Annotated in this window: 40 protein-coding genes and 1 pseudogene (1 of these 41 running past the window's edge); 17 read left to right on the top strand and 24 right to left on the bottom strand. The window is 70.1% G+C overall.

Annotated features, from left to right (window positions below; genetic code table 11):
* Positions 1-94, bottom strand: a pseudogene (locus ACWCQM_RS10255) (ribosome maturation factor RimP); the annotation flags it as partial.
* Between the two features lie 32 nt (positions 95-126).
* A complete protein-coding gene (locus tag ACWCQM_RS10250; protein WP_450914835.1) occupies positions 127-798 on the bottom strand; it encodes a VOC family protein in 672 nt (223 codons plus the stop codon).
* A gap of 149 nt (positions 799-947) precedes the next feature.
* On the opposite strand from ACWCQM_RS10250, the gene ACWCQM_RS10245 reads away from it, so the two are divergent.
* The 3 genes from ACWCQM_RS10245 (at position 948) to ACWCQM_RS10235 (ending at position 3,495) form a co-directional block, all read left to right on the top strand.
* Positions 948-1,616: a TetR family transcriptional regulator gene (locus tag ACWCQM_RS10245; RefSeq protein WP_450914834.1), complete on the top strand. Its 669-nt coding sequence runs from the start codon at positions 948-950 to the stop codon at positions 1,614-1,616.
* On the top strand, positions 1,613-2,389 hold the full coding sequence (locus ACWCQM_RS10240; protein ID WP_450914833.1) for an SDR family NAD(P)-dependent oxidoreductase: 777 nt from the start codon (positions 1,613-1,615) through the stop codon (positions 2,387-2,389). The genes ACWCQM_RS10245 and ACWCQM_RS10240 overlap by 4 nt, the downstream gene beginning before the upstream one ends.
* A gap of 65 nt (positions 2,390-2,454) precedes the next feature.
* Positions 2,455-3,495, top strand: coding sequence for an NAD(P)-dependent alcohol dehydrogenase (locus ACWCQM_RS10235; RefSeq protein WP_450914832.1), 1,041 nt, complete (start codon positions 2,455-2,457; stop codon positions 3,493-3,495).
* A gap of 75 nt (positions 3,496-3,570) precedes the next feature.
* Here ACWCQM_RS10235 and ACWCQM_RS10230 read toward each other — a convergent pair whose 3' ends face one another.
* Both ACWCQM_RS10230 and ACWCQM_RS10225 read right to left on the bottom strand, forming a co-directional pair.
* On the bottom strand, positions 3,571-5,055 hold the full coding sequence (locus tag ACWCQM_RS10230; RefSeq protein WP_450914831.1) for a SulP family inorganic anion transporter: 1,485 nt from the start codon (positions 5,053-5,055) through the stop codon (positions 3,571-3,573).
* A gap of 266 nt (positions 5,056-5,321) precedes the next feature.
* Positions 5,322-5,603 (bottom strand): hypothetical protein, encoded by a 282-nt coding sequence (locus ACWCQM_RS10225; RefSeq protein WP_450914830.1) that lies wholly within the window; start codon positions 5,601-5,603, stop codon positions 5,322-5,324.
* Between the two features lie 763 nt (positions 5,604-6,366).
* On the opposite strand from ACWCQM_RS10225, the gene ACWCQM_RS10220 reads away from it, so the two are divergent.
* The gene (locus tag ACWCQM_RS10220; protein ID WP_450914829.1) at positions 6,367-7,134 is read left to right on the top strand and encodes an SAVMC3_10250 family protein; all 768 of its coding nucleotides are present in this window, start codon (positions 6,367-6,369) and stop codon (positions 7,132-7,134) included.
* 356 nt (positions 7,135-7,490) lie between these two features.
* Here the strand turns inward: ACWCQM_RS10220 and ACWCQM_RS10215 are convergent, their stop codons facing one another.
* The 3 genes from ACWCQM_RS10215 to ACWCQM_RS10205 form a co-directional block, all read right to left on the bottom strand.
* Positions 7,491-7,994, bottom strand: a complete 504-nt coding sequence (locus tag ACWCQM_RS10215) for a hypothetical protein (protein WP_450914828.1) — start codon at positions 7,992-7,994, stop codon at positions 7,491-7,493.
* Between the two features lie 66 nt (positions 7,995-8,060).
* Positions 8,061-8,702, bottom strand: a complete 642-nt coding sequence (locus tag ACWCQM_RS10210) for a hypothetical protein (protein WP_450914827.1) — start codon at positions 8,700-8,702, stop codon at positions 8,061-8,063.
* Positions 8,703-8,791: 89 nt separating this feature from the next.
* Positions 8,792-9,394: a TetR/AcrR family transcriptional regulator gene (locus ACWCQM_RS10205; protein ID WP_450914826.1), complete on the bottom strand. Its 603-nt coding sequence runs from the start codon at positions 9,392-9,394 to the stop codon at positions 8,792-8,794.
* 105 nt (positions 9,395-9,499) lie between these two features.
* Between ACWCQM_RS10205 and ACWCQM_RS10200 the strand changes: the two genes are divergently transcribed.
* The 4 genes from ACWCQM_RS10200 (at position 9,500) to ACWCQM_RS10185 (ending at position 12,484) form a co-directional block, all read left to right on the top strand.
* Positions 9,500-10,291, top strand: a complete 792-nt coding sequence (locus tag ACWCQM_RS10200) for an SDR family NAD(P)-dependent oxidoreductase (RefSeq protein WP_450914825.1) — start codon at positions 9,500-9,502, stop codon at positions 10,289-10,291.
* Between the two features lie 89 nt (positions 10,292-10,380).
* Positions 10,381-11,217 carry a helix-turn-helix domain-containing protein gene (locus ACWCQM_RS10195; RefSeq protein ID WP_450914824.1) on the top strand — a complete coding sequence of 279 codons (837 nt, stop codon included), beginning with the start codon at positions 10,381-10,383 and terminating at the stop codon, positions 11,215-11,217.
* Positions 11,218-11,300: 83 nt separating this feature from the next.
* Positions 11,301-11,768 carry a cupin domain-containing protein gene (locus ACWCQM_RS10190; RefSeq protein WP_450914823.1) on the top strand — a complete coding sequence of 156 codons (468 nt, stop codon included), beginning with the start codon at positions 11,301-11,303 and terminating at the stop codon, positions 11,766-11,768.
* Positions 11,765-12,484, top strand: coding sequence for an SGNH/GDSL hydrolase family protein (locus ACWCQM_RS10185; protein ID WP_450914822.1), 720 nt, complete (start codon positions 11,765-11,767; stop codon positions 12,482-12,484). The genes ACWCQM_RS10190 and ACWCQM_RS10185 overlap by 4 nt, the downstream gene beginning before the upstream one ends.
* 171 nt (positions 12,485-12,655) lie before the next feature.
* Here ACWCQM_RS10185 and ACWCQM_RS10180 read toward each other — a convergent pair whose 3' ends face one another.
* The 3 genes from ACWCQM_RS10180 to ACWCQM_RS10170 form a co-directional block, all read right to left on the bottom strand.
* Positions 12,656-12,880 carry a hypothetical protein gene (locus ACWCQM_RS10180; RefSeq protein WP_450914821.1) on the bottom strand — a complete coding sequence of 75 codons (225 nt, stop codon included), beginning with the start codon at positions 12,878-12,880 and terminating at the stop codon, positions 12,656-12,658.
* Positions 12,881-13,137: 257 nt separating this feature from the next.
* A complete protein-coding gene (locus ACWCQM_RS10175) occupies positions 13,138-14,304 on the bottom strand; it encodes a serine hydrolase domain-containing protein (protein ID WP_450914820.1) in 1,167 nt (388 codons plus the stop codon).
* A gap of 56 nt (positions 14,305-14,360) precedes the next feature.
* The gene (locus ACWCQM_RS10170; protein WP_450914819.1) at positions 14,361-15,449 is read right to left on the bottom strand and encodes an alpha/beta hydrolase; all 1,089 of its coding nucleotides are present in this window, start codon (positions 15,447-15,449) and stop codon (positions 14,361-14,363) included.
* Between the two features lie 181 nt (positions 15,450-15,630).
* Between ACWCQM_RS10170 and ACWCQM_RS10165 the strand changes: the two genes are divergently transcribed.
* Positions 15,631-18,186, top strand: coding sequence for a helix-turn-helix domain-containing protein (locus tag ACWCQM_RS10165; protein WP_450914818.1), 2,556 nt, complete (start codon positions 15,631-15,633; stop codon positions 18,184-18,186).
* A gap of 28 nt (positions 18,187-18,214) precedes the next feature.
* Here ACWCQM_RS10165 and ACWCQM_RS10160 read toward each other — a convergent pair whose 3' ends face one another.
* The 3 genes from ACWCQM_RS10160 to ACWCQM_RS10150 are packed head-to-tail and all read right to left on the bottom strand — an operon-like array spanning position 18,215 to position 20,600.
* Complete coding sequence (locus tag ACWCQM_RS10160; RefSeq protein ID WP_450914817.1) at positions 18,215-18,814, bottom strand: TetR/AcrR family transcriptional regulator; 600 nt, start codon at positions 18,812-18,814, stop codon at positions 18,215-18,217.
* A 5-nt stretch (positions 18,815-18,819) separates the two neighbouring features.
* Positions 18,820-19,638 (bottom strand): ABC transporter permease, encoded by an 819-nt coding sequence (locus ACWCQM_RS10155; RefSeq protein ID WP_450914816.1) that lies wholly within the window; start codon positions 19,636-19,638, stop codon positions 18,820-18,822.
* Complete coding sequence (locus tag ACWCQM_RS10150) at positions 19,635-20,600, bottom strand: ATP-binding cassette domain-containing protein (RefSeq protein ID WP_450914815.1); 966 nt, start codon at positions 20,598-20,600, stop codon at positions 19,635-19,637. The genes ACWCQM_RS10155 and ACWCQM_RS10150 overlap by 4 nt, the downstream gene beginning before the upstream one ends.
* Positions 20,601-20,838: 238 nt before the next feature.
* Between ACWCQM_RS10150 and ACWCQM_RS10145 the strand changes: the two genes are divergently transcribed.
* Positions 20,839-21,387 (top strand): YciI family protein, encoded by a 549-nt coding sequence (locus tag ACWCQM_RS10145; protein WP_450914850.1) that lies wholly within the window; start codon positions 20,839-20,841, stop codon positions 21,385-21,387.
* A gap of 60 nt (positions 21,388-21,447) precedes the next feature.
* Here ACWCQM_RS10145 and ACWCQM_RS10140 read toward each other — a convergent pair whose 3' ends face one another.
* Positions 21,448-22,257, bottom strand: coding sequence for a tetratricopeptide repeat protein (locus tag ACWCQM_RS10140; protein WP_450914814.1), 810 nt, complete (start codon positions 22,255-22,257; stop codon positions 21,448-21,450).
* Positions 22,258-22,547: 290 nt separating this feature from the next.
* Here ACWCQM_RS10140 and ACWCQM_RS10135 point away from each other — a divergent pair, with 290 nt between their 5' ends.
* The 4 genes from ACWCQM_RS10135 (at position 22,548) to ACWCQM_RS10120 (ending at position 27,908) form a co-directional block, all read left to right on the top strand.
* The gene (locus ACWCQM_RS10135; RefSeq protein WP_450914813.1) at positions 22,548-24,080 is read left to right on the top strand and encodes an FAD-dependent oxidoreductase; all 1,533 of its coding nucleotides are present in this window, start codon (positions 22,548-22,550) and stop codon (positions 24,078-24,080) included.
* Between the two features lie 164 nt (positions 24,081-24,244).
* Positions 24,245-25,111, top strand: coding sequence for a SigB/SigF/SigG family RNA polymerase sigma factor (locus ACWCQM_RS10130; RefSeq protein WP_450914812.1), 867 nt, complete (start codon positions 24,245-24,247; stop codon positions 25,109-25,111).
* 386 nt (positions 25,112-25,497) lie between these two features.
* The gene (locus ACWCQM_RS10125; RefSeq protein WP_450914811.1) at positions 25,498-26,244 is read left to right on the top strand and encodes a DUF1963 domain-containing protein; all 747 of its coding nucleotides are present in this window, start codon (positions 25,498-25,500) and stop codon (positions 26,242-26,244) included.
* 479 nt (positions 26,245-26,723) lie between these two features.
* The gene (locus tag ACWCQM_RS10120) at positions 26,724-27,908 is read left to right on the top strand and encodes a PP2C family protein-serine/threonine phosphatase (protein WP_450914810.1); all 1,185 of its coding nucleotides are present in this window, start codon (positions 26,724-26,726) and stop codon (positions 27,906-27,908) included.
* A 367-nt stretch (positions 27,909-28,275) separates the two neighbouring features.
* On the opposite strand, the gene ACWCQM_RS10115 is transcribed toward ACWCQM_RS10120, so the two are convergent.
* The 3 genes from ACWCQM_RS10115 to ACWCQM_RS10105 form a co-directional block, all read right to left on the bottom strand.
* Positions 28,276-28,950 (bottom strand): HAD family hydrolase, encoded by a 675-nt coding sequence (locus ACWCQM_RS10115; protein WP_450914809.1) that lies wholly within the window; start codon positions 28,948-28,950, stop codon positions 28,276-28,278.
* A 10-nt stretch (positions 28,951-28,960) separates the two neighbouring features.
* Complete coding sequence (locus ACWCQM_RS10110) at positions 28,961-29,929, bottom strand: LLM class F420-dependent oxidoreductase (RefSeq protein WP_450914808.1); 969 nt, start codon at positions 29,927-29,929, stop codon at positions 28,961-28,963.
* Between the two features lie 341 nt (positions 29,930-30,270).
* Positions 30,271-31,365, bottom strand: a complete 1,095-nt coding sequence (locus ACWCQM_RS10105) for a glutamate--cysteine ligase (RefSeq protein ID WP_450914807.1) — start codon at positions 31,363-31,365, stop codon at positions 30,271-30,273.
* Between the two features lie 784 nt (positions 31,366-32,149).
* On the opposite strand from ACWCQM_RS10105, the gene panD reads away from it, so the two are divergent.
* Both panD and ACWCQM_RS10095 read left to right on the top strand, forming a co-directional pair.
* A complete protein-coding gene (panD, locus tag ACWCQM_RS10100) occupies positions 32,150-32,575 on the top strand; it encodes an aspartate 1-decarboxylase (RefSeq protein WP_450914806.1) in 426 nt (141 codons plus the stop codon).
* A gap of 34 nt (positions 32,576-32,609) precedes the next feature.
* Positions 32,610-32,966, top strand: coding sequence for a GNAT family N-acetyltransferase (locus ACWCQM_RS10095; RefSeq protein WP_450914805.1), 357 nt, complete (start codon positions 32,610-32,612; stop codon positions 32,964-32,966).
* Between the two features lie 376 nt (positions 32,967-33,342).
* On the opposite strand, the gene ACWCQM_RS10090 is transcribed toward ACWCQM_RS10095, so the two are convergent.
* The 4 genes from ACWCQM_RS10090 to ACWCQM_RS10075 form a co-directional block, all read right to left on the bottom strand.
* A complete protein-coding gene (locus ACWCQM_RS10090; RefSeq protein WP_450914804.1) occupies positions 33,343-34,641 on the bottom strand; it encodes a diaminopimelate decarboxylase in 1,299 nt (432 codons plus the stop codon).
* A 113-nt stretch (positions 34,642-34,754) separates the two neighbouring features.
* A complete protein-coding gene (locus ACWCQM_RS10085; protein WP_450914803.1) occupies positions 34,755-35,552 on the bottom strand; it encodes a family 1 encapsulin nanocompartment shell protein in 798 nt (265 codons plus the stop codon).
* Entirely contained in the window at positions 35,549-36,616 is a 1,068-nt protein-coding gene (locus ACWCQM_RS10080) for a Dyp-type peroxidase (protein WP_450914802.1), read from the bottom strand. The genes ACWCQM_RS10085 and ACWCQM_RS10080 overlap by 4 nt, the downstream gene beginning before the upstream one ends.
* Positions 36,617-36,777: 161 nt before the next feature.
* Entirely contained in the window at positions 36,778-37,794 is a 1,017-nt protein-coding gene (locus ACWCQM_RS10075) for a zinc-dependent alcohol dehydrogenase family protein (RefSeq protein WP_450914801.1), read from the bottom strand.
* A 316-nt stretch (positions 37,795-38,110) separates the two neighbouring features.
* Here ACWCQM_RS10075 and ACWCQM_RS10070 point away from each other — a divergent pair, with 316 nt between their 5' ends.
* Complete coding sequence (locus ACWCQM_RS10070; protein WP_450914800.1) at positions 38,111-39,001, top strand: helix-turn-helix transcriptional regulator; 891 nt, start codon at positions 38,111-38,113, stop codon at positions 38,999-39,001.
* Positions 39,002-39,102: 101 nt separating this feature from the next.
* On the opposite strand, the gene ACWCQM_RS10065 is transcribed toward ACWCQM_RS10070, so the two are convergent.
* The 3 genes from ACWCQM_RS10065 to ACWCQM_RS10055 all read right to left on the bottom strand — a co-directional run.
* Positions 39,103-40,041 (bottom strand): sigma-70 family RNA polymerase sigma factor, encoded by a 939-nt coding sequence (locus ACWCQM_RS10065; protein WP_450914799.1) that lies wholly within the window; start codon positions 40,039-40,041, stop codon positions 39,103-39,105.
* 21 nt (positions 40,042-40,062) lie between these two features.
* Positions 40,063-41,262, bottom strand: a complete 1,200-nt coding sequence (locus ACWCQM_RS10060; RefSeq protein WP_450914798.1) for an NAD(P)/FAD-dependent oxidoreductase — start codon at positions 41,260-41,262, stop codon at positions 40,063-40,065.
* A 192-nt stretch (positions 41,263-41,454) separates the two neighbouring features.
* Positions 41,455-42,243 carry the 3' portion of a penicillin-insensitive murein endopeptidase gene (locus ACWCQM_RS10055; RefSeq protein ID WP_450914797.1) on the bottom strand. 150 nt of this gene lie beyond the right edge of the window, so the window shows 789 of its 939 coding nt (coding positions 151-939); its start codon lies off the right edge, out of view; its stop codon occupies positions 41,455-41,457.

Genomic DNA, 42,243 nt, shown 5'->3' with positions numbered 1-42,243 from the left:
CGCCGCCCTCGCTCAGGGTGAGTCTGGCCAGACGGCCGGTCGCGCGTACGTAGTGGCGGTGCTCGGTCAACGGGCGGTCGGCGCCCGGAGAGCTCCCGCCCGGGGGAGACAGCTCGCCCCCACGGCCTATTCCCGCCCGAGTGGGGTGCAGACGCAGACCTTGTTGCCCTCCGGGTCGGCGAGCACCGTGTACGACGGAGCCCCCGAGTCGTCGACCAGCGTGCCGCCCGCGGCGAGAGCCGCGGCGATGCGCTCATCGGCGACTTCGGGAGCCAGCCACAGATCCGGGTGCCAGCGCTGGCGCGGCGTTGGGTGCGCATCGGTCGGCTGGAACCAGACGCTGGGGACCCGGTTCGACGGATCGAAGAGTGAGTCGGCCACCAGGCGGCCGGCATTCCCCGTGAGCAGCGCCGCCCAGAACGCCCCGGCAGCCGCGTCGTCGGCGGTGTCGAGCCCGAACTCCACCTGGGTCACCTCGCCGGGCAGCGCGGTCAGTCCGAACGCGCGGGCGAGCCCGCTGATCACGCCCGCGAGTTCGAGGTCCTCAGCGGTGACCCGGCGGTTTCCGGCCGCGTCCGCGCTGAAGAGGAACACATCGATGAGGGAGCGCCCCCACCGCGACTCCGGTACGTCGTGCCCTGCGGCGGCGGCCGCCTGCGCGACCGCCGCCACGAAGGATGCCCCGGCCACCGGATCCGCCGCGCGGTATCGAGCGGCGAGGGGCTGAGCCATTTTGCGCCAGTCGCTGAGTCCGTCCGAAATCTTCGCGAGGATTTCTGGAGTGCTGAGTCCGTCCATGCCCCCATGGTCACCGTCCACGCGCGGCGACATGCCCGTGACCAACTCCCCGGACAGGTCCCGCTGGAGCGGGACCGGCCATCCGCAGTCGACAGCGTCCCGTTGAGACAAAAGTCCCACTGGGACATTAAAAGGTGTATGGTTCAACTATGAATTCGACAGGGAACGGCCCGGACCGGCGCAGCCGCAAGGCGCGCAGGACCCGGGACGCGCTGGCGCAGCACGCGTTCGACCTCGTACTCGAGCGCGGACTGAGGAGCGTGACGGTCGAGGAGATCGCGGAAGCGGCCGACGTCGACCGGCGCACCTTCAGCCGGTACTTCCCGAACAAGGAGGCCGCCGTCCTCGACGCAGTGCGGGGCGACGGCGACAGAATCAACCGAGCGCTCCGCGAGCGCCCCGCGGCCGAACCGCCGCTCACCGCCTACCGCCGGGCCGTCCTCGACTGGCTCGACGACCCGGAGGCGGAGCCCTGGCATCTGCGGCCGCGCATCTTCGACCTGCTCGTCATGGCCGAGGAGGAACCCACTCTGTACGCGGCGTACCACCACATCCGTGTGGACGCCCAGGAGGAGTCGGTCAGGATCATCGCGGAACGGCTCGGTGTCGATCCACGGCAGGACATCCGTCCCGCCGTGGCGGTCGCCGCAGGAGCCGGAGCGCTCCTCGCGGCCCAGGCGGCATGGGTACGAGGCGGCCGTCCGGCCGCTCTGCCCGAGTTCGTCGTCCATGCCTTCGACGCCCTCTCCACACACCTGCTGGAATCCCGGCAGGACGGGCCGGCGCCCCACAGCACCACGCAAGGAAGCACACCATGAGCACCAACCTCCCCACCGCCTACGAGGCGGAGTTCGCCGGCAAGGTCGCCCTCGTCACCGGCGGCGCGTCGGGCATCGGCCTCGCCCTCTCCCGGCGGCTCGCCGCGAGCGGTGCGGCCGTCGTCGTGGCCGACTACAACGAGGAGAGCGCCACCAAGGCCGCCGACGAGCTGAAGGCCACCGGCGCCCGCGCCGCCGCCGTCGCCCTCGACGTCACCGACCCCGCCTCCGTCGAGGCCGGTGTCGGCTTCGCCGTCGACACGTTCGGCGCACTGCACCTCGCGGTGAACAACGCCGGCATCGGCGGCCCCGCGCAGACCACCGGCGAGTACGGGATCGAGGACTGGAACAAGGTCGTCGCCACCAACCTCAGCGGCGTCTTCTACTCGATGCGCTACGAGCTCCCGGCCATCCTCGCCGCGGGCGGCGGCGCCGTCGTCAACATCTCCTCGATCCTCGGCACCAACGGCTTCGCCAACTCCCCGGCCTATGTCGCGGCCAAGCACGGCGTCGTCGGCCTGACCAAGACCGCGGCCCTCGAGTACGCGGCGCAGAACGTACGGATCAACGCCGTCGGCCCCGGATTCATCGACACCCCGCTGCTCCGCAACACCGACGGACCGGCCCGCGACCACCTGATCTCCCTGCACCCGGCAGGCCGCCTCGGCACCTCCGAGGAGGTCGCCGAGCTCGCGGCCTTCCTGCTCTCGGACCGCGCCTCCTTCATCCACGGCAGCTACCACCTGGTGGACGGCGGCTACTCCGCTTCCTGATCCCCCGAGTGGCGCACAGCCACCACGCGGGTCACAAAGGGAGTACGAAGAAACGAAGGAGAGTCATGAAAGCCGTCCAGTACCGTACCGTCGGCGCCGCGCCCGAGGTCGTCGAGATTCCGGAGCCCGTGGCGGGCCCCGGTCAGATCCTGCTGAAGGTCAGCGCAGCCGGTGTCTGCCACTCGGACATCGCCGTGATGAGCTGGCCCGCGGAGGGGTTCCCCTACGAGCTGCCCCTCACGCTCGGCCACGAGGGTGTCGGTACCGTCGCCGCCCTCGGCGAGGGCGCCGAGGGCGTCTCGGTCGGCGATTCGGTCGCCGTCTACGGCCCCTGGGGCTGCGGCACCTGCGTGAACTGCGCGGAAGGCCGTGAGAACTACTGCCTGCGCGCCGCAGACCTCGGAATCAACCCGCCCGGGCTCGGCACCCCCGGCGCCATGGCCGAGTACATGCTCGTCGACGACGCCCGCCACCTGACGCCGATCGGCGACCTGGACCCGGTCAAGACGGTCTCCCTGACCGACGCGGGCCTCACGCCGTACCACGCGATCAAGCGCTCGCTGCCGAAGCTGCTGCCCGGCGCCACCGCCGTGGTCATCGGCACCGGCGGCCTCGGGCACGTCGCCATCCAGCTGCTGCGCGCCATGACCGCCGTCCGGGTCATCGCGCTCGACGTCACCGAGGAGAAGCTCGCGCTCGCCCGCACCGTCGGAGCCCACGAGACGGTGCTCTCCGACGAGCACGCGGCAGCCAAGGTCCGCGAGCTCACCGGCGGCATCGGTGCCAAGGTCGTTCTCGACTTCGTCGGCGTCGAACCGACCGTGAAGACGGCCGGCGCGGTCGCCTCCATCGACAGCGACGTCACCATCGTCGGAATCGGCGGCGGTCTGCTGCCCGTCGGCTTCGGCGTCCTGCCGTTCTCCACCTCGGTCACCGCGCCGTACTGGGGTTCGCGCAAGGAGCTCGCAGAGGTCATCGAACTGGCCCACGCCGGTGCCGTCGACGTCCATGTCGAGACGTACTCCATCGACGAGGCCCCGCTCGCCTACGAGCGGCTGCACGCGGGCAAGATCAAGGGGCGCGCGGTCATCCTGCCCAACGGCTGACCGTCCCGAGCGGAGAGCCGGCGACGACTCGCCGGGACGCCTTCCCGAGGCGCCCCGGCGAGTCGTCGGTGTCTGTCAGCGAGCCGCGGTGACCGTTTCCGTGCGGGTCAGCCGCACGGGCTCGGTGCCGGACGAACTGTGCCGCTCCGCCCAGTTCTCCAGCGCCGTACGACAGGCGTGGTCCAGGTGGTGCAGGCCGGACAGGTCCAGCGCGATGGGGCGGTCCTTGGGCAACGCCTCCAGGCTGTCGAGTATCTTCGGCAGGCGCAGGAAGGTCGCGTTGCCGGAGAGACGGGCCCGGACATGGTCGGCGTCGCTGTCGACGACCTCCAGCTTGATGTGCGAGGCGTCCCAGGCGGCCTTGGCGACCGACAGGGCCAGACCGGTCAGCACACCCTCGAACATGTTCACCGTGACGATCGCCACCGCGGTGACGACCAGGATCAGCGCCTCACCGCGGTGCGAGCGCCACAGCGCAACGAGCGCGCGCAGCGGGATCAGTTTCCAGCCGGCGTGGATGAGGATGCCCGCGAGAGCCGGCAGCGGGATGAGTCCCAGCGCGGACGGCAGCAGCGCCGCGAACAGCAGCAGCCACACGCCGTGCAGCACCCGGGACGCCTTGGTCCGCGCACCGGCCCGCACATTGGCGGAGCTGCGCACGATGACCGCGGTCATCGGCAGAGCGCCCAGGAAGCCGCTCACGGTGTTGCCGGCACCCTGAGCCATCAGCTCCTTGTCGTACTGGGTACGCGGCCCGTCGTGCAGCCGGTCCACCGCCGCCGCACTGAACAGGCTCTCGGCGGAGGCGATGAGGGTGAAGGCCGCCACGGTCCCGAGCAGACTCACGTCCGCGAGCCCGCCGAACTCGGACAGGGCGGGGATCTGGACGGCGTCGAACAGCCCCTGTACCTGCACGGTGGCGACCGGAAGGCCGAAGGCCGGCGTGGCGAGCGTGGCCAGCACGACCGCGGCGAGTGCCCCCGGAACGGCCCGCACCCGCTCCGGCATCCTGTTCCACACCACCACCAGCGCGATGGTCGAGGCGCCGACCGCCAGTGAGGCGAGAGCCGCCGTACTGGACACGGCATCGGCCAGGAGATCCGGGATTCCGGCGATCTTGCCCGGACCGGTGAGCGGGGCCTCGACACCGGCGGCGGCGTAGAGCTGGCCGGCGATCAGGATCAGCCCGATGCCGGCGAGCATGCCCTCCACGACCGAGACCGAGATCGCCCGGAACCAGCGGCCCAGCCGCAGCGCGCCCATGGCGAGTTGCAGCAGCCCGGCGGTGAGCACGATCACCCCGAGCGCGGCGAGTCCGAAGGACTGGACGGCCTCGAACACGAGCACCGTGAGCCCGGCGGCCGGTCCGGACACCTGAAGGCTGCTGCCACGCATGACGCCGGTGACGAGACCGCCCACGATGCCGGTGATCAGACCCAGTTCGGCGGGGACCCCGGATGCGACGGCGACGCCGACGCACAGCGGCAGGGCGACGAGGAAGACGACGAGTGAGGCGGCGAAATCCTGCCGCAGATGAGGGAACTTCGCGACACGGTCCATGACGGCCCTCATCCCGTGCGGAAGGGGGCCGAGCGCACGTCGCCGGGCGGGGGTGCCCAGACGGCGCTGTCGCTGATCCGCAGCACGTGTTCCTCGGGGTGGTCGGCGAGAGATTGCATACCAGTGGTTCCTCCTGGCGCGCCGACGGACGGCGCGTCGGTGTGTGTACGAGAGCTGATGGTGTGGAGGGCAGGGCCGGACCGCCCGTGCCGCCGGGTCCCGCAGGACGTCGGACGGGGGCTGGTCCGCGTGCGCCTCGGGTCAGCTCAGCAGCGGAACACCTGGAGGACCGTGGAGGAATGCGCGGCCGATGATCTGGACGTGTGGTGCGCGTCGTCCATGGCGGCGAGGGCCGCCGGGGCGAGGATGCCGCCGGCGGTCCCCGCCACCGCGGTACGTGGCGGAGCCTCGGGTGCGGGCACGGTCGCCGAGCGGTGCCGGTCGCGATTGCGCAGAAGGCCGTTCGGCTCACTCCCGCGATCAGGCGTGCCGCAGGTGGCGTACTCGCCCTGTGGAACACCCGCGCCCGTGTTCTGGAAATGGTCCACCCGGTTTCCCTGGGCGGACGCCGGGTGATCCGGCGAAGATGCGCCGGAGTACGGGGTCAACAGGAAGCCGATCAGGAACGCGAGTACGAACCGGACTGCCGCTGCTCGCACCCTTCACCTCCTGGTGGACTTCATCCGTCCTTCGGGACGCTAACAGGATGAAGGGCTTATGGAGTTAACCCCTTGTGAAGAGTCTGAAAGTCGATGTCTGACGAGTCGGAACATGCGCTGCACCTCTGTGGCCTGGGGTTCTATCACACAATTGCGTCGCGGTATTCGAGGTCGTCCATGTCCGCGTGTCCCTTGCATATGCCAGTCGCCGGGTAATCGTCATATTCGTACAATGGTTCGGCTTTGGGTGTGGGAATTTCGCGCCGGCTCAGTGCCGGGCGAGCCCGCGATATGAGGGGTGGGCGCAACGTCCGAAATGCTGGCCGGCCCGGATGGCACCGTCCGTCGACACCCACACCGCCGTCCGGACCACCCTCTGCGCCAGCTGCCGGCCCTGCGACTTGTGCGCCGGGGGCATCGTCCGCTCCGGGATCGGCCGTGTCGTCCACGCGCTGTCCACCGAGCAACTCATCGAGCTCAACCGCAGTCGGGCGCCTGGCCGACCGTCCCGCGGGACGGCCAGGCCCTGTTCGACGACGCGCGCGTTCCCGTCGACGGCTACTTCCGGGAACAGGACCCGTTGCCCGGACCATTCCGCCGTGCGCCCGTACCATTCACAAGTACTGTCGTTCATAAGGGACTTGGGGGAGCCATGCGGGAGCTCGTCTACCTTTCGGACAGCAAGCTCCGGCAGTTCCTCCCCGAGCGAGGGCAACGCCGCCGGATCGGCCGGCGGCTGCGGATGTTCAGACTGGACGGCAACACGCCGATGGGTGGTGGCGGTTTCGAGGTCCACCTTGACGGGGAAGGGCCAACGACTGCCGAGGACCGGGCCCATCGCCTCGCCTCGACCATCGACCACCTGGAGACCCACGCCCTCTGGTTCACCGACCCGGACACACGGCCCGGGCGCTGGATCTACTTCGAGGCGCCACTGTTCTTCTTCCATGTCGACAGCAGGGACCCGGACGTGGGAACCGTTCTCTTCGTCGACGCTCCCGGCGTCGACGGATACGCCCCGGAGGGGGCCCGCCTGATCCTGCACGGAAGTGCGAAACACCTTCTCGTGCCGGTGCCGCGATCTGCTCTGGCCGTGAGCGGAGTCATCGGCAGCCTGGGACCGTTCGACACCGGACCCTCCATCTCTCATCGCCTCTGGGACGCCGAGCGTCCTCCGCCGTCACCCACGGTCGGCGAGCTCGCCGACGTCCCGGCGGAACGGGCACCCGAACTCTCCCTGGTGAGCGCGCATAGCATCGTCGCGGCTCTCAGCGACATCCACCGCCGCAGGGACGACCTCGCCGACACCGCCGCATGGATGCGCGGCTACGCACGAGTGACGTACGTCGAACGGTACGAATCGGCCATCGTCTACGCCACTCCTCTCAACGTCGAGTACGCCATCGACCTGCCCGACTGACGAGGAGTTCGGGCTGGCTCCAGGTGCTTGTCGGCCCCGGGCACAAGCGCCGATCGTGGCCGGGGCCCGCCCAATGGCTGTCTTGGATGACAAACTGGCAGTTAAGCGAGTGCTACCCACGCCCTCGGGGATGGCCGTGGACCGGGACGTGGACGACGAACGCGAACGCGTGCTGCTCCCCGCGCCCGCAGGGAGAGTCCTGAGGGCCCGGCCGACGTGGCGCGCAACATCCGGAGTCCCGTCCTGGGCCACCGTCCACCGGCGTGGATCGTCCTCACAAGAGTCCGACTTCGCCCGTTCCATGCCCCGCTCTGCCGCAGCGGCCGGGACGCCGGGCAGGATGAACGGGCACTGGATCACACCGCCGGCGGTTCCAGTTCGACCGCGTCACGGAACCGGAACCCCAAGGCGTGAACGAGCGCGAAGACCAGGTCCTCCGCCAGCGGATCACACTCGGCCACCAGGGCAGCCCTGAGCGCCACCGGGTCCGGCTGAAGGCCGGCCCCCCGGGCCCAGGCTGCAGCTCGCTCACTCACCTTGACCGAATCACCGATCCACTCACCGGGGATGCCGTAGTCCCGCGCCATGCCCGGCGACAGAGCACCTTGCCATGACAGGTCATCGGGACTCGCTGCCTGAACGGTCGCGAAGTCGCTGTCGACCACATGGCAGACCAGGACGGAAGCGTGCGTCTCGCCGATGATCGAAGGCTCCGGATCCGCGATGGGACACGCTTGCAGGATCTGCCACTCGCCATCGCGTGCCGACCACAACGGCACGCAGCCCGACGCCCGTATCGCCGCCAATTCCGTCAGCGACCGGTCGGCTCGCGCCACGATGAAAGACCCCGAGAACCCCATGGCCGGGAACCATAGCCCCCATCACCGACGCCGTTGGCTACCTGGCAAAGGCTGGGTGACGGGCCCCTAGCAGTAGCCGTCCACCCTGGCGCCTGCTGGAGCGAGGTTGGGCCAGGGGTGTCCTGCTCTGTCGGAGGCAGCGGCCCGCAGGAGGTCGAGAAGTGTGCACCCCGGGTAGCCCCGAAAACTCGCGTAGGCGCCCCGGTAGTAGCAACTCCAGTAGCTCACGACCTGCCGTTGAGTGCGCGCGAAGAAGGCCGGGTTGTCAACGATGAACTGCCCGTAGGCGAGGCTGCCGCAGCTGCCGGGCGTAGCGAGATCGCGGAGCTCATCGCAGATGACGACCAGGATCTCCAACACGTACTCGCCGACCAGCCGCACGACGAAGGGGACGACCCAGGGGTCCGTGGATCCAGCGATCTTCTCCAGGTGGCGCTGTCTGACCACCCCGTCGCAGTGCCTTGAGTACAGGCAGTGCAGAAGCTGCTGTTGGCGCGACGAAAGCGATGCCACCGCGTCAGCCGGCGGCTCGTCGTTGTAGAGGCGCCCGGGGATCATGACCTGCCGGCCCTCTACAGCGACCGAGAACGAGGCATGTGGCTGGAGCCGGGAATCAGGCATCACCGCCAGGACTGCCTCGGCATCGCTTGCAAGCTCGACCGGGAACGCTGTGATCAACGGATTGCTGCTGTCGGAAAGCTGCTGCACGAGCCGAGCATAGGCGGATGCCTCGGCCAGGCAGCCGGCATCGATGGTCCCGCACCCGCTCAACCCGGCGAAGGTGTGCGGTCGTAGCACTAGCCGCGGACTGCGGCGACCGCCTCGTCGAAGGCGTCCTCCACGCCGATGGCGCCGCCGCTGTCGACCCAGGCCTCGAGAGCGACATCGGAGCAGGCCAAGGCGGAGGCGACCAGCGCGTGCGCTCGCAGCCGGACCCTGGGGTCCTCGGGGGCCCCCAGTCGTGCGGCAACATCCGGCACCAGAAGTTCCGTCCACCGCTGCTGCTTCTCTCCCCGGCGCGCCCGTAGGGCCGGGGACGCGTGGAGCATGGCGGTGATCTTGAGGAAGTCCTCCGAGTCGTACGGCAGGGACCTGAGGAGTTGCACCAGGGCCGCCCGGAGTGCCGGCCACGGGGCCTCATGGGCCGGGCGCTTCTCCAGTGAGGCCTGCAGCACCTGTCCGTGCGCGGCGTGGTCGCCGAGCACGATCTCCTCCTTCGTGCCGAAGTAGCGGAACAGCGAGCGCCGCGACATGCCGACCTCGGTGGCGATCTGGTCCATGTTCGTGGCCTCGAAGCCGTATTCCAGGAACAGGCGCATGGCGGCGGTGACGATCTCGGCCTGAACCGCCCGCCGGGTGCGCTCGCGCAGCCCTGCGGGGCGCCCCTGCTGATCGTTCATGACCGGCAGCCTACCGCTTCTTGCACTCAGTACCTAGTTGGCACTCTGTGACATGTTTGGCTTGGCGTGCCATGATGCGGGTATCCGTCAACCGAGGAGCAGCCCATGAATGCCGTGGACTACCGCAGTCAGACCACTCTCGTCACCGGAGCCAGCTCCGGTATCGGCGCGGAGTTCGCCCGCCGGCTGGCCGGGCGGGGGTCGGACCTCGTCCTGGTCGCCCGGCGCCGGGAGCGGCTGGAGAAGCTGGCCGCCGAACTCGCCTCTGAGCACGGCGTCCGTGCCGAGGCCGTCCCGCTCGACCTGAGCCTGCCCGGAGCGGGACGGGCTCTCGCCGCCGAAACGGAGCAGCGCGGTCTCACGGTCACCAGCGTCGTCAACAACGCGGGCTTCGGCACCAGCGGTCAGTTCCACGACGAGGATCCGGAGCGCCTGCGGCAGGAGATCCAGGTCGATGTCGCGAGCCTGGTCGACATCAGCCGGGCGTTCATCGGGCCGCTGCGGGCCTCCGGGAACGGAGTGCTGGTCAACGTGGCGAGCATGGCAGCGTATCTGCCGGTTCCCGGCATGGCGGTCTACGCCGCCACGAAGGCGTTCGTACTGCACTTCACCGAGGCGCTCTGGTACGAGTCCCGCGGCACCGGACTGCGCGTCCTCGCGCTGTCCCCGGGGGCGACCGAGACCGAGTTCTTCGACGCTGTCGGCACAGATGTCGCGGGCGCCGCCGCCCGCCAGTCCCCTCAGGAGGTGGTGGCGGAGGCCCTGAGGGTGCTGGACCGCCGCACGCCGCCGCCGAGTGCCGTCACCGGGCGCCGCAACCGCGTGATGGCGGGCGCGAGCCGGCTCGTGAGCCGCAGGCGGGGCGTCCTTGCCATGGGATCCATGATGTCCGGCTGATGACCCCGGTCGCCACGGCGCGGTCATCGCGGCAGGAAGGAAGGAGGCTGAGAGCCCGCCGGCGGACAGCAAGTTCGTACACTGCGAGGGTGGAACACCTTGCGGCCACCAGGATCTGTGCACGTCCGGCGCCCGCCTTGCGACGGTACGTCGGCTCGTACGTCGGTTTCGATCTCCGTGGGTTCCCGGCGGGGGTGCACTGCGGTCCACCGGGCCGCGTGCTCACTGCGGTGATCAGTCTGTCCGGCCCTTTGGAGGTGGCGGCCGGCGTCGCCGACGGGTCACCGGTCACCCGGTTCGACAGCGTGGCCGGAGGTCTGATGCGCCGGTCCGTCGCGATCCACCACGACGGACGCCAGGAAGGCGTGCAGGTGTCGCTGACACCGCTCGGGTCCCGGGCCGTCTACGGCATGCCCGCCGCTGATCTCGCCCACCGGCTGGTCCCGCTCGAAGCGCTACTCGGAGCACTCGGCGTCGAGCTGGTCGACCGGCTCCACACAGCGACGACATGGGCCGCGCGGTTCGCCGCGTTGGACGTGTTGCTCCTGCGAGCCGTCGGCCGCGGCCCCGGTGACGACTCTGTGTCCCGGGTGCGCCCCGAGGTGGCCGAGGCCTGGCGCCGCCTCTTGGCCGCGCGGGGCCGCGTCCGGGTCGGGGAGGTCGCCGCAGAACTGGGCTGGAGCCGTCGGTACCTCACCGAGCGGTTTCGCGCTGAGGTGGGCCTGTCGCCGAAGACCTTCGCCCGAGTTCTGCGCTTCGAGCACGCGCACGAACTGGCCACCATGCAGGACCCGCTTCCGTGGGCCGATGTGGCGACCATCTCCGGCTACGCCGACCAGGCCCATCTCGTCCGGGACTGGAGCGAGTTCACGGGCCGATCGCCGACAGCATGGCGTCGCGGCGAAGTCCTGCTCGGGACTGGGTAGTCGCCGACCGGCCGCCCATCGCGTCGGCTTCTGTTCCCTTTCCTTCAAGACCACCCTCCTGCTGCCCTGTGACCATCGTCGGCATGAGACTCGTCCATCACGAACCCGACGCCATCGACCTGCGGACCACCCCCGTGCACCTCGGACTGGGGTCGAGAGCGAAACCCGTCGAGGGCTTCGCCTGGGACCCGGATGTACTCCGTGCCTACAGTGCCGCCGTCGCGGCGGACGGCGCCGAGGGCCGGATGGTGACGATCTTCGACGGCGACGGCCTCGGCGACCATTGGGAGCGCCACCCCGCCGGCGACGAACTGGTCGTCTGCCTCGGCGGGTCGGTGACGGTCACCCGCGATGTGGACGGAGTGCCCGACCGGGTTGTGCTCGGGCCGGGCGAGGCCACCGTCAACCCGGCCGGGACATGGCACGCGGTCGACATGGCGGGACCGGCGTCCATCCTGACCATCACCGCCGGCCTCGGCACCGACCACCGCCCCCGGACCGAAGCCCCTCCGACCGGGCACGCCGGCACGTCCGGCCCGCGAACACCGTGACGACCCGCGTCGCGTGCCTCGGCGACAGCCTCACCCGTGCGCAACTCAGCGTCGACTACCTGGACCTGCTCGAACGACGCCGACCCCCCGGCGACGTACGGCTCGCCCGCTTCGGCGTCAACGGCGACTTCGCCCACAACCTCGCGCGGCGCCTCGACGCCGTCGTCGCGGACGCACCCGACGTGGTCACCGTGCTGATCGGGACCAACGACGCCCGAGCGAGCCTCGCCGGCTACCCCGTCGAGCGGGCCATGAAGCGCAAACAACTTCCCGAGCGCCCATCGGCCGGCTGGTTCCAGCAGTGCCTGGGGGCCGTCGTCGACCAGCTGCGAACGCAGACCGACGCGACGATCGCTCTGCTGTCCCTCCCCGTCCTCGGTCAACAACTCGACGGAGCGGCGGCGCGGGCATCGCAGGCGTACAGCCGCATGATCGCCGAGGTCGCCACCACCAACAAGGCGACCTACCTCCCGCTCCACGAACGCCAGACCGAGGAACTACGCCAGGCGGACCCGCCGCCGATCCCCTACCGGGATCCGACGCCCGCAGCGAGCGTCAGCGTCCTCCTCCGGAGCGCCTTGCCGGGCCGCAGCCTCGACACGATCTCGCGGCGCCGAGGTCTCGTGCTCACGACCGACCACATCCATCAGAACAGCCGCGGCGCCGCCCTTGTCGCCGAGGTCATCGACACCTGGCTCCCGACCCGGAGCGCGTAGCCGGTTCCGGCGGCCGGCCCCTCCTGCGCTATTCGATTCCGCTCAAGTCTGTGCAGTGGGAACGTGCGGGTCGGCCCGGGTGTATCAGCTGGGCGGATCCGTGCGTTCGGCGGGAACCGTGGGGTGGGCGGCGGGGCGGCGGGCTTCGGCCGTGACCGGGCTGCCGACTGCCTACCGCTGACAGGCGGCGACGATCACGAGCAGGAGGAAGGTGATCCCGAGCATCGGCAGGCACCCGAGGGAGTTGGGGTTCTTCTGGTTGATCTCGACGATGCCGCCGAGGGCGAGTCCGGGGTGGTTCTCGGCGTAGTGGGCCGCCGCGAGATCGCCGACCTCGGATTCGGTGGTCCATCGGGTGGCGAACCTGCATTCGCCGCACCGGTACCGGTGTGCCATGTCAACTCCTTGGCGCCGTGGGTCACAGGGGATGAGGAAGGAGCGCGTGAACACCGAGCGCCGGCGCACGACGTGCCGGCCCGGAGGGCGTGCTCGCGGGCAGGGGGAGGGAGGGGGAGTGTGTGGCGGCCGGTGTGCGCTCCCCTGTTGCGTCGGCCGCCTGCTGTTGAGAGGCGGCCGACGACGCGCACACCGGCCACGTCAGGTGGTGGTGATGGCCTGCGGTGATCGAGGACCCTGCGCGGGAACGCCGGGTGTCAGGGTCGGTCGCGCTGTGGCGCGTCCTCGCACAGCGCGGTGTCCAGCAGTCGCAGCAGCTGCGCGTCCGGACGCTGTCCGACCTGCACCAAGAGATTGGTGACGAGGGAGACGAAGCGGCCGTCGTCCGTGGCGAGAGTGAAGGTCTCGTAACCCAGGACGCCACCGGAGTGGCCTCGTGCTGTTCCGCCACAGGGAAGTTCGTGCGTCATGAGGCCCAGGCCGTAGGCCGTTTCGGCGTTCATCTGCCGCACGGTGCGCATCTCGGCGAGGCTCTGCGCGGAGAGCACCTTCCCGGCCGCCAGCGACCGGTAGAAGACGCTCAGGTCCTCCAGCGTGGAAATCATGGCCCCCGCGCTGCTGAACAGCGAGGGGTCGTACGAGATGACCGGCGTCCAGAGGTAGAGGGGACCCACGCGGACGCCGTGGTAGCCGTTGACGGCCGGTGTGGGCAGGGTCCGATCGCCGGGCGCCGGGAATACGGTGTGGGGCAGGCCGAGTGGCTGGATGACGCGTTCGGTCACGGCCTTGTGCACCGGCTGTTCCGTCAGCTTCTCGATGAGCATCCCGAGGATGTAGTAGCCGGTGTTGGAGTAGGTGAAGCCTTCGTTGGGGGCGGAGACCGGGGGCGAGGCGTCCAGCGCGTACCGCACCAACGTCGACAGGCTGAAGGTGCCGTCGGGGTTCGACGGAGGAGTCTTGAGCCCGGGGGAAGGGGTGTAGGCGCCGAGGCCGCCGGTGTGCTGGAGCAGTTGGCGCACGGTGATGCGGGTGCCGTCGTAGCCGTTGCCGGTGACGACACCGGGCAGGTAGTCATCGATCGGCGCGTCCAGGGAGACGCGGCCCTCCTCGACCAGCTGAAGCACCACCACCGCGGTGAAGGTCTTGGTCTGACTGCCGATACGGATGTGTTCGTCGGCCTTGATGGGGCGGTTGGCGTTGATGGTTCCCGTACCGGCCGACAGGGTCCAGGAATCGCTGCCGTTTCCGGCGTGGACGGCGGCGCCGGGCCCTGCCGCCGCCTGGAACGCCTTGAGCGCGGCGAGCGTGTCGGCGTGGTCGGACTCGGCGGTGGCCGCGTGTGCCGCAGAGCTGGACAGCGCCAGTACCGTCGCGCATACGGCGCCGATGACGGGAGCCAGTTTCGTACGGTTTCGGGTGGTCATTCGGTGTCCGCTCCTCGGAGAGGTTTTGCTCGGTGGGGTGTGCCGGTCCTGCCGGCTCAGTTCTTCGCAGCGGCTTCGAAGGCGGCTTCCAGGCGCGGGATGTAGTCCGCGAAGGCCGCAGCCCAGCACCCGTAGTTGTGGTTGCCGTCGCACTGGGGGGACAGGGAGGCGCCGTTGCCGTAGTCGACGAGCCGACTGGGGATGGCGAGCTGGTCCAGGCGGTTCTTGACCGCGTGGGCGGCTATCGCCGTCCGAGCGTCGATCAGGCCCTGGTTGCCGGTGTAGAGGGTGGTCTTGGTGTTCTTGAGCTTGGCCAGGTTGTCCGGGGCGGCGGGGTCGTAGGCGTTCCAGCGGTGGTCCGCGCCGAGGACCGGATAGGGCGAGCCGAAGATGGCGTCGCTGTCGACGTACGGTCCGTAGGTCGGGCAGCCCTGGCTGCTCGGTGTGCTGATGGCGCACCAGGCGCCGGGCAGATTGAGTTCTGTGGCGAGTACGGTCGCGCGGATGGTGGCCATGGAGAAGTCGATTCCGCCGGAGAGGGAGGCGGTGTGGCCGAAGAGGTCCGCTCTGGCCTGGGCGTAGTGGAGTGCGCCGGATCCGCCCATGGAGAGTCCGGTGACGGCTCGGTGTCCCCGGTCGGGGAGGGTGCGCAGGTTGGCGTCGATGTAGGGGATGACCTGTTCGAGGTGGAAGGTCTCCCAGTTGGCCGCGCCCATGGCGGTGTTCTGCATGTGCCAGTCGGCGTACCAGCTCTTGAGGCCGCCGTCGGGGACCACTGTGATCATTTCGTCGGAGTGCAGGGCCGGTGCGGCTGCGGCGTCGTTCACGTTGCCGCCGCCTCCGTGGAGGAAGTACGTGACGGGCCAGCGCCGGTCCGGGTCGTCGGCGTATCCGCTGGGCAGGAAGATCCGGATACGGTGCGGGCCGGCCACCTCGGGTGTGGTGACGGTGATCGTGAAGTCGGTGCCCGAGCGTACTTCGGTCGCACCGGACACCTGGCTCAGCCCGAAGCCGTCCGTGAATCCGACGCCGGGGACGGCCGGGGAGTCCGCCCGGGCGGCCGATCCCGAGGACACGGCCGGAAGCAGTGCCGCCGCGAACAGGACGCCGGCGAGACGACGGTGGCGGGCTGATGGAGATCGCAAAGCGGTACTCCCTTGTGTGAGGTGGCCGGCGAGCCGCCGGCACGACCACGATGCGGCCCACCGGGTTCGGAGAACAGGGCATGTGCAGGTCAGGGGGAGGTCATCGGTGACCGGTCATCCGTGACCGGTCGTCTCGCTACGCTCGGGCAGTACCGGTGTCCACGGAAGGTGAGAGTCCGGAGTGAGCAATGAGTTAGGCACGCGCATGCGTCAGCTGCGCAGACGCGCCGGCCTCACCCAGGAGCAGTTGGCAGAGCGGGCCGAAGTGAGCGTGAGCACGATCGGCCGGCTGGAGAACGGCAGGCTCCCCGAGCACCGGCTGAGGACGTTGCAGAAGGTTGCGGAAGTCCTGGAGGTGAAGCCGGAGGAGTGGCAACGGCTTACCGCGGCCCTGGACGGGACACAGCCGACGGCACCCGCCGATCCGCCCGAGGCGCTGACACCCGCCGGTACGCGGTCGGTACCGGTTCCCGCTGCTCAGCCCGAGGAGCCGGTACCGACCGGTCTGCAGGGGGAACCGGCACCCGCCGTTCAGCCCCAGACCCGGCCGGGGCCGCCGGCACCGGCCGCGCCGCTCCCCGGCCCCGGGCCGGCCGTTCCGTCGCCGCCCGGCCCGCTCGTCGACGCCGCCGCCTCACTGGCCCGCGAGGTCGGCCGACGCTGGCAGCGGGAGGAGAAACATCGTCGCGTCCATGACCCGTTCCCGCTGCCCGTGCGATACGAGCCGGCTCCCGCCGTCCTGATGGACCGTCCGGAGAACATTCAGCGCCTGCAACCGGGAGCCCCCGCCCGGGATCTGGACCTGAACGGCGACCTGCGGACTGTCGCCGACACCTATCGGAGTATCGAGTCGCAGCGACTGGTCATTCTCGGTCGCGCCGGCTCGGGGAAGTCCATCCTGGCCATCAAGTTCGTCCTTGAGCTCCTCGCGGCCCCGAGTTCTTCCCTCCGGGTCCCGGTCATTCTCAGCATCGGATCCTGGGACCCGTTGACGATCACACCGCGGGACCTGCTGGTCGACCACCTTCTGCGGGACCACCCGCATCTGGCCCGCACGACTCCCGAGGGTACGACGCTGGCCGCCGAACTCGTCGACTCCGATCTGATCCTGCCCGTCCTGGACGGTTTCGACGAGCTCGCCGAAGCCCTGCGCGGCCCCGCGCTCGAAGCACTCAACGCCACGACCCACCCGGTGGTCCTGACCAGCCGACGGGACGAGTACGCCCGAGCGGTCCGCGACGTGCACGCGCCTCTGGTGATGGCGGCCTGCGTCGAACTGGCCGACCTGACCGTGGAGGATCTGGCCGCGTACCTGCCCCGGACCGACCGCCTCGGGGACTCCCTGGGCAGCCGCGCTGCCACAGGCGTGTGGGGCGCCGTCCTGGACGAACTGCGGGTCCCCGACACCCCGGCGAGCAGCCGGCTCGGACAGGTCCTGGGAACACCCCTGATGGTCACCCTGGCGCGGACGATGTACAGCGAGGTGCCCGGCAACGACCCCGTCGAGCTGCTCGACACCGCGCGCTTTCCCACCGGGCGCCACCTCGAGGAACACCTGTTGGCGAACTTCGTGCCCACGGTCTACCGGCACCGCACCCCCGAACGGGCCGACCCCGCCCCCGGACAGCGCAACCGCGACCCCGACCAAGCCGAACGCTGGCTCGGCTACCTCGCCCACAGCCTGGCCACCGGTGCCCACGAGCGTCGAGACCTTGCCTGGTGGCGGCTCGGCGCGTCCGTACGGCTGCCGATGCGCATCCTGCACACCGCGCTGCTCGGCGGACTGTGCATGTTCGCGGCCAACTGGCTTGTGATGCTTTTCGCTGTTTCCGCCGGGTACATACCCTCGGTGCAGACCTCAGCGATGCTCGAGGTGGCGGTGTTCGGGCTCTGCTCTGCGTTCGTCTTCGGTCTCGCGCACTGTGCCCTCGCCGCGATGGGCCGCACCGTGGCCGTTCCGACCCAGGTACGACTCAGGCTGGCGGCTGTGGCCCCCGGGGTGGAGCACAGGCCCGTTCGGGAGATCCTCACGCGCTTCGGGGTCGGGCTGCTGGGCGGCTCCGTACTGGGGGTCGCACACGCCTGGACGACCGCGATGTTCCGCGCGTTGGCCGGAACCTTCCCGCACGCGGATCTGATCGGAGCGGCAATTCAGGACACGGTGGCCCTGGCACTGATCTTCGGTCTGACGGCCGGCTTGTCCTTCGGACTCGTCGCGGCTTTCGAGGCACCTGTGGACATCGCCGCCGCTGCCACGCCGATGCGACTGCTGTCCGTCAACCGGGCAACCGCCACCCGGCAGTTCCTCGTGCTCGCAGCCGCTGTCACCGCCGGAATCGCTGTCTGCGGACATGCCGTCGTCGGCCTGCTCCAGCAGGTGCTGCCCTGGACGCTGGTGTGGCCGCTGGACGCGGCTCTGCTTCTGGGAGCGGTCGGCGGGCTGGGCGGCTCTGCGGCGTACGTGCTCGCACTCACGGCGTGGGGGCAGTGGCTCACGGTGGCCCGGTTCTGGCTGCCGCTGACGCGCAGACTGCCGTGGGACACCGCCGCCTTCCTGGACGACGCCTATCGCCGGGGGGTGCTGCGGCAGGCCGGCGCCGTGTACCAGTTCCGGCACATCAGGCTGCAGCAACACCTCGCTCGCGTCCACGGCCGCTCCGCCCGCGTTACCAGCCGCGTGAAACCGGGCCCCGGGCGCCGCGCATCCGAGGAGAGGGCGTCGCCGGAAGGCCGTTGAGGGCCCGGCTGTGTCCCGTGTCAGCCGGTCAGGACGGGTTCGTCGTCGGCGCAGGTCCGGCTCCTCGCAGGAAGAGGTCGACGACGTCCTGGGCCAGGTGGTCGGCGGCGGCCGGGGCGCAGTCGTCCTGTGGGGGGTGGACGGTGGCGGCGAGTTCCATGAAGGCGGTGGCGAGGAAACCCGGGTCGGCTTCGCGTAGTTCGCCCGTGGCCACCGCCTGGGTCATGAGGTCGGTGACGGGCTGGATGAGGCCGCGTACGTAGGCGTGGGAGACCGCGGCGCGCTGGTCGTCGTCGAGGTGGCGGGTCGCGTAGTAGATCTGGTTGCTGAGCGCGGAGTTGTAGGTGCCCTGGGCGTAGGAGGTGGCGAGGGCGAGGAGCTTGTCGCGCAGGGTGCCGGGGGTGGCGAGTGCTCCTTGGAGGAGGGCCGAGGCTTCCTTCGTGTAGCGGTCGGCCACTTCCATGAACAGGGCGGGCTTTCCGCCGGGGAAGTGGTGGTAGAGGCTGGCCTTCTTCACGTCGACGGCCTTGGCGATGTCGTCGAGGGAGACGCCGAGGTAGCCGTAGTCGGCGAGGCGGCGGGCGAACTCGTCACGGGCGCGGGCGCGGGTGTCGGTCTGGCGGGGCATGGTGATCAGACTCCTGTGCGGGTACGGCGGGTCAGGGCGAGGTGGGCCGCTGCGGCGCCCACCACCAGGATGACGAGCGCGACGAGGGTGCCCGGCAGCAGGTCCTGCTCGTTCCAGGGTGAGGTGAGCAGGGCGCGCATGGCCTCCAGCGGCGGGGTGAGCGGGTTGATGTCGGCTGCGTGGGCCATCCAGCCGCCGAGCTGGTCACGTGGGACGAAGGTGGCGGTGAAGAAGGAGAGCGGGAAGAAGACCAGGGTCACGGAGCCGACTGCCGAGCTGTTGCCGGTGTGGAGGCCGACCGCGGCGGCCAGCAGCAGGAATCCCGTCCCCAGCAGGACGGTGGCGCCGATGAGAGCCAGGAGGGCCGGGGCGCCGGAGACGGGGTTCAGCCCGAGCAGCAGGCCGAGTCCGGTGAGTGCGGCTGCCTGTACGGTCAGGACGACGGCTCCTGCCAGGACGGGGGCGGTGATGAGGGCCCAGCGGCTGACCGGGGTGAGCCAGAGCCGTGCGTGATAGCCCGAGCCGATGTCGCTCACCAGCAGCTGTCCCGCGGTGGCGCCTCCGGTGAAGGCGGTGGTGAGCAGGCACAGCGGCAGGACCACATCGATGTAGCGGCCACCAGGAGTGGTCGCGGCCGTGACCGAGGACAGCTGCCCTTCATAGATGATCATGAAGAACGCGCTCGTGAGCAGCGGTGAGAGTAGCAGGGAGGGCGTGCGGAGGCAGGACCTGAGGGAGCGGGCGGTCAGTGGCCCCAGGGCCGCCCACGTCTTCGGTGCGCCAGGCGGTCCCGCGAGGGCTGTGGCGGCGGTGATGGTGCTCATGCGGCGGTGGCGCCTTCCGGAGTGAGGGCCAGGCGGAGGAAGACGTCTTCCAGGCTGGGTTCGTCTACGGTCAGGGATTCGGCGTGCAGGCCGGCGGAGGCCAGGGTGAGCAACGTCTCCCCGTCGGCTCCGGGGCGGTTGAGCCGGACGCTCACCGCGTGAGGGGTGGCCTCTGCCGCGTGGAGCTGCTCGCCCCGGGCTGCGAGCAGCTCCCGGGCCTGTCCGGCGGCGGTGGCGTCGCCGAAGCGCAGGGTCAGGACACGGTCGCCGGCCTCCTCCTTGAGGACGTCGGGAGCAGCGGAGGCGATGAGGCGTCCCTCGCGGAGGATGCCGACGCGGTCACAGAGCTGGTCGGCCTCTTCCAGATACTGGGTGGTCAGCAGGACGGTCACGCCGTGGTCGGCGGACAGCGCGCGGATCTCGTCCCACAGGTCTCGGCGGCTGGCCGGGTCGAGCCCTGTGGTGGGCTCGTCCAGGAAGAGGACGTCCGGGCGCTGGACCAGGGCGACGGTGAGATCGACACGGCGGAGCTGGCCCCCGCTGAGCTTGCCGACCGGGATGTCCGCGAAATCCTGCGCGCCGAAAGCGGCAAGAAGCTCGGCGCAGCGCGCACGGGCTTGCCCGGCGGTGAGCGACTGGAGCCGCCCTTGCAGGCGCAGCAGTTCGCGGGCTGACATGAGGGGATCCAGGGCGGAGCCCTGGAGGACGACCCCGGTGCGGCGGCGGACCGTGCCGGGGTCACGGGTGATGTCGGCTCCGGCGACCAGGGCGGTACCCCGGGAGGGGCGGAGCATCGTGGTGAGCATCCGGACGGTGGTGCTCTTGCCCGAGCCGTTGGGGCCGAGCAGTCCGTAGACCTCTCCGGGGCTCACTTCCAGGTCGAGCCGGTGCACCGCAGTGCGGTCAGCGAAGTCCCGGCCGAGCCCGACGGTACGGATGGATGGGGCAGCGACGGTGTCCATACCTAAAACCTACCTATCGATAGGTAGTTTTTGCAAGGAGCCCTCGCTCAAGGCCGGTCACCGGAATGCCGAGGGCAGTGGTACGGCGGGCCGGTGCGCCTGGACCGTGCGCCACTGTGGAAAGAGTCGGCCGACCATGGCCTCGGGGCACGGAGCTGGTGTCCACGAGTGCTCCTGCGGGGTCCTCGCCGGTAAAGCTGGTTGAGATGGCACCCAGGGTGAGGAAAACTCCGTGACCATGGAGTACTTCTGCTACCACCGAGACCGGCCGGGCTCTCTCGCGTTGCGCGAGAAGCTGCTGGAGAAGCACTGGTCCTACATGGACCGGTACGCGAAGGAACTGATCGCCCGGGGCCCGACCTTCACCATTGACGGTGAGACGCTGACCGGAAGCGTGCACATCATCGATCTGCCCGACCCCACCGCTGCCCGCGCGTTCGCCTTCGACGAGCCCAACTACCAGGCCGGAGCGTACCGGGACGTGCTGCTGCGCCGATGGCGCAACATGGTGGGGCGCACCATGTGGGACTACCCCGGTGACCGAAGCCCCGGCAGCCAGTACCTGGTCCTCGGCCTCGGCGAAGGCCCGGCCGCAGACCTCGACCTGCCGCCCGACCAGCACCAACTGATCGCCTACGGGCCACTGCTGGCCGACGACGGCGACACATGGCTGGGTACAGCGGCGCTGCTCGATGCCCCGGACCCGGAATCGGCACGCTCCGTCCTGACCCAGGACCGGTACGAGGACATCGAGGTGCACGCCTGGGAGTTCGGCGGACGCCGATGAACCACGGCGGCGCAGGAGGCGCCGGCGGGCAACGTACTGAGAATGGCCCGGTTGCAGCTGTCACCCGCCGGGGGCGTCCTCGCGCCGCTCCTGCTTCCTCCGCCGGTTCCAGTCCTGCTGAGCCACGTCGGCGACCAGCCGGGTGCGCCACTCCTCCAGGCGTTTCATCTCGTGGTCACCGAGGTTCTCGTCGACGCCGTAGATCGTGCCCCGCTCGGCTTCGAGCTCCTCGTCCAGGAGGCCCAGGGCCTCCTGCGGGTCGCCGTTCAGTTCCAGCGCCTTGACCAGGGCCCTGCGGACAGGCCGCGTCTCGTCCTCCCGCTTCCCTCCGACCACTTGGGACTCGGCGTACAGGTCTCGCAGGAGGCGTACGCCCTTGCCCGCTGCGCCGTTCTCCGCGAGTAACCGGGCCAGGCTCACACGCCGCTGGTACACGTCGGCGTGGTCGGGGCCCAGCACCCTGGCGGAGTCCTCCACGACGGCCCGCGCCTCGGCGACGGCGCCCTCCAGATCACCGGCCATGCGCCGGGCCCAGGCCAGTGAAGATCGCCACCTCAGCGTGTCGGGATGGTCGGCCCCGAACTCCGCGGTCCGTTCGTCCACATCCGCCTCGATCAGCCGCAGGGCATCTGCGTGCCGGCCTTCGCGGCTGAGCCAGGAGGACGCCCTCGAACGGGCGGCGAGGGCGTCGGGGTGCCAGCGTCCCAGCTCCCGGGTGAGGTACGCGACGTCCTTCTGCACGTCCGGCCAGGGCAAGGCCTCCGGGCGCTCCCAGCGCCGGAAACGACGCCTGACCCGCCAGGTACGGAGAGTGCGCCCCAGCGTGCGCTGCTTCTCGGGCGTGCCCCAGCTCTTCCGCGTCTTCGTCACCGGAACCCGCCTCCACTGTCCACCCACGTCACCTCGCCCTTGGCCGGCTCGTACGCGCTGCGCCAGGCCCCGCTGCGTCCCAGCAGCCACAAGCCGGACCAATGGCACCGTCATCAATGCCCACAACCGGACAGCACCACGCGCCGACCACGATCAGACCTGTGCCGCTGGTCCTCAACGGTCTTGATGCCTGCGCCGAACGTGCCCACCGGCCAACAGATGTCAGGGCCGCTCAGGGGAATAAACCGCGCGCGACGTCTCCACCCGGCTGTCGAGGGAACACGTGGCCCATGACCACACGAGACGCGCTCCCTGGCAAGGCCGAGTCCTATTGGATGGCTACGACACCTGGCACCCACTGGCCGCCGCTGGAAACCGAGATCACCACTGATGTCGTCGTGATCGGCGCCGGCATGGCGGGCCTGAGCACCGCCTGGGAGCTGACCGAAGCCGGACAGCACGTGGTCGTACTCGAGGCGGACCGCGTGGCCGCGGGCGTCAGCGGATATACGACGGCGAAGCTCACCGCCGCGCATGCCCTCATCTATGACCGGCTCCGCCGCACGCGAGGGAGCGAAGGGGCGCGCCAGTACGCCCATTCACAACAAGCGGCCGTTCAACGAGTCGCGTCGGTGTCAGCTGAGCTCGGCATCGACTGTGACTTCGAGCCCGCGTCAGCTCTGACCTTCACCACGAACCCGGACGAACGTTCCGCGTTCGAAAGGGAAGCCGCAGCAGCAGCCGAAGCAGGCCTCGACGCCGACTTCGTGACCACGACCGACCTGCCGTTCCCGGTGGCCGCAGCGGTGCGCGTCGTCCATCAGGCACAGTTCCACCCGCGCAAGTACCTTCTGGCACTCGCGGAGAACATCACCGCGCGAGGCGGCGTCATCCACGAACGCACCCGTGTGACCGGCTTGAGCGAAGGCAGTCCGTGCACCGTGACGACCGAACGCGGAACCAAGGTCACCGCGCGGAACGTCGTCGTCGCAACGCACTATCCGGTATTCGACCGCGCCCTTCACTTCGCGCGCCTGTCGCCGCGCCGCGAACTGGTTGTCGCCGCGCCCCTGCCCTCCGCCGAGGCCCCCGAGCACATGTACATCACCAACGACATGGGAAAACGCTCGGTACGTACAGCCCCGCTCGACGCGGAGCGGCGGCTGCTGATTGTCACCGGCGAGAGCTTCACCCCCGGTACGAGCGATCCCGGCGAACGTTTCATCCAGTTGGACGCGTGGATGCACAAGCACTTCCGGGTCGGCGCCACAGCCTACCGGTGGGCAGCCCAGGACAACGACTCGAGCGACGGCGTCCCGCTCGTGGGCCCCTTCCACCCGGGCGCCCGCCACGTGTACGTCGCGACCGGATTCGGAGGCTGGGGCATGAGCGGCGGCGCCATGGCCGGACAGCTGCTGGCCTCCACACTCACCGGCACCGAACCCGAATGGGCAGAACTCTACGACCCCCGCCGCCTCTGGAGCACCCTCCGGGAAGGCGCACAACTGCTGAAGCAGCAGGCCGAGGTCGCCAAGCACTTCGTAGGCGACAGGTTGAAGACCACCCACGTCGACTCGGTCGCCGAGATCGCCCCCGGTTCCGGTGCGGTCGTGCGGATCGAAGGACGTCGCTGCGCTGTCTACCGGGACGAGGCCGGCACAGCCCACGCCGTGTCAGCGCGCTGTACACACCTGGGCTGCCTGGTCGCCTTCAACGAGGCTGAGACAGCGTGGGAATGCCCTTGCCATGGCTCACGGTTCAACATTGCCGGCGAGGTACTGCAGGGCCCGGCTCTGCGGCCGCTGCCTCCTCGCAGCATCTGAGCTCAGATGCCGAGGCTTCACCAAGGCCTTTGTCGTACCCAGCCTCACACACTCGTCGAAGCTCTCCGAGGGCCGAGGTCGGCCTCGGAGTGCGTGTGGTGAGGAACCGACAGGGTAGGCGCGCCTCTGTACGGGGGCCGATGGCATCTATGGAGGATTGGGTCATGTCGATACCCACGAACACGTCCGTCGCCCCCGCCACCGCCGTTGTCCGGGCGACGGGACTGCCGCAGATCGACAGTCCCCGAAAGGTCGCGCCGAAGGACGCCCGGGCATTAGGTGCCCAGTTCTTCGAGCAGTTGCAGGTTCTGGAGGAGGGCACGTCTGAGTTTCAGTACGCGCGGAACACCCTGATCGAGATGAATCTGTCACTGGTGCACTTCGCTGCGAGTCGCTTCCGCAACCGCGGAAGCGGGGAGATGGAAGACATCGTCCAAGTCGGCACGATCGGACTGATCAAAGCGATCGACCGGTTCGAGCTCAGCAGGGAAGTCGAGTTCACCTCCTTCGCCATTCCGTACATCGTCGGCGAGATCAAACGATTCTTCCGCGACACCACCTGGGCCGTACACGTGCCGCGCCGCTTGCAGGAGCTCAGGGTGGCGCTGGCCAAGGCGAAAGAAGCTCTCGCCGGGCAGCTGGACCGGGAGGCCACCGTCACGGAACTCGCCGCGCACCTGGGGCTCAGTGAGGAGGAGGTCATCGAGGGCCTCATCGCCTCCAACGGCTACACGGCCGGCTCTCTGGACATGCCTCTGGGCAGCGAGCAGAACAGCGCGGAGACCGTTACATACGGCGACATCACGGGTGACATCGACCCTGCTATCGAACTGGTCGAGAACCTCCATGCCCTGGCCCCGCTCCTGGAGCAGCTTGACGCTCGAGACCGCGAGATTGTGGCTATGCGTTTTGGTCAGGAAATGACACAGGCCCAGATCGGCGAACACCTCGGCCTCTCCCAGATGCACGTCTCACGTCTCCTCAACCGCATCCTCACCCAGCTCCGCACGAACCTGCTCGCCCTGGGTTGAGCGTGCCGCTCCTCCGAGGGACGGCACTCACCGTGCCCGGAGCCCGTTGTCGCACCTCTGACGTCCGAGACGGATCGCCCGAGCCCACCGGACGAGAGCCGCAGGAAGGGAACCCGGTGGCCTCTCGGCTTCACCCATCGCCGCGGTGATGTCAGAAGGCGGCCTCGTCGGGGGCGCTGATGATTTTGGCCCCATGCTGCGCTCCAGCATGCGTATGGCTGCGTCGGCACAGGCGGACAGGACCCGTCCGTTCCACGGGGGTTCGGCGATGACTGTCGGTGGGCGCGCGTAGTTTGTCACCAACGCCGCAGCAGGCCGATCCTGATGGTCTCGTTCGCTGTGGCATGTGCCGAGTGGTGGACACGTTCTGCGAAATGAGATCGAAGATGAGATCGATGGAGCCCTTCCGCGACCAAGCCCGCAGCCATGGCATACCGGAGGACGAGGTTGAGCGGTGGCTCAGCGGCACCGTCCGCCCCTGCGCGATGCTGGGCCACTCCGATCAGACACCCCCCGACCGTCCGGCGGCCGGACGGGTCGGTGGGCTGCCGCCGATGCCTGAGGACGAGCCGGTTCCGCATCTGCCGTTCCTCGCATCGGTCGACCTCGCGGCCATATCCCCGAGCGCGACCGATCTGCCGCTCCCGAAGGACGGAACCGTACTCTTCTTCGCGGACACGGAGGGCCCGTGGGGCGACGATGCCGATTGGTCCCGGATCATCTACGTCTCGGCTGGCACGCCCGTCTCCGAACGCGGTCCGGGCGGCGAGCGGCCGCCTCAGGTCCACCCGGCCCGGGACCTGTATCTGAGTATCGATCCGTCGCTGCCCAACCGTGCCGACGACACCGAGGACTTCCCGCACGGTGAGGCACTGGGCGATGTGTGGTGGGAGACCGGCGACGAGATGCAGGGTGGCGGACCGGTGCAGATCGGCGGCTACCCCTGGGTCTGGAACAACGATCCGCTCACGGAGCCCGGCTTCGGCCCGGGCGACTGGGTGCTGCTCGCGGAGATCGCGGGTGGGGGCCTGATCGAAGGGGACCTGGGCCACGTCTACTGGGTGATTCGCCGGGAGGACTTGGCCGACGGCCACTTCACCCGGGCCCGGGCCTGCTACGACATGGTCGGCTGACGGCACCCCGGACGGGGAACCCGCCTTCGCGACTGCAGGCCAACCATGGATCGGTGCTGATCGTCGTCGACCGGCTGACTCGATCGGACCCCTGCCCCTGACCGCTGCGACTGCGAGAGACACGGGCTCGTTGCAGGCATGGCTGAGCCGGTCGTTCTTCACCCCCTCGGGTTGGATGCCCGACTTCTTGCCAGAGGCGCTGGTGACCGCGAGGCGCCGGCCCAAGCCTTCAGACGGTGGGCGTCGGCGAAACTGACCAAGGTCGTCGCCGATTGCGCCTTCGTGGGAGTCGTTGGGCCGAGAGGCCCAGTGAGCTGGCGACGAGATGCACCAAGATGCTTGGCTGGACGAATCGAACTGCCTGGCGTACGTCAGCCCATGGGACGGCCGGGCTCATCGCCTCTCACTGCCTGGAGTCCGATGTTCCACGTCACCGTTCTGCGAGCGGCGCATCGACCGAGTGCGCGAGGAACTGCACGGTGAGTCTGCCGCCGGAGAATGAGGGCGAACGATTTTTCCGGATGCTGGTGGCTCACGTGCAGGCCGCGCCGCCGGCGGACCTGCCGGCTCTCGTCGGTGCCTATGGCGAGCGATTCGGCCTGAGCAAGATCGATATCTATCTCGTAGACCTCCAACAGAGACAGCTCACACTGTTGCAGGGGGAAGACCGGATCCCGGTGGACGGTACGATCGCGGGATCCGCCTACCGGGCAATGGCCCTGCGCCTGGAAGCCCCAGAAGACGACAGCCTGATCATCTGGCTACCACTCGTGGACGGAGTGGAACGGCTCGGCGTCGTCGGCATGCACATGAATGCGCTGGACGGCGCACTTCTGGCCCGTTGCACAACCCTCGCCGCCGTTCTCTCCATGGCGATCACGTCCAAGCGCGCCGTCAGCGACCGGTTCGTGCAGCAGGCCCGGACCGAGACGATGACACTCCGCTCGGAAATGCTGCGCGCTCTCCTGCCGCCGCGCTCCATCGGAGAGACCCGCGCTGTCTCGACAGCCGTGCTCGAACCCGCCTACGAATTGGGCGGAGACGCCTTCGACCACGCGTTCTCCGGATCGATTCTGCACGCCGTGATCCTCGATGCCATGGGACACAACCTTGCCTCCGGCCTGACCACCGCGATCGCCATGGCCGGCTGCCGCAGCGCACGCCGCAGCGGATCAGGGCTGAGCGAACTCGTGCAGGCCGTCGACGACGCACTCGCCGAGTGGCTTCCGGACCAGTTCTGCACCGGCATTGTCATGATGCTCGACATGCCGAGCGGGACTCTCAGCTGGATCAATTGCGGGCACCCGCCGCCGCTGCTCATCCGGGACGACCAGGTACTGGAGGACGCTCTGGCCTTCGCCGGCGAGCCTCCGATGGGGACGCCCGGTGCGCTGGCAGGCCGACAGCGTACGGTTCACGAGGTTTCCCTGGAGCCGGGGGACCGCGTCATTCTCTACACCGACGGTGTCACCGAAGCACGCGCAGCCGGCGGTCCGCAGTTCGGGCTCGACGGGTTCACGGCCTCCATCATTCGCGCCACAGCCGCCGGCGAACTTGCTGCCGAGGCACTGCGTCAACTGATTCACTCAATTCTGGAGCGCCAGAACGACCAGCTGAACGACGACGCCACCATCCTCATGCTCGAGTGGCGCCGACCGCACTGAGGGAGGCGTCGGCGAGCCGCGTGGTGCCGCGCCGCGAAGGGAACCTTTGGCAACGCCGAGAGGTCCCCGAAGCGCTGTCCTCCGACCATCGGCTGCCGCCGCCGCGGACGCTGCGCCCGTCGACCACCGGCCTTGCCGCCGCGCAGGAGTGGCTGATCGAGTGGACCGACGTCCCGCGTGCCGTCCACGGTCGGCCTTCACGTCATCACCGGCGCTGGGATTCCCGCTCCCGTATCGCCGCTGCCGCACGGCGCGGCGCGGCGCGGCTTCAGCGTGACCAGGCACGAGGGGGGTCGGCTCTGTGGACGCCATGATCTCGAGTGATCCGACCCGTTTGGGTCTCAGGTCCTCTCCGGCCGTGGCGGGATCATGTGGCCGGCACCTGAGAAAACGGGCTGTCGTCGAGGTCCGCGAGGAGGGCGGCGGGGTCGTGGTACACGGCGTTCGCCCCCGCCTCCAGGAGCTCCTCGCGGGATACGCCCCCGCACAGCAGGCCGATGACGGCCACTCCTGCCTCGGCGGCAGCCTTCATGTCCCACACGGAGTCTCCGACGAACACCGCCCGCGGTGCGGTGACGCCCGCCAGCTCCAACGCCTGATGGACCGGGTCGGGCGCGGGCTTCCCCTTCTCCACGTCGTCGGCCGTGGCGGTGTCGGTGAGGGCGTCGTCCGCGTCGATGGCCTGACGCAGAGCCGCCAGCTCCCTGTCCTTGGCCGAGGTGACGAGCACGACCGTCCACCCCTCCGCCGCCAGGGTGCGCAGGAGGTCGGCGGCCGCGCCGAAGGCAGGAAGGCGGTCGAAGTACGTGGCGTAGAGCGTGTCGTGCGCGGCGCTGATCCGTTCGTCGTCGGCGTGGTCACGGTCCTTGCCCAGCACGTGGTCGAGGAGGCCGGGCCCGGGCAGCCCGATCGCCCCGTGGATGGTGTGCATGGGCACCTGGTGGCCGGATTGGCGCAGGGCTTCCCACCACGACACGACGTGGAGGTGGTTGGTGTCCGCGAGGGTTCCGTCGACGTCGAAGAGAGCGGCGCGGTTCGCCATGGTGGCATCCTCACAGGCTGCGGCGGAGTGCGGGCAGGAGGTCGGTCTCGGACCATTCCAGGAAGGCCTCCTGGTGGGCGCCGCCGATCTGGATCAGGGCGATGTCGGTGAAGCCCGCCTCCGCGTAGGGGCGTACGGCCTCGACAAAGGCGCCGACATCGTTGCCGCACGGGATGGCATCGGCAACGTCCTCGGGCCTGGTGTGCGCGGTGGCCTGCTCGAACGCGGCGGGGCCAGGCAGCTCGGCGTTGACACGCCAGCCGCCGAGGGACCAGCGGAACTGTTCGTGCGCGCGGGCGATCGCGGCGTCGCGGTCAGGGTCGTAGCACACCGGAAGCTGGCCGACACGCGGCTTGCCCGCACCGCCGTGCTCGTCGAACTGCCGCAGGAGGTCGGCTTTCGGTTCTGTGGCAATCACGAGGTCGCCGAGCCGACCCGCGAGTTCGCAGGACCGCGGCCCGGACACGGCGATGCCGATGGAGGGCGACTGCTCGGGCAGGTCCCACAGCCGGGCGTTCTCGACGTCGAAGTAGGTGCCGTGGTGGTTCACGGTCTCCCCGGCGAACATCCGCCCGATGATACCGACGGCCTCCTCCAGCATGCCCAGACGCAGATGCGTGGCGGGCCAGCCCTTTCCCACGACGTGCTCGTTGAGATTCTCTCCCGAGCCCAACCCCAGCCGGAACCGCCCCCCGGAGAGGATCTGCATCGTCGCTGCCTTCTGCGCGATGACCGCCGGGTGATAACGGAAGGTCGGACACGTCACATACGTCATCAGCGGGATCGTGGTGGTGGCCTGCGCGGCCGCTCCCAGGACGCTCCACGCGTACGGAGCGTGGCCTTGGGACTCAAGCCACGGCGAGGAGTGGTCCGAGATGACGGAGAAGTCGAACCCCGCCCGTTCCGCCGCCGCGACGTGGGACACGAGTTCCCGCGGGCCAGCCTGTTCGGTCATCATCGTGTATCCGATTCGCACCATACGGGGACGCCTAGCCGGGATCCAGCCGGACGAAACCCCGTCAGACCGGAACCAACTGGAACGGGCACGTTACGCAGCCGCCTGAGTGGTCAGCTGATCGCCGCGCCTTCGAAGGCTGACGTATGAAGCGGTCGCGGCCCGCGTGGGAACGAGCGGGGCAGCGCTCTCGCCCGTCGCCTCGTCCGTGGGGAGCCCATGAACGACCCGCAGCCATCGCTGGCCTACTGTCCCAGCAGCAGACCGCAGACCGGATCCCGGCAGGTATGAGCAGCAAGACTCCGCCCTGTCGTTCGACGCCCCACCGCTGACCGTTCACGGGTTCGTCAGATCCAGGCGGATGCTCAGTCGTGCACCCTGACCACGCCTTCGGCGACCGCGTCGCGGAGGCTGCCCGTGCGGGCGAGTGCTTCCCGTTGGGCTCGGGCCCCAGTCCCGCGGTGCCGCAGATTTCGGAGAGCAGCGTCGGCCGCCTCAAAGTCGCCGCTGTCCTCCAAGGCATTGCGGACGTGCGCCAGCAGAGCGTCCACGACGTCGGACGCCGGCGCAGGGCGCATGGTCGCCGGGTGCAGCAGTTTCCCGTCCATACCCGCGCGGCCGGCCTGCCAGGCGGCCATCCGCAACAACCCCACACTGACCGGGTCCGCCGGTACGCCTGCACGCCAATCCCGTGCGGCTGTTTCGACCAGTGCTCGCGCCAGCGTGGCAATCAGGGCGGCGTCGGAGGGGTCCAGGCACACGTCCGCGACCCGGAACTCGACCGTGGGGTAACGGTGAGAGAGCCGTGCGTCGAAGTAGATCATCCCCCTGTCCAGCAGTACGCCGGTGTCGATGAGCGCATCGACCTGGGCGTGGTAGCGGTCCGCGGAGCCGAAGACTTCAACGGGTCCGGCAGAAGGCCAGCGCCCCCAGACCCTGCTGCGATAGCTGGCGTATCCGCTGTCGCGCCCCTGCCAGAAAGGAGAGTTGGCGCTCAGCGCCAGAAGCACGGACAACCAGGGGCGAATGCGATCCAGCACCCCCACCCCCTCCTCGTCCGACTCCACGGAGACGTGCACATGGCACCCGCAGGTCAGCTGTTCCTGCGCGGTCACACCGAACTTCTCGGCCATCCACTGGTACCTCGCCCCTTCGCCGATGGCGGCACTGACCGGCAGGGGAGCGGTCGCGAGGGCGGCTACAGTGGCGCCTGCCTGCGCGGCACTCCGCGCCGCTTCGCCTCGCCAGCGGCGAATCTCATCGACGAGTTCGCGCATGTCGGTGCGTGGTTGGGTGGCGAACTCCAGTTGCTGATCGTGGAGCTCGTGCTCGAAGACGAAGTCCCCCTCCGTACGGCGCTCCGCGAGGGCCAGTACCGCCTTCGAAAGTGCGCGAGGTTCATGGCTTCCCGCGTCGACGAGCAGCAGCTCCTCCTCAACACCGACTGTCCGCAGCATCATGAGCTTCCCAGTGCCGTCACCCAGCATTCAACGTGTTGCGGCGGATCGCTCAGCGTCGGTGTCGGGCGTGGGAGCTCCTGCTGCGGAAACGCCGGTCGAGGATGCTTGGTCACCGGGGCGTGCGGCCCCTGCTCGCTGTTCGTCATCGTCCGCCTCCAGTTTCGGGATGAGGCCCTACCTGTTCCCGAAACGGAGCGCCCGAATCCAGGCGGGTTCCTCGCCGTGGGCCGTCCGGGGAACGCGGCGGGGCCGCCGCAGACCGCACCCGGTTCGAGCCCGAGATCAGCCGCGCCGATTTCGACGCCCTGATCGGCGGCCCGCACGGGACGACCGACCCGGACGTCGAGGCGGATCCGGTCGCGCTCGGCTTCGGCGGCGCCTTCGCCGGCATCTACCTGACGCAGGCGAGCAAGAGCCCCTCGACCGAGGAGCATCGCCGCCGAACCGGCAGTATTCCTCCGCGTCGTGACCCGCTCAGCCGCACTTCGTGAGGGACGCGCCATTCCGACGGAGCTACCGAGCGGCGCATGGCTTTACTCCGGGTCAAACTCCTCTCCGTATCTGCCTTGCATGACCGTCCCTACTGCTCACCACTTGAGTGGCCGCCGCTTCGACGAAGACCAGTTGCTCGATGCTGCGCGTGGAATCTTCCACTCTGCAGTGGGTCAGCATGAGTACTGGAAAACCTGCTGACCCCTGCCCGGACGTGGGACTCGTTGTAATCTGGACGCGATGCCCTTGACCTGCACATACGCAGGCAGGGAGCCTAGTAGACGGAGCCCTCATGATGCGTACGATGTTCAAGTCCAAGATCCACCGCGCCACCGTGACCCAGGCCGACCTGCACTACGTCGGTTCGGTGACCGTCGACGCCGACCTGATGGATGCCGCGGATCTGCTGCCGGGCGAGCTCGTGCACATCGTCGACATCGACAACGGCGCCAGGCTCGAGACATATGTCATCGAGGGTGAGCGCGGTTCCGGCGTCATCGGAATCAACGGCGCCGCCGCGCACCTCGTGCACCCCGGTGACCTGGTCATTCTCATCAGCTACGCCCAGGTCGACGACGCGGAGGCGCGTGCGCTCGTGCCCAGCGTCGTGCACGTCGACGCCGCGAACCGCATCGTGGAAGTGGGTGCCGACGCATCCGCCCCCGTGCCGGGCACATGCACCGAGCGCAGCCCGCACGCTGTTCCCGCACGGAGCTGACCCGCTCACGCGCCCGTAAGAGGGAGCACCCGCCATGGCAGAAGAGAACACCGCAGCCGAGATCCGGGACGACCGGGAGCACGGCAGGCTCGTGGCGTACGAGGACGGCTCGGCCACGGGTGTCATCGCGTACTTCGTGATGTATCCCGAGCCCGGCGCCCTCGTCGCCGTGCACACCGTCGTCGAGCCGGCGCACGAGGGCAAGGGAATGGCGGGCGCCCTCGCGCGGGAGTTCTATGCCATGGCGGCGCGCGAAGGGGTGCCCGTGGTCCCGCTCTGCCCGTACGTCGTCAGGTGGGCGCAGCGCCATCCCGACCTGGCGCCGGAGGCACCGGAGGAGCTGGTGCGCGGGGCCGAGCGGCAGCTCGAAGCGCATCCCGAGCTGTTCTGACGGCCGGCCTGGCCCGCAGGTGGCACGGTGTGCACGTATGGACTCGGCAGGCGAGGGCAGCCGCACGGGGAGACGGTGGAGATGAGATCCACCGGCCCTCGTCAGCCGTAGCTGGAGGCATGAGATGACGCATCCGTATCCCGACCCCGTACCGCCCGCGCCGACGCCCCCGCCGGTGCCCGGACCGCCGACGCCGGTGCCCTCCCCGCCGCCCGTACCGCCGGGTCCCGTGCCGCCCGGCCCCGCGCCTGACCCGATTCCGACGCCGCCCAACCCGAACCCCGAACCGGTGCCCGAGCCGGAGCCGTCGCCCCAGCCGGCCGGGTGAGGGCGGCGGCCTACGGGCGGGCGGTCCCGCAGAGCCCCGTCAGACGGCCTACGGGCCGGCGGTCCCGCAGAGCCCTGTGAGCGCTTCCGCGTGGCGCTGCCCGCTCTCCGCCGCCACCTCGTCCAGCGACTGGGCGTCGCGTACGGGCGCGAAGCGGAGCCCCGCGCCGCCCGGGTCCCCGGCGAAGCCGTACACGGCGGGCCGGGGGAGGCTGTTGTACGCCCACGGGGTGGAGAAGTAGTACGCCCCCGTGTCGTACAGGGCCACGAAGTCGCCCTCCCGCAGCTCGGGCAGTTCCCGGGCGTGGGCGACGATGTCTCCGGCGAAGCAGCAGGGCCCCGCGATGTCCTGGACGACCGGCCGCCCGCTCCGGGGAAGGCCCTCCCCGTCGAAGGCGCCCACCCGGAGCGGCCAGGCGTCGGGCATGAAGACGGTACGGGTGGCGATCTGCGCGCCGGCGTGGGTGAGCGCGATCCGCCGGCCCCCCGCGTCCTTCGTGTACTCGACACGCGCGCCGATGAAACCGTTCTTCGCGAGCAGGGACCTGCCGAACTCGGTGACCAGGTCGTAGCGTCCGTCGAAGATCCCGGGCACCGCCTTCCTGAGTTCCGCCACATAGTCCGCGAAGGCGGGCCGGACCTCGTCCCCCGCGAAGTTGACCGGCAGCCCGCCGCCGATGTCGATCCCTGTGATCCGCTGGTCACCCAGGGTCCCGTTGATCTCCTCGGCCAGCCGGTACGTCTCGGCGATGCCCGCCGCGATGAGCTCCAGCGAGCAGCCCTGCGAGCCCACGTGCGCATGCAGCCTGGTCAGCCAGGGGCGCTCGGCGAAGGCGCGTACGACCTGTTCCCGGGCACCTGGGTCGCGCAGGGCCACCCCGAACTTCGAGGTCGTCGTGGCGGTGCTCATGGGCCCGATGGAGCCGCCTCCCACCTGCGGATTCACCCGCAGCCCGAGCACGGAGGGGGAGTGAGGGGAACGCAACTCCTCGATGCGGCGGAGCTCGCCGAGACTGTCCGCGTTGACGGCGACGCCGAGCGCGAGCGCCAGCCGGAGTTCGTCCCGGGTCTTGGCGGGCGAGTCCAGGACGATCCGTTCCGGCGGGAAACCCGCCTCGACCGCCAGCCGCAGCTCGCCAGGGCTGGCCACCTCGCAGCCCATGCCGGCCCGGGCGAGCAGCCGCAGCACCGGGATCAGCGAGGCGGCCTTCGCCGCGAAGGTGTGCAGCACCCGCGCCCCGGGCTCGACGGCGAAGGCGTCCCGCAGAGCGTCGACGGACGCGCGTACCCCGTCCGCGTCCAGGAATCCCGCGACGGGCCGCCGCTCGCCGAGCAGTCCCTCGGCCACGGCGAGGCGGAGTGCCTCGGCGAACCGGGCGGAGCGCGGTTCGGGAACGGATTCCTCGGGGGCCGACGGCGTGCGGCGGGTTTCGTTGATGGGAGCCTCGCAGATCGGAGCCTTCAGGCGATGAGCGGGACCACGGCCTCGGGAGTCAGCATCCGGAAGGTGAACGCCTGCTGGAAGTAGAGCCGGATGCTCGTGGCGTCGTGGTCCAGATAGCCGATGGACAGGTCCTGACCCAGACACAGCTCGAAGTCGCCGCCCCGGGTGGACAGCAGGACCCCGCCGGCGACGGCGGGCGCCCAGAGGATCGGGTCGTCCAGCAGCCTGGCCAGATGGGTGGCCACCGGGTATCCGTGGTCGGAGGTCTCGGTGGCCTCGGTGAACGCGTCGGCGCCGAGCAGCAGCCGGTACGGCCCGTCGACACCGGCGAGCCGCAGCCGGGTCAGCGCCTGGCTCACCGCGGCCGGGTAGTCGCGCGCGTCCGCCGGCAGCGGCACGGGCGCGTGCGAGGAGCCGTCCCGCAGACCGGTGATGCCGGCCGCCGCGTACCCGTCGATGACAGCCATGTCCTCGGCGAACGCGCAGGTTCGGGCCGCGTCCTTCACCGGCTGCCAGTCGCTGTCCTCGGAGCCGCGCTCCACGTCGTCGACCGCCGCCCTGGTCACGGTGAAGGGGACCCGCCACTCGATGACGGGCGCCGCCGTGCGGGCGCGGGCGATCACATCCGGTGTGGGCGGGTCGATGTCGCGCAGATGCCCGTCACCGATCGCCGCCAGCGCCGGGCCCTGCGGGTCGCTGACGTCCACGACCCGGCGGGCCGCGACATGACGGGTGAAGGTGCGCGTGGCCTCCTCCTCGATCTGGTCCCAGGCGGCTTCGGTGACGGGGGCGAGCTCACGGTGCAGGTTGTTCATCGCGGGGCGCTTTCTCGCAGGCTGCCGATACGCAGCGAACCGTCGCGCACCTCCGCCGGAACCCGGGGCCGCGGCTGCGGCTGCGGTTCGGGGGCGGCGGCCGTCGCGGTGGGGGAGGGCGGCGGTGGGGGAGCGTCGAGGAAATTGGCGCGAGGGGCGTGGAAAAGGGTGCCGGTGACCGCCGTGGAGAAATCGAGAATGCGGTCGTGGGTGCCGGGCGGACTGCCCAGGAACATGTTGCGGAGCATCTGCTCGGTGACCCAGGGATCGGCCGCGTAACCGATGAAGTACGTGCCGAACTCGCCCTGTCCGAAATTGCCGAAGGGCATGTTGGCCCGCAGGATGTCGCGTTCGGTGCCGTCGGCCTCGGTGATGGTGTTGAGGGCGACATGCGAATCCGGGGGCTTGACGTCGTCGGAGAGCTCCATGTCGGTGAACTTCCTGCGGCCGATGACCAGTTCCTGCTGCTCGGTGCTCAGCGCGTTCCAGCCGGCGAGATCGTGCAGGTACTTCTGTACGACGACATAGCTGCCGCCCTCGAAGCCGGGGTCCTCCGGACCGATCAGGGCCGCGGCCCTGGCGTCGTCGCCCACCGGGTTCTCCGTACCGTCGACGAAACCGAGCAGGTCCCGGTGGTCGAAGTAGCGGAAGCCGTGGACCTCGTCGACGATCTTCACCGCGTCGCCGAGCCGTCCGAGCAGCTGGGAGACCCACTCGTAGCAGACGTCCATCCGCTCGGCGCGGACATGGAAAAGCAGATCGCCCGGTGTGGCCGGAGCGTGGTGCAGCGGCCCCCGCAGCTCCTGGAAGGGGTGGAGAGCGGCAGGCCGGGGCCCGGCGAAGAGGCGGTCCCAGGCGTCCGACCCGAAGCCCGTCACACAGGCGAGCCCGGCGCTCGGCACCCGGAAGCCGATCGAGCGCGCGAACGCCGCGAGGTCGGGAAGCACCTCACGCACGGCTGCCTCGCCGCCCGGCTCGATCGTCGCGACCAGGATCACGGCGGCATTGGTCAGCGGTGCTACGACGGGCTGGACCACGACGGGTTCCGGTACGGCGTCGGACATGCGCGCACTCCGTGGCTGGCGGACGGGGCTCCCTGCCACTAACCCACACCCCGGACCCCGCCGCACGCCTGCCCGGTCCGGCCGGGCGACGTCGCCCGCCCTCGTCTCCGTACGAGTGCGGGTACGGCTGCCGTCCGGCCACGGTGCCGGCACGTGCGGGGTCAGGGTGTGAGGAGGGCCTTGATGGCGCGGCGTTCGTCCATGGCCTTGTAACCCTCGGCGACCTGGTCGAGGGGGAGGGTGAGGTCGAAGACCTTGCCGGGGTCGATCCGGCCTGTCAGGACCCGGTCGATCAGGTCGGGGAGGTAGCGGCGCACGGGGGCAGGGCCGCCGCGCAGGCCGACATGGGAGAAGAAGAGCTCCTGGCCGTCGATCGCGACCTCGTGGGGGACGCCGACGAAGCCGACGTTGCCGCCGGGGCGTGCGCAGTGCAGTGCCTGGCGCATGGCCTGTGCGGTGCCGACGCACTCCAGGACGCTGTCGGCGCCGATGCCGGCGGTGAGGTCCTTGATCCGTGCGATGCCCTCGTCGCCGCGCTCGGTGACGATCTCGGTGGCTCCGAACTCCAGGGCGAGCTTCTGGCGGGACGCGTGGCGGCTCATCGCGATGATGCGTTCCGCGCCCATCTCCTTGGCGGCGATCACCGCGGACAGGCCGACGGCGCCGTCACCGACCACGACGGCGGTGGACCCGGGCTTCACCTCGGCGGCGTCGGCGGCCCACCAGCCGGTGCCCATGACGTCGGAGACGGCGAGCAGGCTGGGCCAGAGCGTCTCGTCCGGGTGTTCCTCGGTGGCGACCAGGGTGCCCTGGGCGTTGGGGATACGGACACGGTCGGCCTGGCAGGTGCTCATGAATTCGCGGTGCAGGCAGTTGGACTGGAAGCCGTTGCGGCAGTTCGCGCAGGTGTTGTCCGAGGTGGCGAACGAGCCGACCACGAACTGGCCGGGCCTGACCGAGGTGACCTCGCTGCCGACCTCCTCGACGAAGCCGACGTACTCGTGCCCCATCGGATGCGGGTCACCGATCGGCTCCAGACCGCGCCAGGGCCAGAGGTCCGAGCCGCACACACAGGTGGCGGCCGTGCGGATGACCGCGTCGGTCGGGGCGAGGATCTTGGGGTCGTCCAGCGACTCGAAGCGTACGTCGCCGGGGGCGTGGATCACTGCTCCGCGCATGAGGGGTTCCTAACGTGCTGAGGGGCGGGCCGCCGGGAGGCCGCGGCCGTGTGGGGCCGTGCGGCTCCCGCCGGTGGTGCGTACCGGGCACTCGCCTGCGACATCGCTGTCACCGGCGCCTGTCCCGGGCGGGCGTGGCCGACGCGCGGCCTGTGGCGAGTCCCGGGCGGGCGTGGCCGACGCGAGGTCTTGTCGTGCCCGGGCGGTAGTGCCACGACATCCAGGTAACCGCCGTTTCCGGTGCGCAGCGAGTCACCAGTGAGGGGTGTACTGCCAGTGCACCCCTCCAGGGCCGCGCAGGCCGTACGGTCGAAGGGTGGACAACAGCGAAGAGGTCCGCGAGTTCCTGACCTCGCGGCGAGCCAAGATCACCCCGGAGCGGGCCGGACTGCCCGCGGGTTCCCGGCGCCGGGTGCCGGGCCTGCGCAGGAGCGAGGTCGCCGCCCTGGCCGACGTCAGCGTCGAGTACTACGCGAAACTCGAACGCGGCAGCCTCGGCGGAGTCTCACCGGCCGTGCTGGAGGCCGTCGCCCGCGCGCTCCAGCTGGACGACGCCGAGCGCGCCCACCTGCTGAACCTGGCCCAGGCCGCCGACGGCTCCGACGCCCTCACCCGCCCCGGACGCCGGGCCACCCGGCAGTGGAAGCCGCACCGCAGCCTCCAGTGGACCCTGGACGCGATCACCGCGGGCCCTGCGTTCGTCCGCAACGGCCGCATGGACGTGCTCGCCGCCAACCAGCTGGCGCGCGCCTTCTACCACGACGTCCACGCCACGCCCTCCAACCAGGGGAACCTCGCCCGCTTCAACTTCCTCGACCCCGCCTCCCGGCGCTTCTACCCGGACTGGGACCTCTTCGCCGATACCAGCGTCGCCATCCTGCGGACCGAGGCCGGCCGCAACCCGCACGACAAGGACCTGCACGACCTGGTCGGCGAACTCTCCACCCGCAGCGAGGAGTTCCGCACCCTCTGGGGCGCCCACAACGTCCGGCTCCACGGCACCGGCACCAAGCGCTTCCACCACTCGGCCGTCGGTGAGCTCACCCTCGCCTACGAGGGACTGGAGATGGCAGCCGAACCAGGACTCACTCTCACCGTCTACACGGCCGAGCCCGGCTCGCCGTCGGAGGAGGGCCTGCGGCTGCTCGCCTCGTGGGCCGCCACGGAGGAAGCCGGCACCACGACCGCCGTGCCGGGTCCGTACTGAGCAGTCATCACCGCGTCGCCGGCTTCCCCCGGGCGCGGCCCGGTTCGCTCGCCGTGTCCGGACGCGTTCGTCCCCCGGTGCCGCCCGGCACCGGGGGACGGTCACCACCGGGCGATGAGCGGAGGCTCCGGGTCGTACCGCCGCCACGCTTCGGTGAGGCGGACGAGGCGGGCCGGGGCGGCGATGCCGCGTACCGTGGCGATCCTGTCGTCCGCGAGGTCGAACGTCACGGCCCCGAGGATCCTGTCGCCGGGCACGAAGAGGACCGCGGGGGCGCCGTTGACGCGTACGTAATGGACGGCGGAGGGGCCACCGGCGAACCGCCGTTTCGCGGGCGTGGGCCTGAAACCTGCCCGTGCGACGGCGGCGATCTGCTGCGGAGTGTCGTACCGCATCAGCCGCTGGGCCAGGCCGGCGCCGTCGGAGACCGCGTTCGCGTCGTCGGTGAGCAGCGCCACGAGCCGTTCGGTGCGGCCCGAGGTGGCAGCCGCGAGGAATTCCTCGACGATCCTGCGAGCGGACGCCGGGTCTGCCTCGCCGTCGCCCCGGCGCGCGGTGGTGACGCGGCGCCGGGCGCGGTGAAGGTGCTGCTGGCTTGCGGACTCGGTGATGTCGAGGATTTCGGCGATCTCGGCATGGGCGTAGGAGAAGGCCTCACGCAGCACATAGACGGCCCGCTCGTGGGGCGACAGGCGCTCCAGGAGCGTCAGCACGGCCAGGGAGACCGATTCGCGCTGCTCGAAGGTGTCGGCGGGGCCGAGCATCGGATCGCCGTCGAGGAGCGGTTCGGGCAGCCAGGCCCCGGCGGTGCGCTCACGGCGGACCTGTGCCGAGCGGAGCCGGTCGATGCACAGGTTGGTGACGACCTTGGCCAGCCAGGCCTCCGGCACGCCGATCCGCTGCCGGTCGGCCGCCTGCCAGTGCAGGAACGCGTCCTGTACGGCGTCCTCGGCATCGACGGCGGAGCCGAGGAGCCGGTACGCCAGCGAGGCCAGCCGGCCCCGGCCGGCCTCGAAGCGATCGATCGCTGTGCTGTCCACTCGGTATCCCTGGGGAGACGGTTATGCGAACGTCTTCTCGGCGGACGCATCCGGTACGGCGGCCAGGCGCTGCCTGCGCTTGGGCAGGGTGAAGGTCGGGTGCGAGGTGGCCCAGAGCGACATCCGGACGATGCCCGCCTTGATCTTCGCCGCCTTCGCGCCGCCCGTGTACGTCGGCTTGGCGCGCCCCTCGCCGTCGACCATCTGCAGAATGCCGTCCCGGCGACCGAGGCTGATGTGGTTGCCGATGTACTTGAGCTGGGTGTTCGGGACCTTCCCGCCGGTCAGCTGTCCCACGATCGCGACGGTGGCCTGCATACCGGTGTTGCCGGCCGACGCGCAGGACATCGGCTGCGGCAGGCCGTTGTCGCCGATGGCGTAGGCACTGTCGCCGACGGCGTAGACGTTCGGGTGCGAGACCGACCGCATCATGCGGTCCACGACGATCCGGCCGTTGTCGGTGACCGCCAGCCCGCCGGCGGCGGCGATGGGGCTGACCGTGAACCCGGCCGTCCACACGGTGGCGTCGGACGCCACGGCCGTGCCGTCCGCGCACAGCGCTCGTGTCGCTTCGACGGCGACGACGCCGGTGTGCTCCAGCACGGTGATGCCCAGTCGGTCGCAGGCCCCGCGCAGGTGGTCTCGGGCACCGGCGGAGAGCCGGGCGCCCAGCTCTCCACGGGCGACCAGGGTGACCGACAGCCCGGGCCGGGACTCGGCGATCTCGGTCGCGGTCTCGATGCCGGTCAGCCCGTCACCGACGACCAGTACCTTTCCGCCACCGTCGCGCCTGCTCAGGCTGTCCAGGCGCTCACGCAGGCGCAGCGCCGAGGGCCTGCTCGCGATGTCGAAGGCGTGCTCGGCCGCGCCGGGCACGCCCTGGTCCGCGCCGTGGCTGCCGAGCGCGTAGACAAGCGTGTCGTAACCGAGCTCGCTCCCGCCCTCGTCGTCGGGGAGGGCGACGACCTGCCGCTCGGGTGCGACGGCGGTGACCCGGGCAAGGCGCAGCCGTACCCCCGTTCCCGCGAAGACGTCGGTGAGCTGCGGAGCCTCGATCTCCTGCCCGGCCGCCAGCTGGTGCAGACGCAGCCGCTGGACGAAGTCCGGTTCGGCGTTGACCACGGTGATCTCGACGTCCGCGGCGGACAGCCGCCGGGCCAGGCTCCCGGCCACGTGTGCCCCGGCGTACCCGGCGCCGAGAACGACAATGCGGTGCTTCATGTGACGCTCCTGTCTGGTCGCTCTTCCTGTTGACTTGACCGGGACAGGAGCCCGATTCCTGACAGCAATCGCCTGTGACGTGAGTCACGTCGAATGGGTGACCCTGTGATGCCGGCACCGCGCTGGTGATCAGCCTGGTGCTGCGGACGGCCGCGGGTCCGCGGGCGGGGCCCGGGTCCCGCGGCCGGTCCGCTACCGGTAGCGGATGTGCAGGTGGTTGTCGTGGTTGGCGTAGCTCGTGGTCAGCCCTTCCGAGATCAGCTGCGGGTCGTTGAAGAAGATGAGCTGGACGTGGCCGGGGGCCTTGGCCCTGATCTCCTGCACGAGCCTGCGGGTGGCCGCGCGGTCGTAGGTGCTCGACTGCCAGGTGATGCGCCCCGCGGTGCACTGCGCGGAGTCGGTGCGGGCGGGCCATACGTCGATGTCCATCCCGACTTCGTGGCTGCCGTGGCCGGGGATGTCCCCGCCGTGCTCGAAGCCCGCGTCACCGACCGGCAGTCTGCCGTTTCCGGTGGCGGCGAAGGAGGCGGCGGCGGCCTCCAGCTGGCCGACGGCGCCGGCTGTCGCCCAGTGGGCGCCCGCGTTGCCGTCGGGGCTCTGCGCGCACATCGTGCTTCCGCCGAAGTCGATGTTCTCGTAGTGCCACAGCAGGTTCTGCCAGGTGGCCGGTCCGACGATGCCGTCCGCGCCGATCCCGGCGTGGGACTGGAAGGTGCGGACGGCGGCGCCGGTGGCGGGACCGAAGGCCCCGTCGGCCGCGAGGCCGGCGCCCCGCTTGGCGTTGAGGAGCGACTGGAGTGCCGTCACCGCCGGCCCGGAGTCCCCCTGTCGGACGGTGAGGGCTAGCGCCCCCCAGGTGGCGGGCCCGACGGCCCCGTCCGCGGTCAGGCCCCTGGACTGCTGGAAACTCACCACGGCGCTCCGGGTGCCCGTTCCGAAGGCGCCGTCCACCGCCACGGGGTGGCCGTGCGCGGCGAGCAG

This window comes from Streptomyces sp. NPDC002125, assembly GCF_053593715.1.
This window is presented reverse-complemented; position numbering and strand designations above follow the sequence as displayed.

What these genes read in the sequence shown, in the direction of transcription:
- ACWCQM_RS10125 (WP_450914811.1), top strand. Translation starts at nt 25,498, where the DNA reads ATGAGATCGATGGAGCCCTTCCGCGACCAAGCCCGCAGCCATGGCATA.
- ACWCQM_RS10215 (WP_450914828.1), bottom strand. Translation starts at nt 7,994, where the DNA reads ATGGGGTTCTCGGGGTCTTTCATCGTGGCGCGAGCCGACCGGTCGCTG.
- ACWCQM_RS10135 (WP_450914813.1), top strand. Translation starts at nt 22,548, where the DNA reads ATGACCACACGAGACGCGCTCCCTGGCAAGGCCGAGTCCTATTGGATG.
- ACWCQM_RS10095 (WP_450914805.1), top strand. Translation starts at nt 32,610, where the DNA reads ATGGCAGAAGAGAACACCGCAGCCGAGATCCGGGACGACCGGGAGCAC.
- ACWCQM_RS10160 (WP_450914817.1), bottom strand. Translation starts at nt 18,814, where the DNA reads ATGCCCCGCCAGACCGACACCCGCGCCCGCGCCCGTGACGAGTTCGCC.
- ACWCQM_RS10130 (WP_450914812.1), top strand. Translation starts at nt 24,245, where the DNA reads ATGTCGATACCCACGAACACGTCCGTCGCCCCCGCCACCGCCGTTGTC.
- ACWCQM_RS10175 (WP_450914820.1), bottom strand. Translation starts at nt 14,304, where the DNA reads ATGACCACCCGAAACCGTACGAAACTGGCTCCCGTCATCGGCGCCGTA.
- ACWCQM_RS10155 (WP_450914816.1), bottom strand. Translation starts at nt 19,638, where the DNA reads ATGAGCACCATCACCGCCGCCACAGCCCTCGCGGGACCGCCTGGCGCA.
- ACWCQM_RS10145 (WP_450914850.1), top strand. Translation starts at nt 20,839, where the DNA reads ATGGAGTACTTCTGCTACCACCGAGACCGGCCGGGCTCTCTCGCGTTG.
- ACWCQM_RS10205 (WP_450914826.1), bottom strand. Translation starts at nt 9,394, where the DNA reads ATGAACGATCAGCAGGGGCGCCCCGCAGGGCTGCGCGAGCGCACCCGG.
- ACWCQM_RS10230 (WP_450914831.1), bottom strand. Translation starts at nt 5,055, where the DNA reads ATGGACCGTGTCGCGAAGTTCCCTCATCTGCGGCAGGATTTCGCCGCC.
- ACWCQM_RS10180 (WP_450914821.1), bottom strand. Translation starts at nt 12,880, where the DNA reads ATGGCACACCGGTACCGGTGCGGCGAATGCAGGTTCGCCACCCGATGG.
- ACWCQM_RS10060 (WP_450914798.1), bottom strand. Translation starts at nt 41,262, where the DNA reads ATGAAGCACCGCATTGTCGTTCTCGGCGCCGGGTACGCCGGGGCACAC.
- ACWCQM_RS10240 (WP_450914833.1), top strand. Translation starts at nt 1,613, where the DNA reads ATGAGCACCAACCTCCCCACCGCCTACGAGGCGGAGTTCGCCGGCAAG.
- ACWCQM_RS10250 (WP_450914835.1), bottom strand. Translation starts at nt 798, where the DNA reads ATGGACGGACTCAGCACTCCAGAAATCCTCGCGAAGATTTCGGACGGA.
- ACWCQM_RS10200 (WP_450914825.1), top strand. Translation starts at nt 9,500, where the DNA reads ATGAATGCCGTGGACTACCGCAGTCAGACCACTCTCGTCACCGGAGCC.
- ACWCQM_RS10190 (WP_450914823.1), top strand. Translation starts at nt 11,301, where the DNA reads ATGAGACTCGTCCATCACGAACCCGACGCCATCGACCTGCGGACCACC.
- ACWCQM_RS10220 (WP_450914829.1), top strand. Translation starts at nt 6,367, where the DNA reads ATGCGGGAGCTCGTCTACCTTTCGGACAGCAAGCTCCGGCAGTTCCTC.
- ACWCQM_RS10105 (WP_450914807.1), bottom strand. Translation starts at nt 31,365, where the DNA reads ATGATGCTGCGGACAGTCGGTGTTGAGGAGGAGCTGCTGCTCGTCGAC.
- ACWCQM_RS10245 (WP_450914834.1), top strand. Translation starts at nt 948, where the DNA reads ATGAATTCGACAGGGAACGGCCCGGACCGGCGCAGCCGCAAGGCGCGC.
- ACWCQM_RS10080 (WP_450914802.1), bottom strand. Translation starts at nt 36,616, where the DNA reads ATGTCCGACGCCGTACCGGAACCCGTCGTGGTCCAGCCCGTCGTAGCA.
- ACWCQM_RS10110 (WP_450914808.1), bottom strand. Translation starts at nt 29,929, where the DNA reads ATGGTGCGAATCGGATACACGATGATGACCGAACAGGCTGGCCCGCGG.
- ACWCQM_RS10115 (WP_450914809.1), bottom strand. Translation starts at nt 28,950, where the DNA reads ATGGCGAACCGCGCCGCTCTCTTCGACGTCGACGGAACCCTCGCGGAC.
- ACWCQM_RS10085 (WP_450914803.1), bottom strand. Translation starts at nt 35,552, where the DNA reads ATGAACAACCTGCACCGTGAGCTCGCCCCCGTCACCGAAGCCGCCTGG.
- ACWCQM_RS10075 (WP_450914801.1), bottom strand. Translation starts at nt 37,794, where the DNA reads ATGCGCGGAGCAGTGATCCACGCCCCCGGCGACGTACGCTTCGAGTCG.
- ACWCQM_RS10150 (WP_450914815.1), bottom strand. Translation starts at nt 20,600, where the DNA reads ATGGACACCGTCGCTGCCCCATCCATCCGTACCGTCGGGCTCGGCCGG.
- panD (WP_450914806.1), top strand. Translation starts at nt 32,150, where the DNA reads ATGATGCGTACGATGTTCAAGTCCAAGATCCACCGCGCCACCGTGACC.
- ACWCQM_RS10235 (WP_450914832.1), top strand. Translation starts at nt 2,455, where the DNA reads ATGAAAGCCGTCCAGTACCGTACCGTCGGCGCCGCGCCCGAGGTCGTC.